Raw genomic sequence first — 57671 nt, forward strand, 5'->3', positions numbered from 1 at the left:
GCCCCCTCTCCCTGAAGGGAGAGGGGGCTATCCGTGCAATCGGCGAGGACTGTGCCAACCGGCTGCTCCTTCACTGCCGGCGAGCGCCAGGGTTGCGCCTGATGCCGAACGGCCCCCTCTCCCTGAAGGGAGAGGGGGCTATCCGTGCGATCGGCGAGGACTGTGCCAACCGGCCGCTCCTTCACTGCCGGCGAGCGCCAGGGTTGCGCTTGATGCCGAACGGTCCCCTCTCCCTTCAGGGAGAGGGTTAGGGAGAGGGGGCGGACTTCACGTCGGCACGTCATCGCCATCTAACTCAGTCGGCCTTCACCGGCCGCTTGACCCACACCGGCGACAGCTTGCCGCCCTCGCCGGTGACGTACAGGCACACCACCTCGCCGCGTTCCAGGGTGACGGGCTTCAGGTCGCTGACCTTCTTGCCGCCCTCGAACAGCGCCAGGTTCACCTTCACCGGGTTGATCTCGCGGTCGCCGTGGCTTTGCGGGGCGACGTTGCCGACCACTTCGGTCTTGCCGTCGGCGGTCTTCAGGGTCAGCGCCTGGCCGCTGAGGTTCTGCACCCGCACCAGGGCCTTCTGCTTGTTCTTGAAGGGCGGCTCGGGCACCAGCCTGGGCTGGCCGCCGGGCTGGCTGACCAGGGTGTAGTAGGCGTCCGGGTCGAGTTTCACCGGCAGGCTCTGGCTGCCGACCTTGGCGGTGTAGTTGCCCGGCGGGAGGAACTTGAAGTCGCTGGAGCCCAGGGGCGATACGTCGTTGAGCTGGGCGTTGCCGACGCTCACCGAGAGTTCGCTGTTGCCGGCGTTGTAGGCCCGCACGAAGGCCGAACCCTTGGGCGCCTGCGGGCCGTAGAGCGCGGCTTCGCCGGCGTGGGCGCCGAAGGCGGCCAGGCCCAGGGCCAGTGCCAGGGCGGGGGATTTCCAGCCGAGGGTCTTGGAACGAGTCATGGGGTGTACCTCCGTCTTCACTTTTTCATGGGGCGCGCTGGCGCCCTTGGCGTGGCGCTCAGTGCGCCGCGGTCAGGCCCGGCGGGTTGGCCGCCAGGCGTTCGTCACGGTTGCCGGCCGCGCGCAGCTGGGCCAGCCAGTCGGCATCGAACTGGCTGAGGTCGCTGTGCATCGGCAGGTAGCGTTCGGGGAATTCCCACACCAGCAGGCGCGGCGGCTTCTGCTGGAAGCCCGGGTCCTTGAGCAGTTCGAGCATGGGTTCGAGGGGGCCCTTGCCTTCCTTGGCGTAGTTGATCAGGTCGGTGGACAGCGCCTGCTTGAGCGCGCCGGCGAAGTTCCAGTGCGGGTTGGCGCTGTAGCTGGTGCCCACCAGGGCCACCTGCGGCTCGGCGCTGTCGCCGAACAGGTCGCCGCCGGCCGCGGCGTTGTCTTCGGCCGGGTGGGTCTGGCGCGCCTGCAGCTGGTCCGGCGCCGGCAGCAGTTCGCTGAACAGCGGGTCCAGGGGCAGGAAGGTCAGCAGGTCGCCCTTGTGTGGCGTGGCCTTGCTGGCGTCGGTGATGAAGGTCTGCTGCGGCAGGTCGAGGTTCTGCCCCTCGCGGATGCTCTGGGCCAGGCGCTGGGCCACGGCCTCGGCGCCCAGCGGCGTCCAGTGGGTGTCGGTGCGCAGGAACACCTGGCCGTTGTTCTTGGCCTGCTCCAGGGTGTCCAGCAGCTTGGGCGCGGCCATGCCGGCCTGGCGCGCGCGCTGCAGGAACTCGTCGTAGAGGCCGACGTGCAACTGGGCCGGCTGTTCCTTGCCGATGTACTCGGGGTAGATGCGCGCCTTGGCCGGGATGATCGCCAGCACCAGCTTCACGCCGCGGCGCTCCAGCTCCTGCTGCACGCCGCGCACCAGGGCCCAGTTGTCGTCCAGCTGGGTCTGGCTGGGCGCCGGCTTGAATTCTTCGTCGGTGTACAGCCAGCCGTCCTTGCCGATCACCACGCCCGGGCGGCCTTCGTCGAACAGGGCGTAGTCCAGCGCGGCCCAGAGGTTGGTGCCCAGGCGCTTGATGGGGAACTGGTCGTCGTAGTGGCCTTCGAAGGCGTGGGCCAGCTTGCCGTTGAGCACCGTGGTGCCCTCGGCGGCGGCGAAGCTGGGGAAGGCCTTCAGCGACCAGCCGGCCAGGCCCAGCAGTATCCCGCCGAAGGCGGCGACGTAGGCGTATTGCAGGGGTTTGCTGATCTTGGAAACGTAAGGAGTCGGTTGCATGGTCCGGCCTCGCTCAGAACTGGAAGTAGAGGAAGGGCGAGTAGCTCTGCGCCGAGAGCTTCAGCACCGAGGCGGCGAACAGCGCCAGCAGGGCCACGCGGGTGGCCAGCACGGGCAGCTGGGTGAGCCAGTGCGGGCGGTACACCGCCGCGCCGCTGCGCGAGTAGGCGATGGCCGCCGGGTCGTTCTCGGCGTCCTGCGGGCTGCGCGGCTGGGCGCTGGCCGGGCCGTCGGCGGTGACGTCGTCGGTCTTGGCCGCGGCCTTGGGCGCCTTGCTCTGCAGCGGCTGGTTGTAGAACTGGCGCAGGCCGAAGACGGCCAGCACCACGTAGGCCACCACCAGGGTGCCGACCTGCAGGCCGGTGAGGCTGGCGCGGCTCTGCTCGGACAGGCTCCAGTCGCCGAAGCTGAACATGGCTGCGTACATGCGCCAGGCCACGTGCAGGTTCTCGGCGCGGAAGATCACCCAGCCGACGATCACCAGCAGGAAAGTGAAGGCCCATTTCAGCGGGTTGAGCACCCGCGGCGCGGCGTTCACGCCCAGGGCGCGCTCGATGGCCAGCCATACGCCGTGCCAGGCGCCCCAGATGATGTAGGTGACGTTGGCGCCGTGCCACAGGCCGCCCAGGAGCATGGTCAGGATCAGGTTGCGATAGGTCTGGAAGGTGCTGCCGCGGTTGCCGCCCAGGCTGATGTACAGGTAGTCGCGCAGCCAGGTGGACAGGCTGATGTGCCAGCGCCGCCAGAACTCGGTGATCGACTGGCTGATGTAGGGCTGGTTGAAGTTCTCCATGAAGCGGAAGCCCATCATCAGGCCCAGGCCAATGGCCATGTCGCTGTAGCCGGAGAAGTCGAAGTACAGCTGCGCGGTGTAGGCCAGGGCGCCCAGCCAGGCGTCGCCGGTGGTCGGGTCCTGCAGGGCGAAGCAGTGGTCGGCCAGGGCCGCCAGGGTGTCGGCGATGAACACCTTCTTGACGAAGCCCTGCATGAAGCGGGTGCAGCCTTCGGCGAACTTGTCGAGGGTGTGGGTGCGGTGGTTGAACTGGTCCACCAGGTCCTTGAAGCGCAGCACGGGGCCGGCGATCAGGTGCGGGAAGATCGCCACGAAGGCCGCGAAGTCGATGAGGTTGCGCGTGGCCGGGGTGTCGCCGCGGTACACGTCGATGATGTAGCTGATCGACTCGAAGGTGTAGAAGCTGATGCCGATGGGCAGCAGGATGTGCGTCAGCACGAAGGGCTGCATGCCGAACGAGGTGATGATCTGGTTGAGGCTGTCGACGCCGAAGTTGGCGTACTTGAAGTAGCCCAGCACGGCCAGGTCGACCACCACGCCGAGGATCAGCCAGCGTTTGGCCGCCAGGGTGCGCACGCCGGCGGCACCGATGCGCAGGCCGATCCAGTAGTTGAACAGGGTCACGCCGGCGAACAGGGCGAGGAAGTCCACCCGCCACCAGGCGTAGAAGACGTAGCTGGCCACCAGCAACAGCAGGTTGCGGTAGCGGTTCCCGCTCAGGTAGTACAGGCCGAGGAAGATCGGCAGGAACAGGAACAGGAACACGTTGGAAGAAAAGACCATTGCCCGTCTCGCTCTGGAGCTTCGTACCCAGGGTGGCTCCAGCCCTTCCGGCGCCTGTCGGCGCGCAAGGAAAAGGCCGGTGTCACCCGCCAGTTCCTCCCCGTTGTGTCGCTAAGGTGGTGCGCCCGCCCGGCGTCTTTTTGCGCTTGGGTCGGGGGTGGCTGGGCCCGTCTTCGTTGCGGGGTTCAGCCGGGTGTTTCGGTGTTGCGGGGAGGTTCTTTCCCTCTCCCTGAAGGGAGAGGGGACTGTTCGGTGCAGGTGGAAACCGTTGTGTCAGCCGGCACGTGCCGGCCTGCACCCCACTCCCATTGAGCGCATCAGCTCCCGCCGTTGCCGCGGTTGAACACCTTCGTCACATCCCCGCCGAGGCGGAAGCTGTTGAACGGCTCCATCTTCCTGCGCCAGTCCTGGGTCTTCGGCGCGCAGCTGTAGAGCGCGCAGTAGGGCTCCAGCCAGGCGAACTTGCTGTTTTCCTTCAGGTCGCTCATGTCCTGGTCGTTGCCGGTCCGGCGGTCGAAGTCCTGCTGGTCGTCCACCCCCTGCATCACCCTTTCGGCCAGGCGCTGCAGGGCGCCGTTGTTTTCCTGGCGCAGGTCCACGCCGTTGACCTGGGCGAAGGCGGCGATCATCGCCAGCGGCGGCAGGCTGTAGTTGTGGTAGGACAGGGCGCGCTGGCGGCGCTTGAGTTCGTTGGGCAGGTAGCCCTGGGCGTCGACCTGGCTGGCCGCCACCTTGAATTCGCGCACCGACCAGTCGAACAGGTCGCGGCGGTTGGTCACCACGGCGGTGGACATCACCGACCAGGCCGCCCAGTAGCTGTGGTTGTTGATCTTCTTCAGCGGCAGGTTGCTCCAGTCGCTGACCACCTGGGTGCCGAGCTTGCCGAACCACTGCTCGATCTGCGCCGCCTGCTGCGGGTAGGCCGCCAGCGGGCGGCTGCTGGAGAACTTCAGGCGCAGGTAGGACGAGGACAGGCTGCCCAGGGCCCATTTGCGCATGGACTTGCCGGTGTGGTTGAAGTCGCCGCTTTCCAGCGCATCGGCCCGGGCCCAGGTGGTCAGCCAGTTCAGCGCGCAGTCCAGGTCGCCCTTGTGGCCGCTGCGCATGTACTGGGTGATCAGCTTGGTGGTGCCGCGCTCCATGTCGGTGATGTCCTTGATCTGCTCGCGGAACTTGCCTTCGGCGGCCAGGTTGAGGGTGGCACGCGCCGAGTCGGAGCCCTCGTACTTGCTGGTGAACTGCAGCGAGCCGGTGTAGGGCGTGGGCACTGCCGGGCAGCTGTCGGCGTCGCCCTTGCGCTCGCCGACCGCGGCGAAGTAGCCCGGCGGCGGCACCAGGTCGGCGGCCTGGCTGCTCTGCCCGTAGAGGGCGGCGAGGCTGCTCAGGGCCATGGCCGGCCACAGCAGGCGCAGGCCCTTGTTGCGGGAAAGTCGCTGGATGGACATGGATTACCTCCCGGCCACGGTACTGGCGGTGGCCTTGATCTGCGGGGTCTGGCACAGCTTCGCCTCGACCTCGAGGCCGGCCGGCATGTCGTCCGGCGCCTCGATCTCCAGGGAGAGGAACTGCTGGTCCGGCCAGTCCTCGTCGTTGCGCAGTTCGAAGACGTAGCGCCCGCCGGTGTCGACGGCCTTGGACTGCTCGATCTTCAGCTGCTCGCGGCGGCCGTTCATGTACCAGACGGTGTTCTTCAACTCGTGGATGCCCGGGTCGCTGTAGGTGACGTCGGCGGTGTAGCTGCCGCTGCGGATCGGCAGCGCCGCGCTGTTGAGCAGCACCTCGTTGCGCCCGGCGTGCAGCTTGACCTTGCGGCTGAGCACGGCCTTCTGCTCGGCGCAGCCGTTGGCCACCAGGGGCATGGCCTGGCGGTAGAAGCTCTTCTGCGCCATGTCGTAGTGGGTGGCGAATTCCCAGACCAGGATCTTCGGCGGCTTGTCGTGGAATTCCTTGCTGGTCAGGTAGGCCAGCAGCGAGCTGTCGAAGCCGCCGCCGGAGACGGCGTTGTTGAGGATGTCGACTTTGCCGTACTGCTCCAGGAAGCCGACGAAGTTGTACGCCGGGCCGCTGTTGGAGGTGCCGACCACCGCCACCTGCGGGTCGCCGCCGTCGCCGAACAGGTCGCCGCCGCCGCTGTCGCCCACCGGCTCGGTCTCGAAGCGGTCGACGTACTGCGGCGCGTAGCTGCTGCCGCACAGTTGCGCGGCGGCCTTGTGGAAGGTGCCGAGCTTGGACAGCAGGCCCACGCGCTTGCTTTCGAATTCCTTCTTCGGGATGTCGGCATAGGCGGGCATCTGCTTCAGCGTCTCGGCGGCGATCTTGGCGCTGCGCATGGCGCCGTAGGGCGTCCAGTGGTGGTCGCCCTTGAAGTAGTAGGGGTGGGCTTCCTTCTCGTCGAACAGCGGCGAGAAGTCGGGGGTGTAGATGCCGGCCTCGCGGAACTTGGCGATGGTCGCCAGGTAGTTCTTCTTCGCCAGTTCGTAGTCGAACGAGGCCTTCTCCTCGGGGCTGAGCTTCTCGCGGTTGATCAGCCCGCGGGTGGGCTGGTAGACCACCATCAGCTCGACGCCGCGGCGCTCCAGCGCCTCACGCAGCGCCTTGAGTTCGCGCCAGCCCTCGGGCGTGGTGCCGAAGTCGGTGCGCAGGTCGTAGGTGGTGCGGAACAGCCAGTCTTCCTGGGCCGGCACCAGGTGGGTGAAGAAGCCCAGGTACTTGGTGTTGTAGGCCTTGTCGTCGGCCGCGGCCGGGCACAGGCCGGCGGCGGGCAGGGCGCTGTAGGTCGGCGCGCCGGCGTCGGCGGCACCGGCGGCGCCCGCAGCAAGAATACCGTGGGCCAGCAGCAGGCCGGCGGCCAGAGTCGACAGGCGCAGCAGACGATGGGGGCGGATGGTCATGGTACGGGTCCTCAATTCTGCAGTTCGGCCTGGCTTTCCACGGGGTCGATCAGCACGGCGCGCTGCTGGCGCACGAGCAGGTCGAGGATCTGGTCCTGCTTCTCGCCGAGCACGCCGTTGAAGCTGATGCCGGAGGATTTGGTCGGGCCGAGCATGGCCACCTTGTAGAGTTCCAGCGACAGCGGCGAATCCACCGACAAGGGACCTGAGCCGTTGCCCACCAGCTTGCCGCCGACCACGATGAGCGACACCTTGGTGTCGAAGGGGTCGAGGTCGATGTTGCGGTCGGTGTTGGACAGGTCCTTGATGTGCCCGTATACGCCGATCAGCTTGTTGCCGGCGGCGAGGTTCTCGTACAGGCGGATGTTCACGCTGTTGCGGATGCGGATGCCGTGGCGCCGGTTGCCCAGCACCTGGTTGCCGTAGATCAGGTTGTCGCCGCTCTCGTACAGGGTGATGCCGTCGGAGTGGTTGCGGTACACCTCGTTGTAGGCCACCAGGTTGCGTTCGGAGTTACGGTCCAGGACGATTCCGGAGAGGTGGTTGTCGTAGGTCTTGTTGCGGAAGATCCAGCTGTCGTTGACCTCGCGCGAGACGATGATGCCGTGCTTCTTCTTCGTCCCGTACACGGTGTTCTCGGCGATGATCAGGCGGTGCGAGCGGTCGTGCGGGTCGATGCCGTAGATGACGTTGTCGCGGTAGGTGTTGCCGCGCACCACCAGGTCGTCGGCCTCGTAGCAGTAGAAGCCGTACCAGTTGTCGACGAAGGTGGAGCCGATCACCCAGCCCTTGGGCCGCGGGCGCTTCATGGTCTTGTCCATGCCCGGGCTGTACTGCGAGATGGAGATGCCGTAGGCCTTGGAGGCGTTGTAGCCGAAACTGGTGAAGGTGCTGTTCACCAGGTAGGCCTCGGCGCCGCCCCAGGACACCAGGAACGGGCGGAACTCGTTGGGGCTCTTGAACCAGGCCGGCTCGCCGCGGGCTTCGTTCCAGGCGGTGACCTTGGTATCGCGCACGAACAGCTTGCCGTCGTTGACCAGGAAGGCGCCGCGGTCCTGGGACAGGCGCAGTTCCCTGACCTTGCCGTCGATCTCCAGGGTCGCGCCCTGGCTGACCACGATGGGCAGACGGGCGACGAACACGCCGGGTTCTACCTGCTCCAGCGCCTTGCCGAGCTTGCCGGCCAGCTGCGCGAGGTTGACGTAGCCGCCCTCGATGAAGATGGCCTGGGGCATTTGCCGCTGGCGCTTGACCCACTCGGCCAGGCGGTTCTGCCCGCCGGTGAATTCCTTCAGCGGCTGCTGCTGCACCATGCGCTGCACCACGGCCTTGCCGCCGGGCTTGCGCACGATCTTCTTCGCCACCGCCTCGGCGGTGTAGCCGGAGAGGTCGGGCAGCTTCGGCGGGGCCAGGTGCAGCGGGCCCTCGGGCAGCGCGGTGACCGTGTAGTTGCCGGTTTCCTTGAGGCCCTGGACGTGGCCGGGCTGGTTGGCCGGCGAGGGCTGCTCGCTGGCCTCGGCGTCCTTGGCGTTGGCCGCCGGGGTCGAGGCCCAGGCGGGGCCCGTGGCGGCCAGCAGGCCGCCGAGCAGCAGGGCGGCCAGGGGTAGCGGATGGCGGTTCATGGTGGGTTCTCCCTGTGGGCGTGGAGCCGGAAGGCGCTGGGCCCCCGCGTGCGCGGGAGTGACGGTCGCCGGGCGGGGGATGCGAACCCCCGCGCTCCCCGTGCCCGTTCGCACGCGGGAGGGGTTTTCCGTCATCCCCGCGAACGCGGGGAACCAGTGACTGCCAGCTCGCATCGCCCTGATCCTCAGAAGCGCCAGATGAAATCGACGAAGGCGTGGTGCATCGTCGAGTCGACGTGGCTGCCGTAGGCGTCGCCGGGCTTGAAGACGCCGCCGCGGAAGCGCACCAGGGCCGAGGGCTCGTCGATGTACTGGCTCATCGAGGCGGGCAGCAGGCCCTGCTTGAAGTACTTGGTGACCACCAGGTCGACTTCCTGGCCGATGTCCTTGGAGTTGTTCTCCAGGGGCGCGGTGATGCCGCTGTTGCCGATGTCCGAGTCGCCGTCCACGCGCCAGAACTTGTGGTACACGACGCTGGCGTCGTAGTCGTCGCGCAGCTGCCAGGCGCCGAACAGGGTGGCGTCCTGCAGGTTGGAGAGTTCGCCGCGGAAGGCCTCGCCGAAGCGGTGCACGCGGGCGCGGGTGCCGGTGAAGTTGGAGCGGTTGCTCTGCAGGCCGGTCTGTTCGTACTGGTCCTCGCCGTCGTGGCCGCCGCCGCTGCCGCGTGCGTAGCCGACGCCGGCGCGCCACTGCTCGTCGATGTTCCAGCGCAGGCCCAGGTCGACGCCGTAGGCGTTGACGTCGCCGCTCTGCTTGCCGGTGGCCACGCGCTCGCCGTCCACCGCGGCGCTGGTCAGGCGGTCGCGGTTGCCGCTCAGCCAGGTGGCGCTGGCCCAGTAGTTCAGCGGCATCTGCGAGCGGTAGTTGTAGCCATCGCCGTTGGCTTCGATGCCCACCCAGGTGAGGTCGCCGGTGGAGCGCTTGTCCAGCGAGTCGATGGTTTCGCCCGCATCCGGCAGGCTGCCGCTGTCATCGCTGTGGTGCAGGCGCAGGCCCACCCAGTGGTGCGGCGCCCATTGCGTGGAGATGTCGCCGAAGACGTGGGTGCGGTCCTCGTCTTCCGGCGCCAGGTCGGTGATGTCGGTGCGGTACTCGGAGAAGCGCTGGGCGGCGCCCAGGTGGGCGCGCAGCAGGGTGGTGTCGAAGGTCCAGTTCAGCGCCTCGATATTGGTGTCCTGCCACATGCCGCTGTCGTCGCGCAGGCGCTGGCGGCCGAAGCGCAGGTGCTCGCCGGGGTACTGGGTGAGGCCGGCGTAGTCCACCCAGAATTCGCGCAGGGCGAGGTAGGCGTCGTCCGGCTCGCGCTTGTTGTCGCCGCTGTCGCGACCGCTGGCGTCGACTTCGTCGGACTGCAGGGTGTCGGTCTGGATGGTGTCGGTGGCGGCCACCGCCTGGCCCATCACGTAGGCGCTCCACTGGCCCCACTGGCCGAAGGCCCAGGGCCGCAGGTCGATGCCGATGCCGTTGAGGTCGCCGCCGTGGGCGGTGCCCAGGTCGCGGTCGTCCTCGGATTCGGCGGTGATCTTGATGTCGATGCCGTAGTTCTTCGGCGGCGTGTCGTCGGCCCAGGCGCCGGCGGCGAACAGGGTGCCGGCCAGGCTCATGCCGGCGCCGAGCATCGCCGGGAACAGCCGGGCGCGGCGGATGGCGCGGGCCAGGCGGATCGGTTGGAACAGCGGGGCGGAGGTCGGGTCGGGGCGCTTCATAGGCTTTCTTGTTCCTGTTCGTTCTGCATGAGGCTGACGGTGGCCTGCCAGTTGGCGCCGCGGGCCTGTTCCTCGCGCTTGAGCAACTGCTGCGCCTGGCTCAGTTCGGCCGGCTGCAGCTGCGGTTGCAGTTCGCTCATCAGGTCGCCGGCCTGGGGTATCTGCTGGCGCTGCGCCAGGGTGCCGAAGACATAGGCGTTGACGCGGTTGGGCTGTACGCCGCGGCCTTGCGACCAGAGCTGGGCCAGGGCCATGTCGGCGCTGGCCTGGCCCGCGCGGGCGGCGATCAGCAGGTGGTCGGCGGCCTTCTGCGGGTAGACCTTGCCGAGGAAGCCGCGGCGGTAGATCTGCCCCAGGTAGTAGTGCGCCTGGGGTTCGCTGGCGGCGGCCTTGAGCAGGTGCTGCTCGGCCTTCTGCGGGTCCTGGGGCATCCACTTGCCGTCGTAGTACAGGCGCCCGAGCAGCAGCTCGGCGCGCGGCTGGGCGGCGTCCTGGGCCTTCTTCAGGTAGTCGAGCATCTGCTCGACGTCGCCCAGCTCGGGGTAGTCGTACTGCAGCTTGGCCAGGTCGACCCAGGCCGCGGGGTAGGTCGGCGCCAGTTCGTTGAGCAGGGCCTGGGCGGTCTGCGGGTCGGGCTTGCCGAGGTCGGCGTCGGCCAGCACCTGGGCCACCGATTCCACCCGCTCCGGCGGCACCCGGCCGGCCTTGTGCGCGGCGCGCAGGCGGTCGAGGTGGGCCTTCTGCTTGTCGGCGTTGCCCTGCACCTGGTAGACGGTGGCCAGCTCCATCCAGCACACGTCCATGCGCGTCAGCCAGCGCTGGCAGACCTGCTCGATCTCGCCCAGGTGCTGGTTGTAGGTGCCCTGGGTGCGGTACAGGATGATCTGCGCCAGGTCGGCCTGGGGCAGGCCCTGGGCGCGCCACTGGTCGATGCGCTGTTGCGGGTTCACGCCCGGCCAGGCCTGCGGGTACTGCAGGTAGAGCACGATCAGCGGCACCAGGGCGCTGTCCTCGCCCTCGTTGAAGGCGCGGTTGAGCAACTGCTCGGCCTCGCGGTGCTCGGCGTCGGTGGCGCCGGGCTTGGCCGCCAGCCACTTGCCCAGGCGCGCTCGGGCCCGCGGCGAGGTCTCGGCGGCGTCGCGGTAGAGCTTCTCTGCCTTGGCCTGGGCCGCGCTGTCGCCGCTGGCGGCCTGCATGTCGGCCAGGCCGATCTGCGCGTCGGTGTAGCCGAGGGTGGCCAGGGCCTGGTAGTTGGCCTGGGCGGTGGCGATGTCGCCGCGGGCCATGGCTTCGTCGGCCAGGCGCTGGTCCGGCAGGCCGGCGCAGCCGGCGGCCAGGCCGATGGCCAGGGCCAGGGCGGCGCCGCGCAGCGGATGGTGGGCGATGGCGTTCATGCTTGGGTCCTCAGCGCGCGGTGGCCATGGCCATGGCCTTGTTCAGCAGGGTGCGGCCGGGCAGGCCGCCGATGCTGACTTCCGCCGGGCGCCCGGCGAGCTGGCTGTCCAGCGGCTGCTCGGGCTGGATCTGCGCGCGGATCTCCGACGACAGGTCGCCGTCCACCGGCGCGGTGCGCAGGATGCGGCCGCTGCGCACTTCGCTGTCGCCGGCGACCTGGAAGTGCACCAGGGTGCCCGGCGAGAGTTCGGCGGCGTTGCGGTAGGCGAAGCGCGCCTCGACGGTGGCGCTGGCGTCGCGCGGGGCCAGGGTGAAGATCACGTCGCCCTTGTTGGCGTACTGGCCGTTGGCGACGCGTTGTTCGATCACCCGGCAGTCGCAGGGGCTGGTGAGGGTGCCCTTGAGCTGGTGGCCGAAGAGCTTCTCGATGTTGCCGGGGTTGAGCTGCTCGTCGGACAGGTTGCCCTTGAGCAGGTCCAGCAGGCTGGTGGAGAAGGTGGCGATGGGCGCGCCCTTGGCCACTTCGGCGTCCATCTGCACCAGGCTGTCGACGGTGCCCTCGCGGGGCATGGTGATCTGCTGGGCGGGGATGTTGACCACGCCGGAGTCGGCATGGGTGACGAAGTACAGGTTGTACAGCTGGTTGAGGATGAAGGCGAAGGCGCCGACGCCGACCACGAAGATGGCGGTGCTCAGGGTCACCGCGCGGATGCGCCCGAAGAAGCCCATGCCGCCGCCGGCGCCGCCGTGCTTGCGGGCCTTGGTGAAGTTCTCGCGCTGCAGGGTGTTGAGCATGTCGCCGACGCTGACCACCTCGCCGGCCAGGTACGCGGTGATCAGGTAGCGCAGGGCGGCGACCTCGCGCGGCTTCAGGTGCTGGAACTCGCAGCCGGTGCGGCGGCTGTCCGGGTCGAAGGAGCGCACCTGGAACTCCACTTCCAGGGCGAAGCTGATGCTGTCGATCTGGAACAGCAGCTTGCCCTTGTGGATGTCGCCGACCTGGATCGGCGCGCCGCTGGCAGTGAAGGCGAAGCCGCCGGCGGAAAGGTCCAAGAGCCTTGCGTCGACGCCCTCGCGGTTGGCGCCGATGTAGCGGATGCGCGCGGGCAGCTTGACCCGCGCGTGCTGGCGCTGGGCTTCGGATTCGTGCACGACGTTGACGTTGACGGCGGTATTCATGAAGTCGGTCCTATGTTCGAAACGGGTCGGATCGGCCGCGGGCCGGTTGCTCAAGGGGTCATACGATCGTCAGGAGTACGGCGACGAACACACTGGCGGCAGAGAAGGTCATGGCGCGCGAGGACCAGGTGTTGAACCAGCGCTGGTAGCTGTTCAGGCCCCGGTCGAGCTTGGTGCTCTGGCGCGTCCAGGACTGCTGGTCGAGGCGGAAGAACACGTAGATCTTCACCAGGGCGCCGACGATCTGGTTGTAATAGAGGATCAGCGGGTAGGCCGGGCCGATCGGGTGGCCGGACAGCGACAGCAGCAGGGTGAGGATCAGGCGGGTGATGCCGATCCACAGCAGGTACACCAGCAGGAAGGTGATGCTGTACTTGATGCTGGCGATGATCGCCGCCACCAGGCCCAGCAGGCAGGTCCACATGGACAGGCGCTGGTCGAACAGCACCACCGTGGTGAACCAGCCCAGGCGCTGCGGGCCCAAGGCCAGGGCGCGGGAGTTCTGCCGCAGGTTGTTGCCGTACCAGCGGAACATCAGCTTGCGGCTGGCCTTGACGAAGCTCTTCTCCGGCGGGTGCTCGACGGTGTTGATGGCAGCGTCCGGCACGTAGAAGGTGTCGTAGCCCAGGCGCATCAGGCTGTACCAGCTGGACTTGTCGTCGCCGGTGAGGAACTGGAAGCGCCCCAGGCGCCAGTGGTCCAGGTGGTCGGCCTCGACGTCGGCGATGAAGTCGGGGTCGGTGACCACCGCGGCGCGGAACACCGACATGCGCCCGGTCATGGTCAGCACGCGCTTGGACAGAGCCATGGAGCACATGTTGATGTGGCGCTGGGCGAAGCGCAGCTTGTGCCACTGGCTCATCACGTAGCCGCCCTGCACCTCGCAGAATTCGTTGGTGGTCAGGCCGCCGACCTGGGGGAACAGCTTGAACCAGCGCACCGTGGCCTGAACCACGCCGGGTTCGAGCACGGTGTCGCCGTCGATCACCGCCACCACCGAGCCTTCGTCGGGCATGTGCCGGGAGATGGCGCGGAAGCCGTGGGCCAGGCCGTCGCGCTTGCCGGTGCCGGGGATGCGCACGAAGTCCAGCTTCACGTGGGCGGGCGGGTTGAGCTTCTGCCACTGCTGCTTGATCAGCACCTCGTCGGACATCTCGACGATGGAGCAGACCACGGTGGTCGGGTAGCCGCAGGCGATGGCCTCCTGGATCACCGAGCGGTAGACCATGGAGGTGGTCATGGCGTCGATGCGGAAGCTGGTGACCATCAGGTACACGTGGGACGGGTCCGCCGCCTTGCCGAGCTTGCGCAGGCGCCGCTTGTAGTGCGGGTAGACGACGTGGAGGAAGAGCATGCCGCGCAGGAAGTGCAGACCGCCCATGGAATAACGCCAGATGCCCACCGCGCCGATGATCAGCAGGAAGTCGCGGGCATTGGGGTCGAACACCGTGGGGGGCACGATCAGCGCCAGGCCCATCAGCAGGCAGAGGAAGGCCAGCCAGCCGGTGGCTTCGCCGAGGGCTCGTTTGTATGCGTCCATGGTCAGGTCCGTCAGTCGCGTCTTGGCTTCGTGGGAACAGGTGGGCTCCCGTAGGAGCGAGCTTGCTCGCGAACCGCCCCGGCACCGGTAGCGCCGGGAAGAGCGTTCGCGAGCAGGCTCGCTCCTGCGAAGAGCCGGCGGCGCTTACCAGCAGATGCCTTCGGCGCGCTCGTCGGAGCCGTGGGACATGAAGCCGATCAGGTCGACCACCTTCTTGCCCTGCGGCGCCTGGTTCACCACGTCGACGAACAGCTCGTCGCCGTTGCCCAGCACCAGCACGTCGGAGGTCTTCACCACCTGGTCGAGGTCGGAGACCAGCAGCGAGGAGACGTGGGGGATCTTCGACTCGATGTACTCCTTGTTCGCGCCGTGGACGCGGGCGTACTCGACGTTGCGGTCGAAGATCTGCAGCTCGTAGCCCTTGCCGATGAGCATCTCGGCCAGCTCCACCAGCGGGCTCTCGCGCAGGTCGTCGGTGCCGGACTTGAACGACAGGCCGAGCAGGCCGACCTTGCGGCTGCCGTGGGCGGTGATGATCTCGAAGGCCTTCTGCACCTGGTAGGCGTTGCTGCGCATGATCGAGCCGATCATCGGGTGCTCGACGTCCAGTTGGCCGGCGCGGTAGGTGAGGGCGCGCACGTCCTTGGGCAGGCAGGAGCCGCCGAAGGCGAAGCCGGGCTTCATGTAGTAGCGCGACAGGTTCAGCTTGCGGTCCTGGCAGACCACGTCCATCACCTCGCGGCCATCGACGCCGACGGCCTTGGCGATGTTGCCGATCTCGTTGGCGAAGGTGACCTTGGCGGCGTGCCAGACGTTGCAGGTGTACTTGATCATCTCCGCGACTTCGATGGACTTGCGGATGATCGGCGCGTCCAGCTCGCGGTAGATTTCCTCCAGCAGGTCGCCGGTCTGGGCGTCCAGCTCGCCGATGACGGTCATCGGCGGGAAGTCGTAGTCCTTGATCGCGGTGCTCTCGCGCAGGAACTCGGGGTTGGTGCCCACGCCGAAGTCGGCCCCGGCCTTCTTGCCCGAGCAGTCCTCGATGATCGGGATCACCACGTTCTTCACGGTGCCCGGCAGCACGGTGCTGCGCACCACCACGGTGTGGCGGCCGGCCTTCTCGCGGATGGCGTAGCCGATCTCGCGGCAGACGCTCTCGATGTAGCCCAGGTCCAGGTCGCCGTTCTTCTTGCTCGGGGTGCCGACGCAGATGAAGGAGACGTCGCTGTCCAGCACCGCCTGCTTGAAGTCGGTGGTGCCCGACAGCCGCGAGGTGCTGATGCCCTGTTCCAGCAGGGGCTCCAGCCCCGGTTCGACGATGGGCGACTTGCCGCGGTTGATCAGGTCGATCTTGGTGGTGGAAACGTCCACGCCGATCACTTCGTGACCACGGGCGGACAGGCAACCGGCGCATACTGCACCGACGTAGCCAAGACCAAAGATGCTGATACGCATCGTATTCACCTCTGCTTTGTCGAGCTGTTAAAAGTTGGCCTTCTGGCCAATTCCCTTTTGCTGCGGCGCCCCTGTCAGGCGCGCCGCTTCAGGCAGTCCGTGAGTGACTCGAATTTTCTGCACTCAATTCGGGCAGAGTTCCGCGGCATGCACTTTAATGTTTCAGGGTGATTGCAAAGTTAGAACTAATTGCACTCTTCTGATGCACTAAAGTTTGCTTTGGAGTTCTGCATTAATTTCATAACTCATTGAAATTATTCAGGTTGAACGAGTCCCTCGAGCAGCGCTCGATGCGTTTTCGAAAAACCTGGTTATGGGCAACAAACCCATGATGGGCGTTGCGGAAGTAGGATGTTCGAGGCCGCTCGATAGTTCCTGCCACCCATCCTGAGGAGTGGTCGGAATTAAATATCCAATCGCCATCAAATAAGGCGCTTTTGATATCAAGCTGAAACACGACTGTCGTTTTTGGCGGACTTGCAAAATGCAATGATTGGAAAAAGTTCCGCGGTGATTCAGCCGTTTTACACTTCGTTCAGCTGCCGTTCAGGATGTCGGGGAGGGTGTTTCAAGGTGTTTCGTGCAACTTGCAATCGTGAATTGCATGTAATGGCGGGGTGCTTTTAATGGCCAATGGATTACATGCGCGATGGCAAAAAAGGCGCTTTTCTGCCGTGGTGATGGCGCGCGGGAGCGAGAAAAATTTTTTCAATGTCTTGGCTGTTGCCGACGAACGGTAGCCTTGACCATCTTCGCCGTGTGGGTAATTCGGCGGCACATGGGGGCTGGAGGGGGATCGACGGTAGCGGGGGAGGGGGCGTGACGGCCGTTTGGCCGCCACTTTCGGGGGCAGGTCAGGCGTCGGGGTGGTCGCGCAGGAACACCAGGCGGTCGGCGGAGGACTCCTCGGCGGCGAAGCGGTAGCCGGCGTAGTCGAAGTCCTTCAGGCCCTCGGGGTCGGTCAGGCGCTCCTTGATCACGTAGCGCGCCATCAGGCCGCGGGCCTTCTTGGCGTAGAAGCTGATGATCTTGTACTGGCCGTTCTTCAGGTCCTTGAACTCGGTGTCGATGATGCGGGCGTCCAGCGCCTTGCGCTTCACCGCGGCGAAGTATTCGTTGGAGGCCAGGTTGAGCAGCACGGCGTCGCCCTGCTCGGCGAGGTCTTGATTCAGCCAGGCGCTGATGCGCTCGCCCCAGAACTCATAGAGGTTGGCGCCGCGGGCGTTGGCCAGTTTGGTGCCCATCTCCAGGCGGTAGGGCTGCATCAGGTCCAGCGGCCGCAGCACGCCATAAAGGCCGGAGAGCATGCGCAGGTGGCGCTGGGCGAAGTCGAAGTCGGCGGCGTCGAAGTCCTCGGCGGCAAGGCCGGTATAGACGTCGCCCTTGAAGGCCAGCAGCGCCTGCTTGGCGTTGGCCGGGCTGAAGTCGGGGTGCCAGCTGGCGTAGCGCGCGGCGTTCAGGCCGGCGAGCTTGTCCGACAGGCTCATCAGGCTGCCGATCTGCGCCGGGGTCATCTCGCGCAGCACGCCGATCAGCTCCTGGGCATCGTCCAGGTGCAGCGGCAGGGTGTGGCGGTCGGTGACCGGCGGGGTCTCGTAGTCCAGGGTCTTGGCGGGGGAAATCACCATCAGCATCGTGCGGTCTCCTCGAAGCGTCGGGCGATTGTAGGGAGTTGCCGGGGCCGGCTCCACCCATGGGGACGATAGGCGGGGCCAATGAAGAGGGGCGCGGAGAGACCGTCGGGCGCGGATAAGCCGATGATCGGATTAATAAAATTAGCGCCGTAACGCAGCCGCGCCAAGGTATTTCGTCAGCCGGCGAAAAAAATTCGCCTGATAAGGAAAAAGACTTTCTACCGTCACAATTTTTCCTGTATTTCTGGAGCCGTAGACCGCCGAACCCTGCAGACAGGTGGCGGCCCCGGCCCGTCCCTTGCTTGCACCTCTCTCGAGCCCCGGCATCGAGAGCCGGCGTCTCACCGCACGGCGGAGCGCTGTCACGGCATTCCGTCGTAACGCCCCCAGAATGAGGTGACACGCGTATGGATGACCACGGACGTTCCAGCACCACCCAGCCGATCTTCTACGTCCTCGACACCAACGTTCTGATCCACGATCCCAACGCCCTGCTCAACTTCCAGGAACACCACGTCGCCATCCCGATGACGGTGCTGGAGGAACTCGACAAGCTCAAGACCGGTAAACACTCCGTCGCCGCCGAATGCCGCCAGGCCATCCGCCTGATCGACCAGGTGCTGGGCGAGGCGAGCCCGGAGCAGGTGGAGGACGGGGTTCCCATCCAGCGCGGCAAGAGCGGCCCCTGCGGTAGCCTGTCGATCCTCATGAGCAAGCGCGCCGAGCCGATCACCTGGCTGCCGGAGCACCTCAACGACAACAAGATCATCAACCAGCTGGTCGAGCTGCAGAGCCGCAACAGCAGCCGCCGGGTGGTGCTGGTCACCAAGGACATCAACATGCGCCTGAAGGCGCGCGCCTGCGGGGTGGCGGCGGAGGACTACCACACCGACCAGCTGATCGACGACGTGGCCCTGCTGCCGCGCGGCTACCACTCGCTGAACGGCTCGTTCTGGGACCGCGTCAGCAAGGTCGAGACGCGCCAGGACCATGGCCGCACCTGGCACCGCGTGCAGCTCACCGACAACCTGCCGGCGGTGCACATCAACGAGTTCATCGTCGACGAGCAGGGCTTCGTCGGCTGGATCAAGGGCATCCAGCAGGACGAACTGCTGATCCTCGACCTGCACCAGGAGCCGCTGCTGCACCAGGAGGCCTGGGGCCTGCGCCCGCGCGACCTGTACCAGTCGCTGGCGCTGTACGCGCTGCTCGACCCGGACATCCACCTGGTCAACCTGTCCGGCGCCGCCGGCTCGGGCAAGACCATCCTGGCCCTGGCCGCGGCCATCGAGCAGACCATGGTCACCAAGCGCTACCGGCGTATCATCGCCACCCGCAGCGTGCAGGGCCTGGACGAGGACATCGGCTTCCTGCCCGGCACCGAGGCCGAGAAGATGGAACCCTGGCTGGGCGCCATCACCGACAACCTCGAAGCGCTGCATTCGGACGACGAATGCACCCACGGTAGCGTCGACTACATCCTCAGCAAGGTGCCGCTGCAGTTCAAATCGCTGAACTACATCCGCGGCCGCAGCTTCCAGCAGAGCCTGATCCTCATCGACGAATGCCAGAACCTCACCCCGCACCAGATGAAGACCATCATCACCCGCGCGGGCAATGGCTCGAAGGTGATCTGCCTGGGCAACCTGGCGCAGATCGACACCCCCTACCTGTCGGCCACCAGCTCCGGCCTGACCTACCTGACCGAACGCTTCAAGGACTTCCCCCACGGCGTGCACGTGACCCTGCAAGGGGTACCGCGCTCGGTGCTGGCGGAGTTCGCCGAGGCGCATCTGTAAACGCGGAACCGGCCAGGCTCCTGCTGGGCTGGCCGGAGTACTCGATACCTTCCCCGATGCACGGAAAGCCCCCCTCTCCCTTCAGGGAGAGGGCTGGGGAGAGGGTTACGGACTTCGCTTTCACTCCAGCGCTTGGCCTGAACTCCGCACCCCCACCCTAACCCTCCCCCGCAAGCGGGAGAGGGGACCGTTGGGCAGAACGAGGGGCCAGGCAGTCAGCCGGCCCCACCGTAATTTCCGGCTAAAGCCGCTCTCCCAGCCGGCACGGACGGCCCCCTCTCCCTTCAGGGAGGGGGCTGGGGAGAGGGTTACGGACTTCGCCGCCACTCCAGCGTTTGGCCTGGACTCCGCACCCCCTCCCTAACCCTCCCCCGCAAGCGGGAGAGGGGACCGTTGGGCAGAACGGGGGGCCATGCAGTCAGCCGGCCCCACCGTAATTTCCGGCTAAAGCCGCTCTCCCAGCCGGCACGGACGGCTCCCTCTCCCTTCAGGGAGAGGGCTGGGGAGAGGGTTACGGACTTCGCCGCTGCTCCAGCGTTTGGCCTGGACTCCGCACCCCCTCCCTAACCCTCCCCCGCAAGCGGGAGAGGGGACCGTTGGGCAGAACGGGGGGCCACGCAGTCAGCCGGCAGTACAGGTGCAGGGAGCCACGGGCTTTCCGTGCGCTCCGGACAGCCCCCTCTCCCTCTGGGAGAGGGTTGGGGTGAGGGTGACGGACTCCGCCACCATTCCAGCGTCCGACCCGCCCTACCTCTTTTTGTATACAATCCCCCCTCCTTTTTCACCTCTCGCCAGGCCCCCCACGGCCCATCCAGGGCGTACACTGGTTGCCATCGCTCGTTCCATCCGGAGACTTTCCTTGCTCACCCATCTCGATTCCCAGGGCCGCGCCAACATGGTCGACGTCACCGACAAGGCGGTGACCTCCCGTGAAGCCGTGGCCGAAGCGCGGGTGCGCATGCGCCCGGAAACCCTGCGCCTGATCCAGGACGGCGGCCACCCCAAGGGCGACGTCTTCGCCGTGGCGCGCATCGCCGGCATCCAGGCGGCCAAGCGCACCCATGAACTCATCCCGCTGTGCCATCCGCTGCTGCTCACCAGCGTCAAGGTCGAGCTGCAGGCCGACGGCGAGGACGCCGTGCGCATCGAGGCGCGCTGCAAGCTGGCCGGGCAGACCGGCGTGGAGATGGAGGCGCTGACCGCCGCCAGCGTCGCCGCGCTGACCATCTACGACATGTGCAAGGCCGTGGACAAGGGCATGACCATCGAGGGCGTGCGCCTGCTGGAGAAGCTCGGCGGCAAGAGCGGCCACTACCGTGCGGAGGAGGGCCGATGATCCGCGTGCAATACTTCGCCCGTTACCGCGAGGCCCTCGGCCTGGACGGCGAGCAGCTGGGCTGGAGCGAGGCCTTCGCCAGCGTCGACGGCCTGCGCGAACACCTGCTGCAACGCGGCGGCGCCTGGCAGGTGCTGGCCGAGCAGAACCTGATGTGCGCGCGCAACCAGGAGTTGTGCGCCCTCGACGAGCCCCTCGCCGATGGCGACGAGGTGGCCTTCTTCCCCACCGTCACCGGAGGCTGAGGCCATGGCCGTGCGCGTCCAGGAAAGCCCCTTCGACCCCGGCGCCGAGGTCAACGCGCTGCATGCCGCCAACGTCGGCATCGGCGCGGTGGTCGGCTTCGTCGGCTACGTGCGTGACTTCAACGACGGCCGCGAGGTCGGCGGCATGTTCCTCGAACACTACCCGGGCATGACCGAGAGGGCCCTGGAGAAGATCGCCGGGCAGGCCCGGGAGCGCTGGCCGCTGCTGCGCCTGGAAATTCTCCACCGCATCGGCCGCCTGGAGCCGGGCGAGCCCATCGTCTTCGTCGGCACCGCCAGCGCCCACCGCCAGGCGGCGTTCGACGCCTGCAACTTCGTCATGGACTACCTCAAGACCCGCGCGCCCTTCTGGAAGAAGGAAGACACCGCCGAAGGCCCGCGCTGGGTGGAAGGCCGCTGCAGCGACCAGGCCGCGGCGCAGCGCTGGGACAAATAGTCGCGCTACCTCTTCCGAGGAATGGGCAGGCCAGCCGCCGAGGCGCAGGCTGGCCGCAGTCTCATCCTTCCCCGGAGGCAGCCATGAGCCACCTGGCCACGCAGGACTTCCAGAGCCTGCAGATCGCCGTGCTGACCGTCAGCGACACCCGCACCCTGCAAACCGACGATTCCGGCCAGACCCTGGCCGACGCCCTGCGCGAGGCCGGCCACGTGCTGGCCGAGCGGCGCCTGGTGGTGGACGACATCCACCAGATCCGCGCGGTGGTCTGCGCCTGGATCGCCGACCCGCGCATCCAGGTCGGGCTGATCACCGGCGGCACCGGCTTCACCGCCCGCGACAACACCCCGCAGGCCGTCGAGCCGCTGCTGGAGCGGCGCGTCGAGGGCTTCGGCGAACTCTTCCGCCAGGTCTCCCTGGGCGAGATCGGCACCTCCAGCATCCAGTCGCGGGCCCTGGCCGGCGTCACCAACGGCACCCTGGTCTGCTGCCTGCCCGGCTCGCCCGGCGCCTGCCGCACCGCCTGGCGGGAAATTCTCGCCGCGCAGCTGGACAGCCGCACCCGGCCGTGCAACTTCGTGCCGCACCTGAAGACCCCGCCCAGGCCCGAGGGCGGTTGCGGCGGCGGCGCCTGTGCCTGCGGCAGCCGGTCATGAGCGGCTGCGGCTGTGACGGCCACGGCCTGAAACCGGTGGACGAGGCCCTGGCCGAGCTGCTGGCGCGCGCCCCGGCGCCGCCGGCGGTGGAGTCCGTGGCCCTGGCCGACGCCCTTGGCCGGGTGCTGGCCAGCGACCTGGAAGCCCCCTGCGACCTGCCGCACTGGGACAACAGCGCGATGGACGGCTACGCCCTGCGCGCGGCCGACGTGCCGGCGGGCGGCGGCAGCCTGGCGCTGGCCGGCTGCATCGCCGCCGGCGAGGCGGGCGACCAGGCGTTGCCGGCGGGCTGCGCCGTGCGCATTTTCACCGGCGCGCCCTTGCCGCCGGGGGCCGACAGCGTGGTGGCCCAGGAGGATTGCCGGGCCGAGGGCGACCGCGTGTGGTTGCCGTCGGTCGCGCTGGGCAGCCATGTGCGCCGCCGTGGCGAGGAACTGCGCCAGGGCGCGCCGCTGTTGCGTGCCGGACTCCGCCTGCGGCCCCAGGAGCTGGGCCTGCTGGCCGCCGTGGGCCAGGCACGGGTGCCGGTGTACCGGCGCCTGCGCGTATGCCTGCTGAGCAGCGGCGACGAACTGCGCGAGCCCGGCCAGGCGCTGGCGCCGGGGCAGATCTACAACGCCAACCGCTTCAGCCTCGGCGCCCTGCTGCGCCAATGGGGCCTGGACGTACAGGAATACGAAGTGCTGGTCGACACCCTGGCCGCCAGCCGCGACGCCCTGGAACTGGCCGCCGCCGAATGCGACGTGCTGATCAGCAGCGGCGGCGTCTCGGTGGGCGAGCGCGACCATCTCAAGCAGGCGGTCGGCGCCCTCGGCGAACTGCACCTGTGGCGCCTGGCGATGCAGCCGGGCAAGCCGCTGGCCTTCGGCAGCGTGGCCGGCAAGCCCTGGCTGGGCCTGCCGGGCAACCCGGCGGCGGCGCTGGTCACCGCCCTGGTGGCGGCGCGGCCCTTCCTGCGCCGCGCTCAGGGGCTGGCCGAGACCGCGCTGGCGCCGCTGAACCTGCCGGCGGCCTTCGCCTGGCCGCAGCCGAACAAGCGCCGCCAGTACCTGCGGGCGCGCCTGGCCACCGACGCCAGCGGCGCCAGCCGGGTGGAAATCCACCCGCAGCAGGGCTCGGCGATGCTGCTGGCCGCTAGCTGGGCCGACGGCCTGGCGGTGGTGGAGGCGGGGCGTACCCTCGCCGCCGGCGAGCCCGTGGCCTACCTGCCGTTCAGCGAACTGTACGGCTGACGTCAGCCCTGGCCGCCGGCCTCGCCGAGGCGCGGCGGCCGTTCCATGCACAGGGGGAAGCATGCAACTGGTATGTCCGGCGGGCAGCCTGCCCGCCCTCAAGTCGGCGCTGCGCGAAGGCGCCGACGCCATCTACGTGGGTTTCCGCGACGACACCAACGCCCGCCACTTCGCCGGGCTGAACCTCGACGACCGCCAGCTGCAGGAGGGCCTGGGGCTGATCCGCGCGGCCGGCCGGCAACTCTACCTGGCGGTCAACACCTACCCCGGCGCCGCCGGCTGGCCGCGCTGGCAGCGGGCGGTGGACCACGCCGCCGAACTGGGCGTGGACGCGCTGATCGCCGCCGACTGCGCGGTGCTCGGCTATGCCGCGCGGCGCCATCCGGAGCTGGCGCTGCACCTGTCGGTGCAGGGCTCGGCGACCAACGTCGCGGCGCTGGCCTTCTACCACGAGCGCTACGGTATCCGCCGCGCGGTGCTGCCGCGGGTGCTGTCGCTGGCCCAGGTGCGCCAGGTGGCGGCGAACAGCCCGGTGCCGGTGGAAGTCTTCGCCTTCGGCAGCCTGTGCATCATGGCCGAGGGGCGCTGCCACCTGTCCTCCTACGTCACCGGCGAGTCGCCGAACCTCTGCGGCGTCTGCTCGCCGGCCAAGGCGGTGCGCTGGAGCGAGGAGCCCGAGGGGCTGACCTCGCGCCTGAACGAAGTGCTGATCGACCGCTACGCGCCGGGCGAGCCGGCCGGCTACCCGACCCTCTGCAAGGGCCGCTTCGTGGTCGACGGCCAGCGCTTCCATGCCCTGGAGGAGCCCACCAGCCTCAATACCATCGACCTCATCCCACAGCTGGCGCAGATCGGCGTGGCGGCGGTGAAGATCGAGGGCCGCCAGCGCAGCCCGGCCTATGTCGAGCAGGTCACCCGCGTCTGGCGCCAGGCGCTGGACAGCTGGCGCCGCGCGCCGGAGCGCTACCAGCCGCAGGCGCAGTGGCAGGCCGCGCTGGAGAAACTTTCCGAAGGCCACCAGACCACCCTGGGCGCCTACCATCGTTCCTGGCAGTGAGGGAAAGCCTGATGAAACTCAGCCTGGGGCCGGTGCTGTTCTACTGGGACCGCCGGACACTCCTGGACTTCTACGCGCAGATGGCCGAACAGCCGCTGGACGCCATCTACCTCGGCGAGACCGTGTGCTCCAAGCGCCGCGCCCTGTCGCTGGACGACTGGCAGGGCCTGGGCCGCGAGCTGGCGCAGCAGAGCGGGGCGGAAATCCTCCTCTCGGGGCTGGCGCTGATCGAGGCGGCCTCCGAACTGTCGGCGTTGCGCCGGCTGTGCGGCAACGGCGAGCTGCGGGTGGAGGCCAACGACATGGGCGCGGTGCAGATACTGCACGGCCTGGGCGTCGAATTCGTCGGCGGCCCGGCGCTGAACCTGTACAACGGCCATGCCCTGGCCGAACTGCACGGCTGCGGCCTGCGCCGCTGGGTGCCGCCGGTGGAATGCTCCGGCGAGCAGGTGCTGGCGGTGCTGGAGCAGGCCCGGGAGCTGGGCCTGGAGGACCTGGAAACCGAGGTGTTCGCCTACGGCCACCTGCCCCTGGCGTACTCCGCGCGCTGCTTCACCGCCCGCGCGGAGAACCGGCCCAAGGACGACTGCCAGTTCTGCTGCCAGAACTACCCGGAGGGGATGTCGATGCTCAGCCAGGAAGGCGCGCCGCTGTTCACCCTCAACGGCATCCAGACGATGTCCGGCGAGCCGGGCAACCTGCTGGCCGACTACGCCTCGCTGCGCGACTGCGGCGCCGACATGCTGCGCCTGAGCCCGCGGGCGCAGGGCATGGTGGAAGTGGTCCAGGCCTTCGACCGGGTGCGCCGCGGCGCCGCGCCGCCGCTGGCGGTGGAAGGTTGCAACGGTTACTGGCATGGCCGCCCCGGCATGCTGCGCAGCGATGAGGTGAACCTGTGCTGAATCTCGAAACCGGCGCCCTGCGCGCCGCCGAACGCCTGTTGCCGCTGGCCGCGCGGGTGCCCGCGCCGCTGCAGCGGGCGGTGCTGCAACGCGCCGCCAACCGCCTGTTCGCAGCGCCCCTGGCGGCTGGGGACTTCGACCTGCTGGAGGGCCACTGGCTGCGCCTGGAGGTGAGCGACCTGGGCCTGGGCTGGAACCTCACCCGCGGCCGCAACGGCCTGCAACTGGCCGAGGGCCCGGTGCCCAGCGTGACCATCCGCGGCGGCTGGCGCGACTTCCTGCTGCTGGCCGGGCGCCAGGAGGACCCCGACACCCTGTTCTTCCGCCGCCGCCTGGTGATCGAGGGCGACACCGAACTGGGCCTGGCGCTGAAGAACCTGATCGACAGCCTCGACCCCGACAGCCTGCCGCCGTGGCTGTGGAACGGCCTGCAGCGCGCCGCCCGCGGCGTGCAGGCGCAGCAGGCCTGAGGCGATGCTCAGGCGCTGCTGAGCAGGAGGAACTGCAGTTCCTCGTAGAGCATCTCGAAATCGTCGAGCGAACTGCTTTCGCCGTAGCGCTTGCGCAGCCCGTAGTCGGTGAGGGTGAGCGCGTGCGCCGGGATCACCCCATGGCGCGCCAGGCAGCCGCGCACGCAGTGCAGGTGGCAGCCGTCCAGGGCGAGGATCGGCCGGCCGGAGCAGGCCTTCTTCACCAGCGGCGGCACGTCGCCGCCGACGCCGGCGATGCAGGACATCTCCGCCAGGCCGTCGCGGTCCAGGCGCAGGGCCAGGTCGTTGGCCAACTGGGCCAGGTTGGAACAGCCGGAACAGGAATACACGAGGGGCAACTGGGACTTCGGGTGCATGACGACCTCCGCGCAGTGAGTGCGCAGTGTCCGGCGGCGGCCAGGCGCGGCGACATGACCTGCGTCAATTCGTGCTGACGGCTACTCCTGTGGAGGTATGAGGGTTTTACATGGGGCCCCGGATCGCGCCGGTATGTCCGGTTATCGCGGACAAGGTCCGCTCCTACGGAGGAGGAATACCGTACCTCCCGGTAACCTGTAGGAGCGGGCCCTGCCCGCGATTCGCGCGCAGGGCGCGCTCCTACAAGGGAGTGGCGTGGGTGGGGTGGCGTAGGAGCGGATCTTATCCGCGAATCGCGCCGTTGGTTCCGGCCATCGCGGACAAGGTCCTACGGTGCCAGGAAGCACGGCTTTTCGTAGGATGGCGTTGAGCGAAGCGATACCCATCACCACGGCAGCATGGGTATCGCAAGCTCAACCCATCCTACGAAGAGCACCTCGGCGCAAGACAGTTGCTCCTACGACCGTGCTTCCCGGGAGCGTAGGGCGTATAACCGTTCGCGGTTATACGCCAATTGTAGCGGGCCCTGCCCGCGATTCGCGCGCAGGGCGCGCTCCTACAAGGGAGTGGCGTGGGTGGGGCGGCGTAGGAGCGGATCTCATCCGCGAATCGCGCCGGTGGTTCCGGCCATCGCGGACAAGGTCCTACGGTGCCAGGAAGCACGGCTTTTCGTAGGATGGCGTTGAGCGAAGCGATACCCATCACCACGGCAGCATGGGTATCGCAAGCTCAACCCATCCTACGAAGAGCACCTCGGCGCAAGACAGTTGCTCCTACGACCGTGCTTCCCGGGAGCGTAGGGCGTATAACCGTTCGCGGTTATACGCCAATTGTAGGAGCGGGCCCTGCCCGCGAATCGCGCGCAGGGCGCGCTCCTACAGGGGAATGGCGTAGACGGGGTTGCGTAGGATCTTATCCGCGAATCGCGCCGGTCCTTCAACCCAGGCGGTTCTCCACCGCCCACACCGCCGCTTCCACCCGCGAGCGCATGCCCAGTTTGTGCAGCACGCGCTTGACGTGGACTTTCACCGTGCCTTCGGTAATGTCCAGCTTGCGGGCGATCATCTTGTTGCTGAAGCCCTGGGCGAGCTGGCGGAGGATCTGCCGTTCGCGGTCGGTCAGGTCTTCCAGGCGCTTGGGGTGTTCGTCGCCGCGCAGGGCCTGGGCCAGCACCTGGGTCAGTTGCGGGCTGACGCTGAGCTGGCCGGTGGCGGCCTGGCGGATGTGCTCCAGCAGGCGCTCGGGCTCCATGTCCTTGAGCAGGTAGCCGTCGGCGCCGGCGCGCAGCACGCTGATCACGTCGCCGCGGTCGTCGGACACGGTGAACACCACGATGCGCGCGTCCACCCCGTTCTCGCGCAGCGCGCGCAGGGTTTCCAGGCCGTTCATGCCCTTCATGTTGAGGTCCAGCAGGATCATGTCCGGGTCCAGCTCGGCAGCCAGGCGCAGGGCTTCCTCGCCGCTGCCGGCCTCGCCGACCACGCTGAGGTCGTCCTCGAACTCCAGCAGCTGGATCACCCCGCGGCGCATCATCGGGTGGTCGTCCACCAGCAGGATGCGGGCTCGATCGTCGGTGGGGCTGGCAGTCATGGGGTGGACTCCTCGCGCTGACGTTGGGACAGGGGGTGTGGCTGGAAGCTCAGGCTGACGCGGGTGCCGCGCGGCTCGCGCGGGGCGATGTGGAACTCGGCGCCGAGGGTCTGGCTGCGTTCGCGCATGATACTAAGCCCATAGTGGCCGTTGCGGTTCTGCGTTGGGTCAAGGCCCACGCCATCGTCCTCGATGCTGACCAGCACCTGGCCGTCCTCGTCCTCGGCCAGCACCACCCGCGCGCAGTCGGCGTGGGCATGGCGGACCACGTTGGACAGCGCCTCGCGGACGATCTGCAGCAGGTGGATCTCGTCGTTGGGGTTGAGCGGGATGTGCGCCAGGCGGTTGTCCAGCTCGATGGTCAGCTCGCCGCGCTCGGCGAACTCGCGCACCGTGTCCTCCAGCGCCACCGCCAGGCTGGAGCGCTCCAGGCTCAGGCGGAAGGTGGTGAGCAGCTCGCGCAGCTGGCGGTAGGCGCTGTTGAGGCCCTCGCGCAGCTCGTCCAGCGTCTCGTCGATCTTCTGCGCCGGCGCCTCGCGCTTGAGCAGGGTGCCCAGGCGGCTGACCTGGATCTTCAGGTACGACAGCGACTGCGCCAGCGAGTCGTGCAGCTCGCGGGCGATGGTGCTGCGCTCGGCGAACAGCGCCAGGCGGCTTTCCTGCTCCTGCTGCAGGGTCAGGGCGAAGGTGCGGGCGATGTTGTCGCAGAAGGCCGCGATGCATTGCGCCTGCCAGTCTTCCAGGCGCCCGCTGGCTTCCACGAACAGCTCGCCGAAACGGTGTTCGCCGCTGGCCAGGGGGAACATCAGCAGTGGTTGCAGGCCGCCGCCCTCGCCACAGCTGTCGGCCCGGGTGCGGCAGGTGCCGCAGTCGCCCTGCAGGCAGAAGTCGGCGATGGCGCCGCTGGGGGTCAGCGAGTTGTAGGCGCGCTCGACGCCGTCCTTGTTCAGGCAGAGGGTCACCTTGCCGGCCTGCAGCACCTGCTCCAGCTGGCCCAGCAGCGGGCGCAGGCTGCGCTCGTCGTAGGGGTCCTGGCCGAGGCGGCGGGCGCTGGCGTAGAGCAGTTCCAGGCGCTGGTGGCTGTGGGAGAGGGCGCGGGTCTTGTCCGCCACCCGCGCTTCCAGCTCGCCGTAGATGCCCTGCAGTTCCTCGGCCATCTGGTTGAAGCGCTCGCCCAACTGGCTCAGCTCGTCCTCGCCGCTGTAGCTGACGCGCGCCTCCAGCTGGCCGCGGCCCAGGCGGCGGGCGGTCTGCGTCAGCTCGCGCAGCGGGCCGACCACGTGGTAGCTGAGGTCGTAGAGGCTGACGAACACCACCAGCAGGCTGAGGAACAGGCACAGGCCCTGCACCGTGCTGAGCATCTGCGAGCGCTGCTCGGCGTTGCGCTGCAGGGTGCCGACGAAGGCGTCGATGTGCCCGACCAGGGTGTCGAGGGTGGCCAGGGCCGGGGTCTGGGCGACGTCCAGGCTGGCCAGTTCCAGGCGCAGCAGCTGGTGCTGGTGGCGCAGCGGGTCGTCGGCGTCGGCGCGTTGCAGCAGGCGCGCGATCTCGCTGCTTTCCAGGCGTTCGCCGAGGGTCCGGCGCAGCGCCTGGCGGCCTTCCGCCGAGGGTTCCAGGGCCAGGCGGTAGCTGAGCATGCGCAGCGAGCCGGCCTGGTTGATCACCGCCGCGTCCTGGTGCGAGTAGTCGGCGAACAGCAGGGCGCTGAACATGCCGGCCAGGGCCAGGGACACCAGCAGGGTGAGGTAGCAGCCGAAGCGCAGGACGATGGAGCGGCGCAGGGTCTGGCGGCTGGCGGGGGCCATACCTCCAAAGAACCGCTCGGCCGCATCAGGCTCCGAACGAGTACCTGTATTCATTGAAAAAACCTTTTAAATCAAAGTGTTGTGCATGAATTTCGACGATACCCATTTGTAGGTAGCGGCGCACATCTGCCCATGAAACGGCCCCGGGCTCATTGATCGCGGTCAACGGACGCGAAATGGGCTCTGCCTAACGTGCGGCCAACGGCATCGACGAATGAGTGTTGGCCATGGCATCGCATCGACAGAAACAGTACTCCGTGCTCGGCATGAGCACACTGGCGTTCGCCGTGAATTTCGCGGTCTGGACGATGTTCTCGATCATCGGTATTCGCATCAAGGCGGAACTGGGCCTGTCCGAGGCGCAGTTCGGCCTGCTGGTGGCGCTGCCGATCCTCACCGGTTCGCTGGTGCGCCTGCCCCTGGGGTTGATCACCGACCGCTTCGGCGGGCGCATCGTGTTCTTCATCCACATGCTGCTGGTGGCCATCCCCATCTACGGCCTGGCCTTCGCCACGCAGTACTGGCAGTACCTGGTGCTGGGCCTGTTCGTCGGCCTGGCCGGCGGCTCCTTCGCGGTGGGCATCGCCTACACCTCGGCCTGGTTCGAGAAGGAGCGCCAGGGCACCGCCATGGGCATCTTCGGCGCCGGCAACGCGGGCGCAGCCATCACCAACCTGGTGGCGCCGCTGATCGTGGTCGCCTTCGGCTGGCGCATGGTGCCGCAGGTGTACTCGGTGGCCATGCTGGTGACCGCGGCGCTGTTCTGGTTCTGCACCTGGAACGACCCGGCCCACGCCAAGGGCGGCGAGGCCGACGCCAGCCGCGCCCGGCCGACCCTGGCCAAGCAGCTGGCGCCGCTTGCCGAGCTGCGGGTGTGGCGTTTCGGCCTGTACTACTTCTTCGTCTTCGGCGGCTTCGTCGCCCTGGCCCTATGGCTGCCCAAGTACTACATCGCCGAGTACGGCCTGGACCTGAAGACCGCGTCCTTCATCACCATGCTGTTTACCCTGCCGTCGGGCCTGATCCGCGCCCTGGGCGGCTGGTTCAGCGACAGCTACGGCGCCCGCGCGGTGAACTGGGGCGTGTTCTGGGTGTGCCTGGTGTGCCTGTTCTTCCTGTCCTACCCGCAGACCACCATGACCATCCACGGCATCCAGGGCGACCTCAGCCTGGGCGTGGGCCTGAACGTCTGGCTGTTCACCTTCCTGGTGTTCGTGGTCGGCATCGCCCAGGGCTTCGGCAAGGCCAGCGTGTACCGCATCATCCACGACTACTACCCGCAGAACATGGGCACCGTCGGCGGCATGGTCGGCGTCATCGGCGGCCTCGGCGGCTTCTGCCTGCCCATCCTGTTCGGCTATGCCGCCGACCACATCGGCGTGCGTTCCTCCTGCTTCATGCTGCTGTTCGGCCTGACCATCGTCTGCATGGTCTGGATGCACTACGCGATCAAGCAGCAGCGCCGCCTCGACGGCCGGGCCCAGACGGCCGACGTCGACCTTTCCCCTCTGACTTCCAGCCAATCCTGACGGAGTGCCGACATGGGCATGATCGCCAATTCCCAACTCAAAGCCGCGCGGGGGCCCCTGCTGGTCGACTGGCGCCCCGAGGACTCGCAGTTCTGGGCGCAGTCCGGCAAGCGCATCGCCACGCGCAACCTGTGGATCTCCATCCCCGCGCTGCTGCTGGCCTTCTCCGTGTGGATGATCTGGAGCACCGTCACCGTGCGCCTGAACGCCGTGGGCTTCGCCTTCAGCAACGACCAGCTGTTCATGCTGGCCGCGCTGCCGTCGATCTCCGGCGCCACCCTGCGGGTGTTCTACTCCTTCATGGTGCCGGTGTTCGGCGGCCGCCGCTGGACCGCGCTGTCCACCGCCTCGCTGCTGATCCCGTGCATCTGGCTGGGCTTCGCCGTGCAGGATCCGCAGACGCCCTACTGGGTGTTCGCCACCATCGCCCTGCTGTGCGGCTTCGGCGGCGGCAACTTCGCCTCCAGCATGTCCAACATCAGCTTCTTCTATCCCAAGAGCCAGCAGGGCACGGCCCTGGGCCTGAACGCCGGGCTGGGCAACCTGGGCGTCTCGGTGATGCAGTTCGCCGTGCCCCTGGCGGTGGCCGGCGGCCTGTTCGGCAGCTTCGGCGGCGAGCCGCAGCAGCTCTCCGACAACGGCCGCCTGTGGCTGCAGAACGCCGGCTGGATCTGGGTGCCGTTCATCGCCGTGGTGGCCGTCGCCGCCTGGTTCGGGATGAACGACATCGCCGACGCCAAGGCCTCGTTCAGCGAGCAGTCGGTGATCTTCAAGCGCAAGCACAACTGGCTGATGTGTTGGCTGTACGTGGCCACCTTCGGCAGCTTCATCGGCTTCTCGGCCGGCTTCGCCATGCTCAGCAAGACGCAGTTCCCGGACATCAACCCGCTGCAGTACGCCTTCCTCGGCCCGCTGGTGGGCGCCCTGAGCCGGCCCCTGGGCGGCTGGCTGGCGGACAAGTTCGGCGGCGCGCGCATCACCCTGTGGAACTACGCGGCGATGATCGCCGGGGTGTTCGCGGTGATCGCCTTCCTCCCCGGCGACGGTGGCGCGGGCAGCTTCTTCGGCTTCCTCGGCGCCTTCATCGGCCTGTTCTTCTTCGCCGGCATCGGCAACGGCTCCACCTTCCGCATGATCCCGGTGATCTTCCGCAACGAGTGGGCCGCGCGCTTCAAGCGCGGCGGCTACAGCGAGGCCGAGGCAGCCCGGAACGCCAGCATGGAGTCGGCCGCGGTGATCGGCTTCTCCGCCGCCATCGGCGCCTTCGGCGGCTTCTTCATCCCCAAGGCCTTCGGCACTTCGCTGCACATGACCGGCAGCGCCGAGGGCGCCCTCTACGTGTTCGTCGCCTACTACCTCAGCTGCATAGTCGCGACCTGGTGGTGGTATGCGCGCAAGGGTGCGGAAAGCCCCTGCTGAGCCCCGTTTCGCGAGCCTGATTAGCGTTTGAACGCCCGGCGTAGACCGGGTGAGGAGATACAGATGAGTTACCTGCTCGACCGCCTGCAGTTCTTCAAGAAGAAACAGGGCGAATTCGCCGACGGCCATGGCGAGGTCTCCAACGAGAGCCGCGCCTGGGAGAACGGCTACCGCCAGCGCTGGCAGCACGACAAGATCGTGCGCTCCACCCACGGGGTGAACTGCACCGGTTCCTGCTCCTGGAAGATCTACGTGAAGAACGGCCTGATCACCTGGGAAACCCAGCAGACCGACTACCCGCGCACCCGCCCGGACCTGCCCAACCACGAGCCGCGCGGTTGCCCGCGCGGGGCCAGCTACTCCTGGTACATCTACAGCGCCAACCGCCTGAAGTACCCCAAGGTGCGCAAGCCGCTGCTCAAGCTGTGGCGCGAGGCGCGCGCCGCGCACAAGGACGCGGTGGACGCCTGGGCGAGCATCGTCGAGGACGCCGCCAAGGCGAAAAGCTACAAGAGCGAGCGCGGCCTGGGCGGCTTCGTGCGCTCCAGCTGGGACGAGGTCACCGAGATCATCGCCGCGGCCAACGTCTACACCGTGAAGACCTACGGCCCCGACCGCGTCATCGGCTTCTCGCCGATCCCGGCCATGTCCATGGTCAGCTACGCCGCCGGCGCCCGCTACCTGTCGCTGATCGGCGGGGTGTGCCTGTCCTTCTACGACTGGTACTGCGACCTGCCGCCGGCCAGCCCGCAGATCTGGGGCGAGCAGACCGACGTGCCGGAGTCGGCCGACTGGTACAACTCCAGCTACATCATCGCCTGGGGCTCCAACGTGCCGCAGACGCGGACCCCCGACGCGCACTTCTTCACCGAGGTGCGCTACAAGGGCACCAAGACCGTGTCCGTGACCCCGGACTACTCCGAGGTGGCCAAGCTCACCGACCTCTGGCTCAACCCCAAGCAGGGCACCGACGCCGCGCTGGGCATGGCCTTCGGTCATGTCATCCTCAAGGAATTCCACCTCGACAAGCCGCGCGCCTACTTCGTCGACTACTGCCGGCAGTACACCGACATGCCCATGCTGGTGCTGCTGGAGCCGCATGGCGAGGGCGCCTTCAAGCCGACCCGCTACCTGCGCGCCGCCGACCTCGACGGCCAGCTGGGCCAGGACAACAACCCCGAGTGGAAGACCATCGCCTTCGATGAAACCAGCGGCGAGCTGGTCTCGCCCACCGGCGCCATCGGCTACCGCTGGGGCGAGTCGGGCAAGTGGAACATCGAGGAGAAGGAAGGCGGCCAGGGCCGCGAGACGCGCCTGAGCCTGAGCCTGATCGACGGCCCGGAACACGCCTGCGAGGTGGGCTTCCCGTACTTCGCCGGCCAGCTGCACCCGCACTTCAAGGGCGTGGACAACGACGAGGTGCTGCTGCGCCGCGTGCCCTTCCGCGACATCCAGGGCGCCGACGGCAAGACCCTGCGCGTGGCCACCGTCTACGACCTGCAGATGGCCAACTACAGCGTCGACCGCGGCCTGGGCGGCGCCAACGTGGCCCGCGGTTTCGACGACGCCGACACCCCCTACACCCCGGCCTGGCAGGAGCGCATCACCGGTGTGCCGGCCGCCCGCGCCATCCAGGTGGCCCGCGAGTTCGCCGACAGCGCCGACAAGACCCACGGCAAGGCCATGGTCATCATCGGCGCGGCGATGAACCACTGGTACCACATGGACATGAACTACCGCGCGGTCATCAACATGCTGATGATGTGCGGCTGCATCGGCCAGAGCGGCGGCGGCTGGGCCCACTACGTCGGCCAGGAGAAGCTGCGCCCGCAGACCGGCTGGGTACCGCTGGCCTTCGGCACCGACTGGAGCCGCCCGCCGCGGCAGATGAACGGCACCAGCTTCTTCTACCTGCACAGCTCGCAGTGGCGCCATGAAAAGCTGTCGATGCACGAAGTGCTCTCGCCCCTGGCCGACAGCAAGCAGTTCCCCGAGCACGCGGTGGACTACAACATCCGCGCCGAGCGCATGGGCTGGCTGCCCTCCGCGCCGCAGCTGGACCGCAACCCGCTGCGCATCGCCGCCGACGCCGAGCGCGCCGGGCTGCCGGTGCAGGACTACGTGGTGCGCGAGCTCAAGGCCGGCAACCTGCGCTTCGCCAGCGAGAAGCCGGACGACGCGCAGAACTTCCCGCGCAACATGTTCATCTGGCGCTCCAATCTGCTGGGCAGCTCGGGCAAGGGCCACGAGTACATGCTCAAGTACCTGCTGGGCGCCAAGAACGGCGTGATGAACGAAGACCTCGGCAAGGCCGGCGGCCCGCGTCCCACCGAGGTGGACTGGGTCGAACAGGGCGCCGAAGGCAAGGTCGACCTGGTCACCACCCTGGACTTCCGCATGTCCTCCACCTGCATGTACTCGGACATCGTCCTGCCGACGGCCACCTGGTACGAAAAGGACGACCTCAACACCTCCGACATGCACCCCTTCATCCACCCGCTGTCGGCCGCCATCGACCCGGCCTGGGAGGCCAAGAGCGACTGGGAGATCTACAAGGCCATCGCGAAGAAGTTCTCCGAGGTCGCCGTCGGCCACCTGGGCGTGGAGCAGGACCTGGTCACCGTGCCGCTGCTGCACGACACCGCCAACGAACTGGCCCAGCCCTTCGGCGGCAGTGACTGGAAGAAAGGCGAGTGCGAAGCGCTGCCGGGCAAAACCATGCCCACCCTGCATGTGGTCGAGCGCGACTACCCGAACACCTACAAGAAGTTCACCTCCCTCGGCCCGCTGCTGGACAAGCTGGGCAACGGCGGCAAGGGCATCGGCTGGAACACCGAGAAGGAAGTGAAACTGGTGGGCGATCTCAACCACCGCGTGCTGGAGCCGGGCGTCAGCCAGGGCCGGCCGCGCATCGAGAGCGCCATCGACGCCGCCGAGGTGATCCTCGCCCTGGCCCCGGAAACCAACGGCCAGGTGGCGGTCAAGGCGTGGAACGCGCTGGCCAAGATCACCGGGCGCGAGCACGAGCACCTGGCGCTGCCCAAGGAAGAGGAGAAGATCCGCTTCCGCGACATCCAGGCGCAGCCGCGCAAGATCATCTCCAGCCCCACCTGGTCGGGCCTGGAAGACGAGCACGTGAGCTACAACGCCTGCTACACCAACGTCCACGAACTGATCCCGTGGCGCACCATCACCGGCCGCCAGCAGTTCTACCAGGACCACCCGTGGATGCAGGCCTTCGGCGAGGGCTTCGTCAGCTACCGGCCGCCGGTCAACACCCGCAGCACCGACAAGCTGTTCAACAAGAAGCCCAACGGCAACCCGGAGATCACCCTGAACTGGATCACCCCGCACCAGAAATGGGGCATCCACTCCACCTACAGCGACAACCTGCTGATGCTCACCCTGTCGCGCGGCGGGCCGATCATCTGGCTCAGCGAGCATGACGCCAAGCGCGCCGGCATTGAGGACAACGACTGGGTCGAAGTCTTCAACGCCAACGGCGCCGCCACCTGCCGCGCGGTGGTCAGCCAGCGGGTGAAGGACGGCATGGTGCTGATGTACCACGCCCAGGAACGCATCGTGAACGTGCCCGGCAGCGAGACCACCAAGACCCGCGGCGGCCACCACAACTCGGTGACCCGCGTGGTGCTCAAGCCCACCCACATGATCGGCGGCTACGCCCAGCAGGCCTGGGGCTTCAACTACTACGGCACCGTGGGCTGCAACCGCGACGAGTTCGTGGTGGTGCGCAAGATGAACAAGGTCGACTGGCTCGACGAGCCGGAACATGGCGGCCTGGGCGGTGACGCCCTGCCGCAGCCGCTGCCCCGGGACATTTGAGGAGAGACGCCATGAAAATTCGTTCGCAAGTCGGCATGGTGCTGAACCTCGACAAATGCATCGGCTGCCACACCTGCTCCATCACCTGCAAGAACGTCTGGACCAGCCGCGAAGGCATGGAATACGCCTGGTTCAACAACGTCGAGACCAAGCCCGGCATCGGCTACCCGAAGGAGTGGGAGAACCAGCAGAAGTGGAAGGGCGGCTGGGTGCGCAACGCCGACGGCTCCATCGTCCCGCGCATCGGCGGCAAGTTCCGGGTGCTGGCGAACATCTTCGCCAACCCCGACCTGCCGGAGATCGACGACTACTACGAACCCTTCGACTTCGACTACCAGCACCTGCACACCGCGCCCAAGGCGCAGCACCAGCCGGTGGCGCGGCCGCGCTCACTGATCAGCGGGCAGCGCATGCAGAAGATCGAATGGGGCCCGAACTGGGAGGAAATCCTCGGCACCGAGTTCGCCAAGCGGCGCAAGGACAAGAACTTCGACCAGGTCCAGGCCGACATCTACGGTGAGTACGAGAACACCTTCATGATGTACCTGCCGCGCCTGTGCGAGCACTGCCTGAACCCGGCGTGCGTGGCGTCCTGCCCGAGCGGGGCGATCTACAAGCGCGAGGAGGACGGCATCGTCCTCATCGACCAGGACAAGTGCCGCGGCTGGCGCATGTGCATCAGCGGCTGCCCGTACAAGAAGATCTACTTCAACTGGAAGAGCGGCAAGTCCGAGAAGTGCATCTTCTGCTACCCGCGCATCGAGGCCGGCCAGCCCACCGTGTGCTCGGAAACCTGCGTGGGGCGCATCCGCTACCTTGGCGTGCTGCTCTACGACGCCGACCGCATCCATGAAGTGGCCAGCTGCGCCGACGAGCGCGAGCTGTACCAGAAGCAGCTGGAAATCTTCCTCGACCCGTTCGACCCGAAAGTGATCGAGCAGGCGCACAAGGACGGCGTGCCGGACAGCGTCATCGAGTCGGCGCAGAAGTCGCCGGTGTACAAGCTGGCCATGGACTGGCAGCTGGCCCTGCCGCTGCACCCGGAATACCGCACGCTGCCGATGGTCTGGTACGTGCCGCCGCTGTCGCCGATCCAGAACGCCGCCGCCGAGGGCCACATCGGCAGCGACGGGGTGATCCCGGACGTCGAATCGCTGCGCATCCCCGTGCAGTACCTGGCCAACCTGCTCACCGCCGGCGACACCGCGCCGGTGCTGCGCGCCCTCAAGCGCCTGCTGGCGATGCGCGCCTACAAGCGCGCCGAACAGGTGGAAGGCAAGCAGGACCTGGACGTGCTGGCCAAGGTCGGGCTGAGCGTCAGCCAGGTCGAGGAGATGTACCGCTACCTGGCCATCGCCAACTACGAGGACCGCTTCGTCATCCCCACCGCGCACCGCGAGGAGGCGCTTTCCGACGCCTTCGCCGAGCGCTCGGGCTGCGGCTTCAGCTTCGGCAGCGGCTGCTCGGGCAACTCCGGCGTGAACCTGTTCGGCGGCAAGCCGGTGGATCGCCGCAACGTCATCCAGACCGTGCAGATCCAGGAGTGACGACCATGAACAGCCACAGCCATAGCCAACTGCTCAAGCTCTGCGCGCTGCTGCTGGACTACCCGCGCGCGGAAGTGCGCGAGGAAAGCCTGGCGCTGCACGCGCTGATCCGCACCAGCGATCTGCCCGAAGTGCAGCGCGACGGCCTCGCCGCGCTGCTCAACGAACTCTGCCAGGGCGACCTGCTGGACGTGCAGGCGCGCTACGACGGCCTGTTCGAACGTGGCCGCTCGGTCTCGCTGCTGCTCTTCGAGCACGTCCACGGCGAGAGCCGCGACCGCGGCCAGGCCATGGTCGACCTGCTGCACCGCTACAACGCCGCGGGCCTGGCCATCCACGTCAACGAGCTGCCGGACTACCTGCCGCTGTACCTGGAGTTCCTCGCCCTGCAGGACGCCGAGGGCGCGCGCGTCGGCCTGGCCGAGGTGGCGCACATCCTCGCCCTGCTGGCGACGCGCCTGGACGAGCGCGGCAGCGCCTACGCGGCGGTGTTCCACGGCCTGCTGGAACTCTCCGGCGAGCGCCCGGACCTGGCCGGGCTGCACCGCGACTGCGAGCAGGAGGCTCGCGACGACAGCCTGGAGGCGCTGGACAAGGCCTGGGAGGAAACCCAGGTGAGCTTCGGCGAACCCGCCGCCGGCTGCCCGTCGAACCCGCGGCAGCCCTCCAGCGCCCTCGAACAACCCCTGCAATGGGTCGCCCAGCCGGTGCCGCCGCGCCGGGTGGCCAGCCAAGGAGCCTGATCATGTCGTTCAATACCCTGCTGTTCGGGGTCTACCCCTACGTCGCCCTGTTCATCTGCCTGGTGGGCAGCTGGGCGCGCTTCGACCTGTCGCAATACACCTGGAAGGCCGGCTCCAGCCAGATGCTGAGCAAGAAAGGCATGCGCGTGTACAGCAACCTGTTCCACGTGGGCGTGCTGTTCATCCTCGCCGGCCACTTCGTCGGCCTGCTGACGCCGCACGCGGTCTACGAGCACCTGATCAGCACCGAGCACAAGCAACTGCTGGCCATGGTCTCCGGCGGCTTCTTCGGCGTGCTCTGCTTCATCGGCCTGACCGGGCTGATCCTGCGCCGCCTGACCGACGCCCGGGTGCGCGCCACCGGCAACGCCTCGGACCTGATGATCCTGCTGGTGCTCTACGCCCAGCTGATCCTCGGCCTGTCCACCATCGTCGCCTCCACCCACCACCTGGATGGCTCGGTGATGGTCATGCTGGCCGACTGGGCGCAGTCGGTGGTCACCCTGCAGCCGCTGGCCGCGGCCGAGGCCATCGCCCCGGTGTCGCTGGTCTACAAGCTGCACGTGATGCTCGGCCTGACGCTGTTCGTGCTCTTCCCCTTCACCCGCCTGGTGCACATCGTCAGCGCCCCGGTGTGGTACCTGGGCCGCCGCTACCAGGTGGTCCGCCAGAAGAGCCGCGCGGCCTGAACAGTCGCGCCAACCCACTGGGCGGATAACCGTTCGCGGTTATCCGCCGCCCGAAGGTGAACCCCATGAGCTGCTCCCACTACGAAAACCGCGTCGAACACGTCGAGCTGCCGAAGCTGGCGGTCAACGGCATCGCCATCGACGCCGACGAACTGGCCCGCGAACTCCAGTACCACCCGGCCACCAGCCACGCCGAGGCGCTGCACGCCGCCTGCCGCGCGCTGGTGGTGCGCCAGCTGCTGTTGCAGCGCGCCGACGCGCTGGGCATCAGCGCCGAGGCGGAGGAGGGCGAGGCGCCCGAGGAAGCCCGCATCCGTGCCCTGGTCGAGCGTGACGTAGGGACACCCGAGGCTGACGAAGCCAGCTGCCGGCAATGGTACGAGGCCAACCCCGGCCGCCTGACCAGCCCCTGGCGCATGAGCCTGCGGCACATCCTGCTGGCCTGCGCCCCGGACGACCTGGAAGGCCGCGCCAAGGCCCGCGAACAGGCCCTGGCCCTGCTGGAAGAGCTGCGCCAACAGCCCGAGCGCTTCACCGAAAAGGCCATGCGCTTCTCCGCCTGCCCGTCGAAGGACGAAGGCGGCGACCTGGGCTGGATCGAGCCGGGCCAGACCGTGCCCGAATTCGAGAAACGCCTGCTGCGGGAAACCCCCGGCCTGCTGGCCCAGCCCCTGGAAAGCCGCTACGGCCTGCACGTGGTCGAACTGCTGGCGCGCGAAGGCGGCGAACCGTTGCCCTTCGCCGAAGCCCGCCCGCGCATCGCCGCCTACCTGCGCGCCCAGGTGCTGCAGCGCGCGGTCAGCCAGTACATCGCCGTGCTGGCCGGCGAGGCGCACATCGAGGGCTTCGCCTTCGACGCCGCGGACTCGCCGCTGGTGCAGTGAGGCGGCGGAGTTTATCGCCGCACTGGACAGCCCCCTCTCCCTTCAGGGAGAGGGTTGGGGAGAGGGCCGGATCGTCCGCCTTCGCCAACGCATCAACCGGAGCACCCACATGTCCGACTGGATCGACGGCCAGGGCCGCAAGATCGACTACCTGCGCCTGTCGGTGACCGACCGCTGCGACTTCCGCTGCGTCTACTGCATGGCCGAGAACATGCGCTTCCTGCCACGCCAGCAGGTGCTGACCCTGGAAGAGATCGAGCGCGTCGCCCGGCTGTTCGTCGAACGCGGCGTGCGCAAGCTGCGCCTCACCGGCGGCGAGCCGCTGGTGCGCCCCGGCATCGTCGGCCTGTGCGAACGCCTGGCGGCGCTGCCAGGCCTGCGCGAACTGTGCATGACCAGCAACGGCTCGCAACTCGTCCGCCTGGCCGGCGACCTGCGCGCCGCGGGCCTGACGCGCCTGAACATCAGCCTCGACACCCTGGACCCGCAGCGCTTCCAGGCCATCACCCGCACCGGCCGCCTCGACCAGGTGCTGCGCGGCATAGACGCGGCGCGGGAGGTGGGCTTTTCCGGGATCAAGCTCAACTGCGTGGTGATGAAGGGGCGCAACGCCGACGAGGTGCCGGCGCTGGTGGACTACGCCATCGCCAACGAACTGGACATCAGCTTCATCGAGGAAATGCCCCTGGGCCAGGTCGGCCGCGACCGCGAGGAGAGCTTCTGCTCCAGCGACGAAGTGCGCGCACTGATCGCCGAGCGCTTCGAACTGCTGGACAGCGCCGAACACAGCGGCGGCCCGGCGCGCTACGTGCGCCTGGCGCAGCACCCGCGCACGCGCATCGGCTTCATCTCGCCGCACTCGCACAACTTCTGCGCCACCTGCAACCGCCTGCGCCTGACTGCCGAAGGCCGCCTGCTGCTGTGCCTGGGCCACGAGCACTCCGTGGACCTGCGCGGCCTGCTGCGCCGCTACCCGCTGGACGACGGCCCGATCCTCGACGCCCTGCACGCTGCCCTGCAACGCAAGCCCGCCCGCCACGAATTCAGCACCGGCGGCGATGTGCAGGTGCTGCGCTTCATGAACCTCAGCGGCGGCTGAGCCAAAGTAAAGAACGCCCCTCGTAGGATGGGTTGAGCGAAGCGATACCCATCACCCCGGCCCGATGGGTATCGCAAGCTCAACCCATCCTACGGTCGTGCTTTTCCGTCCCGCAAAGAAAAGGCCCCGGCGAAATGAGCGGTTCGCTGGGGCCTGGGCGCATGTCTGCGCTGGATAACCGTGGTTGGAAAGGCAGATCATCTCGTCTGGCGGTCCCTCCATATGGCTGTCGTTGCAAGTCAGACTAGGCCAGCGCCGGGGCACTGACATCCCTCGTAGGGGGTAGTCCGCCCGGGGCGAAAGAGAGTGCGGCGACGTTATCCGCCGCCTGGCGTTCAGCGCGGGTTGCTGGAGGAGCCGCCGCCGAACAGGCCGCCGAAGATGCTGTTGACCAGGCCGAACAGGCCACCGACGATCGGCAGGTTCTGCAGCACGTTGAACACGCCGCCCAGCAGGCCGCCGGACTGCGAGCCGGAAGTGCCGAACAGGTCGCCCAGCATGCCGAAGAGGAAGCCGCCGGCTACCTGGTCGATTTCGTTTTCGTTGAGTACTTTCAGATCGTTCATGGCTGTCTCTCGCAAGCAGGAAAGGGATCGGCCCGGGATGGGCCAACCCGCATTCTCCCGGCCACCGCGCAGGCGGGCCATTCGGGATGGGCGCGCCGGACGGTGGGAAACGTCCGGTGTGCGCGGACATGGCCACGCGGAAGGGGCTGTCTTCGCGTGCTCGCGTACGGTGCTTGCCGGCGGCTGTGTGTGCCAGGCTGGCTCCGCTCCCTCACCCCAGCCCTCTCCCAAAGGGAGAGGGGGCCGCTCGGCGTCGGCGAGAAGTTCGGCGTCACCCTGTAGGAGCGGGCCCTGCCCGCGAAATCGCGCGCAGGGCGCGCTCCTACAATGGGGAGGGGGGTACGGAGGGGGCGGGCTCCGTTGCCCTCACCCCAGCCCTCTCCCAAAGGGAGAGGGGGCCGTTCGGCGTCGGTGGGAAGTTTGGCGTCAACCTGTAGGAGCGAGCTTGCTCGCGAACGGTGCTTGCCGGTGGCTGTGTGTGCCAGGTTGGCTCCGTCCCCTCACCCCAACCCTCTCCCAGAGGGAGAGGGGGCTGCCCGGCGTCGGCGGGAAGTCCGGCGTCAACCTGTAGGAGCGGGCCCTGCCCGCGAATCGCGTGCAGGGGAATGCCACGGCTGGTGCGGCGTAGGGCGGATAACCGTTCGCGGTTATCCGCCGCTTGACCTTGGCTTTAGCCGCGCCGGAGCCAGCCCGTCCGCACTCAGCCCATGGCGCACCAGCACCTCGGGCAACTCGTCGGCACGGATCAGCGCGGCGCTGGCCTGACCCATGGCCGCCGAGGTCTGGATGCCGTAGCCGCCCTGGCCGGCCACCCAGTAGAAACCGGGCGCCTGCGGGTCGTAGCCGGACACCAGCTCGCCATCGGCGAAGAACGAGCGTAGCCCGGCCCAGGTGTGGCTGGGGCGGCGGATGCTGAGCGTGGTGTGTTCCTCGATGCGATGGATGCCCAGGGCGATGTCCAGCTCTTCGGGCTGCACGTCGTGGGGCTCCACCGCGTCGGCGTTGGCCGGCGAGCCGAGCAGCAGGCCGGCGTCGGGTTTGAAGTAGAAGGACTCGTCCAGGCTTACCAGCACCGGCCAGGCATGACTGTCCACGCCTTCGGGAGGGGCGAAGAGAAAAGCCGCGCGGCGCTTGGGCTGCAGGCCCAGCGGGGCGACGCCGGCGAGTTCGGCCAGCTTGTCGCACCACGCGCCAGCGGCGTTGACCAGCACGGGGGCGCGGTAGCTCTGCTGGGCTGTGCGCACTTCCCATTGGCCGTCGATATAGGCCGCGGCGAGCACCTCGCTGTCGAACTGCACGCTGCCGCCGTTGCGGCGGATGCCGCGCAGGTAGCCCTGCAGCAGGGCGTCGGTGTCGATGTCGGCGGCGCTGGGGTCGTACAGCGCGCCGTGGACCTTCTCGCGGCGCAGCACCGGGACCATGGCGTAGGCCTCGTCGGCGTCCAGCAGGCGCATCTCCGGCACGTTGGCGCGGGCGCTTTCGAACTGGCGGCGCAGTTCCTCGGCGTCGCCCGCGAAGTCCACGATCAACTCGCCGCGCGGGCTGAGGATCGGGTGCTCGGCGAAGCCCTCCGGCGGGGCGTCGAAGAAGGCCCGGCTGGCGGCGGTCAGGGCGCGTACCTGGGGCGTGCCGTAGGCCACGGTATACAGCGCCGCCGAGCGGCCGGTGGAGTGGTAGCCGGCGTGGGATTCGCGTTCGAGCACGGCGACCTTGCCGTGGGGCGCGAGGAAGTAGCCGGTGGAAGCGCCGGCGATACCGGCGCCGATGATCAGGAAGTCGACCTCGGTCATGGGCGTCTCTGCGTCAGGCGGGTGGCCGCGGGCGGGGGAAGGGTGATGGGCATGCCGGGGCTCCGGGATGGATGATTTTTCCATTCTGGAATTTTGGGGGTGGGGCGGCAAGGATGGAGGGCTCTGGCGGGGTTCGGCGTCAGCCTGTAGGAGTGGGCTTGCTCGCGAATGGTGCTTGCCGGTGGCGGCTGTGTTTCGGGTTGACTCCGTTCCCTCTCCCCAGCCCTCTCCCTGAAGGGAGAGGGGGCAGTCCGTGCCGAGAGACGGCTAGGTTTCATCCGGCAGCTTTCGGCGTTGCCGGCTAACTCCAGAGCACCAGCGTCTGCCCAACGGTCCCCTCTCCCTTCAGGGAGAGGGAAAGGCGTTGAACCAAGCCGCCGACGTTTCCGGTGAGTGCTAGAGCTGAAACTGCGCCACCAACGCCTCCTGGCTCCCAGCCACCTTGCGCAGGTGCTCGCCACAGTCTCGGGTGTGCGCGGCGGTCTTGCGGTTTTCCGCGGTCATGTCGCTCAGGCGGTGCATGTGCTGGTTCACTTCCTGGGTGGTGGCCGCCTGCTGTTCGGCCGCCGCGGCGATCTGGAAGGCCATGGCGTGCACGCCCTGCAGGGATTCGTCGAGGGCGCCGAGGGAGTCCAGCACCGCCTGGGTGTTGTGCTCCAGGGTGCGCGCCTGTTCGCTGGCGCCGCCCATGCTGGCCTGGGCCTGGGTGGAGGAGTCGCCGAGGGCGCCGACTATGGTGACGATCTCGTCGGTGGCGCTGCGGGTGCGCTGGGCCAGGCTGCGCACTTCGTCCGCGACCACGGCGAAGCCGCGGCCGGCGTCGCCGGCGCGGGCGGCTTCGATGGCGGCGTTCAGGGCCAGCAGGTTGGTCTGCTCGGCGATCGAGCGGATCACCTCCAGCACCGAGTTGATCTGCTGGCTGTCGCCGGCCAGGGCCTGCACCACCCGGTCGGCGTCGCGCAGGCCGGCGAGCAGCTGGTCCTGGCGGCCGATCATGCGCTGCAGGGTGCCCTGCATGGTGACGAAGGCCTCGCGCGCGGCCGCGCTGCCGTCGGCGCTGCGGCTGGCGCTGCCGGCGATTTCCTGCACGGTGGCGGCCATCTGGTCGACGGCGCTGACCACCATTTCCAGGGCTTCCTGCTGCTGGTCCAGGTGGCTGCTGGTGCGTCCGGCGGCGTCGAGGATGTCGCCGCTGGCGTCGCCCACCGCCTCGCTGGCCTGGCGCAGGCGCTCGACCACCTGGCGCCAGGCCGCGGCCATCTCGTGCAGGGCCTGCATCAGGCCGCTGGCGGCATCGGCGCCGCCGGCCAGCTTCAGCTCGCCGTTGGCCAGGCGCTGGGCCAGGGCCGCCATGCTCGCCGGTTCGCCGCCCAGCGGGCGCATCACGCTGCGGCTGACCAGCCAGGTGCCGGCGGCCACGCCGGCGAGGGTCAGCAGGCCCAGCACCAGCATCTGCCACATCAGCTTGCGCACCGGGGCGAAGGCCTGGTCCTGGTCCATTTCCGCCACCAGCGCCCAGTGCAGGCCGTCGAGGTTCAGCGGCACGAAGGACTTCAGCGCCGTCGCGCCGCTCAGGCCGGGCTCGGTCAGGCGTCCCTGCTCGCCGGCCAGGGCCTTTTCGCTGGCCTGGCCGGGGAGGGCGGCGGGCGCGTCGCCGGCGCGGCGCACGCGATGGTCGGCGAAACGCGCCGAGTCCGAACGCAGGCGCCCGTCGCCGCCCACCAGGTAGGTCTCGCCGGCCTCGCCCAGGCCCTGGCGGCTCTGCATCACGTCGTTGATCGCCTTCAGCGGCAGTTCCAGCACCAGCAGCAGCTGCAGCTTGTCGTGGTCCTTGATCGGCGCGGCCAGCCATTGCACCGGTTGCTTGTCGTCCAGGGCCGGCTCCAGGTCGCTGATGCTCGCCTTGCCGCTGCCCAGGGCGCCGCGGACGAAGCGCCCGAAGGGCGTGTCGCGCCATTGCTCGGCGTTCATGTTCTGCTGGTAGTCGGCGCCGCGGCCCAGGCTGAAGACCACGCTGCCGTCGCTGGCCACCAGGCGCAGCTCGCGGTAGCCGAAGGTCTTGGTGAAGTTCTCGAACACCGGGCGGTCATAGTTGGCGGTGGTGACCAGCGCCTCGCTCTCCAGCCCCGCGTAGTTGGCGCCGAGGTTGCCGGCCAGGCTGCTGAGCTGGTCGTGGCGCGCCTGCCAGGCGTCCATCAGCTGCCGCTGCTTGATGCTGGCCACCGCCTCCAGGGCGTTCAGGCTCTGTTCTTCGAGGGCGCGGCTGGCCTGGTGGTAGACCACCATGGCCATGACCAGCACCGGGATGAGGCCGATGAGCAGGAAACTGAGGGCGAGCTTGGCGCGCAAGGGCATGGGCGGGATTCCGAAGGCTTTTCTGAAGAGCGTCGTAAAAAATTCTGCAATAAGCGTGCAAATTTATTTACGAACGTAAACAAAATCGATCAGGCCGTTCGTTTATCTGCTCGGCTATCAGCCCCGGGCCCAGGCAGGACGATGGCCGGGTGCCATTGTTTGGTGGGGAGAGGGGAGGCGTCGTCCCGGCGGACCCGGCGGGACGAATGGGGCGTTGCGCACCGCGCCGGTGCGTCACCGCGCTCGCCTGGCGTCACCGGGCGTAACGCCGGCGGAAACGAAAAAGGCGAAGCCCGTGGCTTCGCCTTTTTCCGTTTCGCGCGGGGATCAGTGCTTGCGCGGCACCGGCTTGAGCAGCTCGGCGGGCGGCATCTCGCAGGTGATCTTGCGGCCCAGCAGCTCTTCGATCGGCGGCAGGGCGAAGGCGTCGTCCTCGCCGGCGAAGCTGATCGAGGTGCCGGTGCTGCCGGCGCGGCCGGTACGGCCGATGCGGTGCACGTAGTCGTCCGGGTCTTCCGGCAGGGTGAAGTTGATCACGTGGCTGATGGCTTCGACGTGGATGCCGCGGCCGGCCACGTCGGTGGCCACCAGTACGCGGATCTTGCCTTCGCGGAAGCCTTCCAGGACCTTGATGCGCTTGTGCTGCGGCACGTCGCCGGACATCTGCGCGGCGCTGATGCCGTCCTTGGTCAGGCGTTCCTCGATGCGGCGGACCTCGTCCTTGCGGTTGGCGAAGACCATCACGCGGGTCCAGTCGTTCTGCGCGATCAGGTTGTACAGCAGCTTGTACTTGTCGCTGCCGGCCACGGCGTAGACGTGCTGCTCGACGGTGTCGCTGGCGACGTTCTCCGGCTCGATCTCGACGATGGCCGGGTCCACGGTCCACTGCTTGGCCAGGTTCATCACGTCGTCGGTGAAGGTGGCGGAGAACAGCAGGGTCTGGCGCTCGCCCTTGTACGGGGTCTGGCGGATGATCTGGCGGACCTGGGGGATGAAGCCCATGTCGAGCATGCGGTCGGCCTCGTCCAGCACCATCACCTCGACCATGTCCAGGTGCACCTCGCCGCGCTGGTTGAAGTCCAGCAGGCGGCCGGGGGTGGCTACGAGAATGTCGCAGTAGCGCGATTCGAGGGTCTTGAGCTGCTTGTCGAAGTCCATGCCGCCGACGAAGCTCATGACGTTCAGCCCGGTGTACTTGGCCAGGCCCACGGCGTCCTTGGCGATCTGCACCACCAGCTCGCGGGTCGGCGCGATGATCAGCGCGCGCGGCTCGCCCATGTAGCGTTCCTTGGGCGGCGGCGTCTGCAGCAGCTGGGTGATGATCGAGATGAGGAAGGCGGCGGTCTTGCCGGTGCCGGTCTGGGCGCGGCCGATGGCGTCCTGGCCCCTGAGGGTGAAGCCCAGCACCTGCGCCTGGATCGGCGTGCAATAGGGGAAGCCGAGGTCGTGGATGGCGTGCATCAGCCGCGGGTCGAGGTTGAAGTCGTGGAAGCGCGTCTTGCCTTCGGCCGGCTCGACCACGAAGTCTTCCAGCTTCCAGTTGTCCACAACCTGCGCCTTGGGCTTGCGCTCGCGGCGCGGGCGCTCGGTCTTCTCGGTTTTTTCGCGCGGCGGCTTGTCGGTGCGCTCGGCCTTCTCCGGGCGGTCGCCGCCGCGGTCCTGGCGTTCGCCGCGCGGCTTGTCGCCCTTGGGCGGGCGCGGCGGCTTGTCGTTGCGTTCGCCTTCGGGGCGGGGAGCGCGCGGCTTGCGCGGGCGCTGTTCGCCGTCCTGGCTGGCGGCTGCGGGGGAGGAGGGGGCTGGGGTGGGCGTTGCGGCGGGCTGCTCGCCCTCGCCCTTGCCGAAGATTTTCTTGAGTGCCTTGAGCACGGTGATCTCGTAGTGGTTAAGGATTGAACGGCCGCCAGTGTAAAGCAAGTTGCCAGCCAGGCGAAATCCGTGCGTTGGGGGCGTCGGCCAAAGCCTGCCGTGGATCAGCCGCAGAGGCGGTTGCGGCCGTGCTGCTTGGCCCGGTACAGGGCCTCGTCGGCGCGCCGCAGCAGGCCCTGCAGGCTTTCCTGCAGGTGCATCTCGGCCACGCCGAGGGACACGGTGACGCCGGGCAGGGCGCCCAGCGGGGAATAGAAGGAGTCGATCTGCTCCAGGCTCATGCGCAGGCGCTCGCCGATGGCGCGGGCCTCGTCCAGGCTCACTTCCGGCAGCAGGATGACGAATTCCTCGCCGCCGAAGCGCGCCATGCTGTCCTTGGGCCGCAGCTGGCTGCGCAGGGTGTGGGCCACCAGGCAGAGGGCGTAGTCGCCGGCCAGGTGGCCGTGGCGGTCGTTGTAGTCCTTGAAGTGGTCGACATCCAGCATGAGCATCGCCAGCGGCTGCTCGTTGAACGCGCAGCGGGTGCTCTCGCGCTCGTAGACGTGCTCCAGCCAGCGCCGGTTGAACAGCCCGGTGAGGGTGTCGATGTTGGCGTTCTGCTCGGTGTTGAGGATGATCCGGTTGCCCTGGCGCACCCGCGCGCAAAGCATCTCCAGCAGGTTCTGCATCAATTGCGGGGAGTGCTCGAACAGGCTCAGCAGCGCCTCGCGGTGCAGGCGCAGCACGCGGGTGGCCTCGGTGGCCACCACGTAGGCCGACGGGTGGTCATGGTCGATGAAGCTGATTTCCCCGGCGCAGTCGCCGCTGCCCAGGGTGGACACCGGGGAGTTGTCCAGGGAGCCGAGGTAGACCTTGAGCTGCCCTTCGAGCACCAGGTAGAGGAAGTGGTTGCGGTTGAAGGGCGAAAGCAGGACCTCGCCGGCCTCCAGCTCCAGCGCGCGGAATTCGTTGAGCAGCCGCTGCAAGGCGGTCCCGGCGACGTTCTGGAACAGCCGGAGGTGGCGCAACTGCTGGATATCCTGCTGCCACTGTGTCGGCTTCATGGCTGAGGGGGCTTTCGACAGGTTCCGCTGAGGGGCACGACGACTCTCCGTAGTCTGGTTCGTCCTTCGGGAACTTCAGTATTAATGACTTTTGCGTACTGGCAATTCGCTGGCGTGGTGGACCGACCAGCGGTCGGCCCAGCCTGACGACTATCCCGCGAGAGGCCCGCAATGCGCCGTCACAGGCGCTCGCGCAGCCAGGCAGCGATGTCGGCGATCTCCTGGTTGCTGACTTCGTGGGCCATGGGGTAGTCGCGCCACTGCACGGCCACGCCCTGCCGCAGGAGGAAGTCGTAGGCAGCGCGGCCCATGGCGGGCGCCACCACGTCGTCGTAGGTGCCGTGCAGGCACAGCGCCGGCTGCTGCTTCTTGGCCTCGGGCAGTTGCAGGTCGTCGTCGAAGGTCGGGCCATAGGTGGACAGCGCCATGACCCCGCCCAGCTCGCCCGGCCAGCGCAGGTAGCCGGTGTGCAGCACCACCGCGCCGCCCTGGGAGAAGCCGGCCAGGACGATGCGCCGCTGCGCGATGCCCTCGGCCAGCTGGCCCTCGATCAGCGCGATCACCGCGTCGGCCGAGGCGTCCAGCTGCGCCTCGTCGATGGCCCGGGCCGGCGCCATGGCCTTGATGTCGTACCAGCTGGGCGCCGGCATGCCGTTGAACACCGTCACCGGGCGGGTGGGCGCCTGGGGCAGGATGAAGCGGGTGCGCGGCAGGACCTTCTGCAGCATGCGCGCCACCGGCTCGAAGTCGTAACGGTCGGCGCCCAGGCCGTGCAACCAAATGACGCACGAGTCGGCCGGCTGGGTGGGTTCGAGTAGCAGGGGTTGGCTCATCGGGGGCTCCAGGATGGGGCATGTGCGCCGCAAAGGCGCGCACACCGGAAAAAGGATCGGCGAATCTGCGAAAAGGATGTCGCTTTGCCATAACTTATCGACTTGACCTTCGCCGAAACGGGGGGCGGGAGGCATTCTGGTACGGCCCTTGCTAACTCAGGCACCAGGCTGCGATCCGTCCCGCCGGCGTAACACTCTATCCGACCCCCATCCGGAAACCAGTGCCGTCGGCGGGGCGGGCAGCCCATTGAACAGGCCGCCAAGGTGAGGGCGGCCCCCGCAATACGTCCGGCTCGCGTCATCCGCGAGCGGGGCAGCCTGGGCGGCGAAGCGGACGTATCCGCAGAGCCGGCTAGACTGACCTAAGGTTTCCACTTCGATGCAAGGTCCGGAGCAGACCGTGCGGCGCCTCACAAGGGCGAGTGGGCCGGGACTCCAACACGAATAAAAGCAAACTGGAGGTGATCGATGAAGATGGTGAAATCCACACTGGCGGTGCTGACCGCTCTGAGCGTCCTCGGGCTCAGCGGCATGGCCCAGGCCGGCGCCACCCTGGACGCGGTGAAGAAGAAGGGCTTCGTGCAGTGCGGCATCAGCGACGGCCTGCCGGGCTTCTCCTATGCCGATTCCAAGGGGGTCTACAAGGGCATCGACGTCGATGTCTGCCATGGCATCGCCGCCGCGGTCTTCGGTGACGCCAGCAAGGTCAAGTTCACTCCGCTGACCGCCAAGGAGCGCTTTACCGCGCTGCAGTCCGGCGAGATCGACGTGCTCTCGCGCAACACCACCTGGACCAGTTCCCGCGACAGCGCCATGGGCCTGAACTTCGCCGGCGTGACCTACTACGACGGCCAGGGCTTCCTGGTGAACAAGAAGCTCGGCGTGAGCAGCGCCAAGGAGCTGGACGGCGCCACCGTGTGCATCCAGGCCGGCACCACCACCGAGCTGAACCTGTCCGACTACTTCCGCTCGAACAACCTCAAGTACACCCCGATCACCTACGACACCTCCGACGAAAGCGCCAAGTCGCTGGAGTCCGGGCGTTGCGACGTGCTCACCTCCGACCAGTCGCAGCTCTACGCGCAGCGCATCAAGCTGGCCAAGCCGGACGACTACGTGGTGCTGCCGGAAGTGATCTCCAAGGAGCCCCTCGGCCCGGCCGTGCGCCAGGGTGACGAGGAATGGTTCGACATCGTCCGCTGGACGCTGTTCGCCATGCTCAACGCCGAGGAGCTGGGGATCGACTCGAAGAACGTCGAGCAGATGGCCAAGTCCTCGAAGAACCCCGACATCAACCGCCTGCTGGGCGCCGAGGGCGACTACGGCAAGGACCTGAAGCTGCCGAAGGACTGGGCGGTGCAGATCGTCAAGCAGGTCGGCAACTACGGCGAGATCTTCGAGCGCAACGTCGGCGAAGGCAGCGAGCTGAAGATCAAGCGCGGCCTCAATGCCCTGTGGAACAAGGGTGGTCTGCAGTACGCACCGCCGGTGCGCTGACCTCCCACAGCCCGCGCCCGGATCCTGGGCGCGGGCCCTGTTTCGAACGACGTGAGGTCCCCCGCGCGGTCACGGGCGTAGCCCCGTGCCCGCCGGGGCGGCCTGCGAGAGGGCTTACATGCAGAATTCCGTCAAAGCCCGGCGCCCGCGCGGCCTGTCGCTCAGCGACCCGGCCGTGCGCGCCTGGGCCTTCCAGATCATCGCCGTCGTCGCCGTGGTGGCGTTCGGCTGGTTCCTCTTCGACAACACCCAGACCAACCTTGCCCACCGCGGCATCCAGTCCGGCTTCGGCTTCCTGGGCAACAGCGCCGGCTTCGGCATCTCCCAGCACCTGATCGACTACAGCGAGTCCGACACCTACGGGCGGGTGTTCTTCGTCGGCCTGCTCAACACCCTGCTGGTGACCGTGATCGGCATCGTCCTGGCGACCATCATCGGCTTCATCCTCGGCGTGGCCAGGCTGTCGCCGAACTGGCTGGTGCGCAAGATCGCCACGGTGTACATCGAGACCTTCCGCAACATCCCGCCGCTGCTGCAGATCTTCTTCTGGTACTTCGCCGTGCTCGCGCAACTGCCCGGGCCGCGGCAGAGCCTGAGCGTCGGCGGCCTGCTGTTCTTCAACAACCGCGGCATGCAGATGCCGGCGCCGGTGGCCACCGAGGCGCTGCCGGCGTTCCTCATCGCCGTCCTCCTGGCCATCGTCGCCTGGGCCGTGCTCTGGCGCTGGGCCAAGGTGCGCCGCCACGCCACCGGCAAGACCTTCCCGGTGTTCCTCACGGGCCTGGCCACGCTGATCGTGCTGCCGGCGCTGACCATCCTGGTGGCCGGCGTGCCGGTGCACTGGGACGTGCCGGTGCTGCAGGGCTTCAACTTCCGCGGCGGCTGGGTGGTGATCCCGGAGCTGGTGTCCATCGTCCTGGCGCTGTCGATCTACACCGCCGCCTTCATCGGCGAGACGGTGCGCGCCGGCATCCAGGCGGTCAGCCACGGCCAGACCGAGGCCGCCGGCTCCCTGGGCCTGCGCCCGGGGCAGACGCTGCGGCTGATCATCATCCCGCAGGCGCTGCGGGTGATAGTGCCGCCGCTGACCAGCCAGTACCTGAACCTGGCGAAGAACTCCTCGCTGGCCGCCGGCATCGGCTACCCGGACATGGTCTCGCTGTTCGCCGGCACCGTGCTCAACCAGACCGGCCAGGCCATCGAGACCATGGCCATCACCATGAGCGTGTACCTGGCCATCAGCCTGAGCATCTCGCTGCTGATGAACTGGTACAACAAGCGCATCGCGCTGATCGAACGCTAGGGGGACGCCATGGCAAACCATACCTTCAAGCCCGATCTGCCGCCGCCGGCGCTCAGCGTCGGGGTCATCGGCTGGCTGCGCGCCAACCTGTTCTCCAGCTGGATCAACACCCTGCTGACCCTGGTCGGGCTCTACGTCATCTGGCTGATCGTCCCGCCGCTGCTGGAATGGGCCGTGTTCAAGGCCGACTGGGTTGGCGAGAGCCGCGCCGACTGCAGCCGCGAGGGCGCCTGCTGGGTGTTCATCAGCACCCGCATCGGCCAGTACATGTACGGCTTCTACCCCGAGGCGCTGCGCTGGCGGGTGGACCTCAACGTGCTGCTGGTGGTGGTCGGCGCCGCGCCGCTGTTCCTGCGCCAGTTCCGGTACAAGCTCAAGTACGGCCTGGCCTACCTGCTGGCGCTGCCGCTGGTGTCCTACTGGCTGCTGCACGGCGGCTTCCTCGGCCTGGACAACGTGCCCACCAGCCAATGGGGCGGCCTGATGCTGACCGTGGTGATCGCCGCCGTGGGCATCGCCGGGGCGCTGCCGCTGGGCATCCTGCTGGCCCTGGGGCGGCGCTCGAAGATGCCGGCGATCAAGGTCCTGTGCGTCACCACCATCGAGTTCTGGCGCGGCGTGCCGCTGATCACCGTGCTGTTCATGTCCTCGGTGATGCTGCCGCTGTTCCTGCCCGAGGGCATGAACCTCGACAAGCTGCTGCGTGCCATGGTGATGGTGGTGCTGTTCGAGGCCGCCTACATCGCCGAGGTGGTCCGCGGCGGCATGCAGGCCATCCCCAAGGGCCAGTACGAGGCGGCCGCGGCCATGGGCCTGGGCTACTGGCGGATGATGGGCCTGGTGATCCTGCCCCAGGCCCTGAAGCTGGTGATCCCCGGCATCGTCAACACCTTCATCGCGCTGTTCAAGGACACCAGCCTGGTGATCATCATCGGTCTGTTCGACTTCCTGAATAGCATCAAGCGCGCTACCGCGGACCCGGCCTGGCTGGGCATGTCCACCGAGGGCTACGTGTTCGCCGCGCTGGTCTACTGGGTCTTCTGTTTCGGCATGTCCCGCTACTCCATGCACCTGGAGCGCAAGCTGGACACCGGCCACAAGCGTTAGGAGTTCGTCATCATGTCTGAAGCCAGCAACAAGACCGTCCCGGCCATCGGCGATCACGTGATGATCGAGATGAAGGGCGTGAACAAGTGGTACGGCCAGTTCCACGTGCTCAAGGACATCAACCTCACCGTGCGCCAGGGCGAACGCATCGTCCTCTGCGGCCCGTCCGGTTCGGGCAAGTCCACCACCATCCGCTGCATCAACCGCCTGGAGGAGCACCAGCAGGGCAGCATCATCGTCGACGGCACCGAGCTGACCAACGACCTCAAGCAGATCGAGGCGATCCGCAGCGAGGTCGGCATGGTGTTCCAGCACTTCAACCTGTTCCCGCACCTGACCGTGCTGCAGAACTGCATCCTGGCGCCGATGTGGGTGCGCAAGATGCCCAAGCGCGAGGCCGAGGAAGTGGCCATGCACTACCTGGAGCGGGTGCGCATCCCCGAGCAGGCGAGCAAGTTCCCCGGGCAGCTCTCCGGCGGCCAGCAGCAGCGCGTGGCCATCGCCCGGGCGCTGTGCATGAAGCCGAAGATCATGCTGTTCGACGAACCCACCTCGGCGCTCGACCCGGAAATGGTCAAGGAGGTACTGGACACCATGATCGGCCTGGCCCAGAGCGGCATGACCATGCTCTGCGTGACCCACGAGATGGGCTTCGCCCGCACCGTGGCGAACCGGGTGATCTTCATGGACAAGGGCGAGATCGTCGAACAGGCGCCGCCGGACCAGTTCTTCGACAACCCGCAATCCGACCGCACCAAGCTGTTCCTCAGCCAGATCATCCACTGAGCCTGCGCGGCGCGGCCCCCGCGGGCCGCGCCGCATCCCTGGCGTCCGAAAGCCGTCGCAAAGCCATCCTACGCTCGTCAGCGCCCTTGGCGCTGCGGGGGCGCTTCGGCGTATCCTGAGCCTTCCCCATGCCCCATCCGGGCCGACCGGGCTGAACTCGGTCGCAGGATCGGTGTTCCGATACCCAGGAGGCACCTGTGGAAAGCCCTGGATGGGCTATACGTTGAAATAGCCCGCACTGCCGCCTGACTGAAGAGAAGCGCCCGTGAACCTGACCCTCACTCCATTGAACCTGAGCAAAGCCAAGGCCTGGAGCGCCCACGCGGTGACGGCCAGCGGCGTCATCCTGGCCCTGCTGGCGCTGCTCGCGCTGGTCGACAACCGCCCGCAGGCCTGCCTGCTGTGGCTGGGCGCGGCCCTGCTGGTGGACGGCCTGGACGGCACCCTGGCGCGCAAGTTCGACGTCAAGGCGGTATTGCCGCACTTCGACGGCTCCACCCTGGACCTGGTGATCGACTACCTCACCTACGTGTTCATCCCGGCGATCTTCATCTACCGCTACGTGCCGCTGCCGGTGCACAGCGAGCTGGCAATCGTCGGCGTCATCCTGGTGTCTTCGCTGTTCTGCTTCTGCAACGTGAACATGAAGAGCAAGGACAACTACTTCGTCGGCTTCCCGGCGGCCTGGAACGTGGTGGCGGTGTATTTCTTCGTCCTCGGGCCCGGCCCGTGGGTGAGCCTGGTCACGGTGCTGGTGCTGGCGGGCCTGACGCTGACGCGGATGAAGTTCCTGCACCCCTTCCGGGTGCGCCAGTTCATGCCGCTGAACATTGCGGTGACCTTCGTCTGGATGTTCAGTAGCGCGTTGCTGATCCTGCAGCAGCCGGTGGACCAGACCTGGTTGCTGTGGTTGTGGTTCGTGGCTTCGGCGTATTTCGTCGGCGTGTGTGTCTGGCGCACGGCCATGGAGTGGTTCAACTGAGATAGGGCGGGGCGTTCCGGTTTCATCGCAGGGCGGAGTCCGCTCCTATGGCATGAGCGAGCATGGCTCTTCGTAGGATGGGTTGAGCGAAGCGATACCCATCAGCGTCACCGCATGGGTTTCGCAAGCTCAACCCATCCTACGGGGTGTCATATTTGCTGGAAGGTGTAGGAGCGGGCCCTGCCCGCGATTTCGCGCGCAGGGCGCGCTCCTACATTGGAATGGCGTGGGTTGGGCGGCGTAGGAGCGGACTCTGTCCGCGATTGGATTCCCCGGCCACGCCGGACGCCCCGGCGGCACGACCAAGGGCGGATAACCGCGAACGCTCATACGCCCTACGTTCGCGGGAATGATGGGTTTCAGAACCGTTACGGAGGCGGCACCCGAGCCACCCGGCGAACACGGTCATGTCTGATAGCACTCCGACAGGGCTCGCCGCGGCGCCTGGCATGCGCTTAAATACCAGGCGAGCCCGCGCAGGAAGCCTCGCCATGATCACCCTGTTCCAGTTCCCCCCGGCCTTCAATGTGCCCAACGTCAGCCCCTTCTGCCTGAAGCTGGAGACTTTCCTGCGCCTGTCCGGGCTGGAATACCAGGTGCAGCACGTGACGGACCCGCGCAAGGGGCCCAAGGGCAAGCTGCCCTTCGTCAAGGTCGAGGGGCAGACCGTCGCCGACACCGAGATCATCATCCACGACCTCCAGCAGCGCTTCGCCTTGGACCTGGACGCCGGCCTCGACGCCCGCGGGCGTGGCTGGGCGGTGTCGATCACGCGGCTGTGCGACGAGCACCTGGCGCCGCTGCTGGTGTACTTCCGCTGGCTGGAGGAGGACGGCTGGCGCCAGGTCGCCCCGGTGCTGCTGCGCGGCATCCCGGCGCCGCTGCGGCCGGTGGTCGGCGCGCTGGTGCGCCGCAAGATCCGCGGCGAGATGCGTGGCCGCGGGTTGACCGCCCACAGCCGCGAGGAACTGCTGAGCTTCGCCCGCCAGGACCTCGACGCCCTCGACGGCATGCTCGGCGACCTGCCGTACTTCGGCGGCGCCCAGCCCTGCAGCGCCGATGCCGCGGCCTACGGGATACTCGCCAACCTGGTGCTGTGCACCCTGGAAACCCCCCTGAACCACATGGCGCGCGAATACGAGCGCCTGGTCGGCTACTGCGAGCGCATGCAGCAGCGGGTCTGGACATGACCCAGGCCGAGCCCAAGCCCTGGTTCGTCTACCTGGTGCGTGCCGCCAACGGCGCGCTCTACTGCGGCATCAGCGACGACCCGCAGCGGCGCTTCGAGGCGCATTGCAGCGGGCGTGGCGCGCGCTTCTTCCATTCCAGCCCGGCGCAGGCGCTGGTGTACGTCGAGGCCTGCGCCGGCAAGGGCGAGGCGCTGCGCCGCGAGCGGGCGATCAAGGCCCTGGGCAAGCCGGCCAAGGAACGCCTGGCGCTGGCCGGCGCGGCCCTGGCCATCAGCGCGGCGGATGGCCATCCATAGCTTCGACCGGGTAGGACCGCGCGCCGCGGCGGGGTAAGCTGGAAGGCCCTCAACGCCGGCCAACGGAGCCCCGCATGTCCGAGCTGATCCTGCACCACTACCCGACTTCCCCCTTCGCCGAGAAGGCCCGCCTGCTGCTGGGCTTCAAGCAGCTGTCGTGGCGCTCGGTGCTGATCCCGCCGATCATGCCCAAGCCCGACCTGCTGGCGATCACCGGCGGCTACCGCAAGACGCCGGTGCTGCAGGTGGGCGCCGACGTCTACTGCGACACCGCGCTGATCGCCCGCCGCCTGGAGCAGGAGAAGGCCACCCCGGCGCTGTTCCCCGAGGGCCAGGAGTTCACCGTTGCCGCCTTCACCGCCTGGGCCGATTCGGTGCTGTTCCAGCATGGCGTGAGCCTGGTGTTCCAGCCCGAGTCCATCGCCGTGCGCTTCGGCAAGCTGCCGCCGGAGTTCCTCAAGGCCTTCGTCGCCGACCGCAGCCAGTTGTTCAGCGGCGGCAGCGCCGCGCGCCTGCCGGCCGAGCAGGCGCGGCAGCAGTGGCCGGTGTTCATGGCGCGGCTGGAGCAGCAACTGGCGCGGGAGGAGGGCGACTTCCTGTTCGGCGAGCCGTCCGTGGCGGATTTCGCCGTCGCCCACGTGCTCTGGTTCGTCAAGGCCACCCCGGTGACCTCGCCGCTGGTGGACGCCTACCCGTCGGTGGTGGCCTGGCTGGGCCGGGTACTCGGCTTCGGCCATGGCGCGCACAGCGAGATGAGCAGCGAGGAAGCCATCGCCGTGGCTCGCGACAGCCAGCCGGCGGCGCTGCCGGACGAGCCGTTCAGCGACGCCAACGGCCTGCGGGCCGGCCAGCGGGTGGCCATCGCGGCGACCGACTACGGCGTCGATCCGGTGGAGGGGGAGCTGCTGCACGTGGGCAGCGAGGAGCTGATCCTGCGCCGCGAAGACCCGCGCGCCGGGGTGGTGCATGTGCACTTCCCGCGGCTGGGGTTCGGCATCGAGGCGCGCTGAAACGCAGGAGCCACGGCCCTTGGCCTTTGGCCCGAAAAGCGCCAGCCACGCCATTCCCTTCACGCCATTCCCTTGTAGGAGCGCGCCCTGCGCGCGAATCGCGGGCAGGGCCCGCTACAGCCGGGACAACGGCGGATAACGCCGTAGGCGTTATGCGCCCTACGGGGAATGGCGTGG

45 protein-coding genes and 1 pseudogene are annotated in these 57671 nt (G+C 67.9%); 25 read left to right on the plus strand and 21 right to left on the minus strand.

The features are described 5' to 3' along the window. Positions 1-295: 295 nt before the first annotated feature. The 12 genes from algF to yaaA all read right to left on the minus strand — a co-directional run bounded on the left by algF (position 296) and on the right by yaaA (position 17190). A complete protein-coding gene (algF, locus tag PM1_RS05335; protein ID WP_009616079.1) occupies positions 296-943 on the minus strand; it encodes an alginate O-acetyltransferase AlgF in 648 nt (215 codons plus the stop codon). A gap of 58 nt (positions 944-1001) precedes the next feature. Beyond that, a complete protein-coding gene (locus PM1_RS05340) occupies positions 1002-2192 on the minus strand; it encodes an alginate O-acetyltransferase (RefSeq protein ID WP_009616080.1) in 1191 nt (396 codons plus the stop codon). A gap of 13 nt (positions 2193-2205) precedes the next feature. Then, positions 2206-3768, minus strand: coding sequence for an MBOAT family O-acyltransferase (locus tag PM1_RS05345; protein ID WP_009616081.1), 1563 nt, complete (start codon positions 3766-3768; stop codon positions 2206-2208). Between the two features lie 317 nt (positions 3769-4085). After that, positions 4086-5159, minus strand: coding sequence for a mannuronate-specific alginate lyase (locus PM1_RS05350; RefSeq protein WP_152604511.1), 1074 nt, complete (start codon positions 5157-5159; stop codon positions 4086-4088). A 57-nt stretch (positions 5160-5216) separates the two neighbouring features. Continuing rightward, positions 5217-6659, minus strand: a complete 1443-nt coding sequence (locus PM1_RS05355) for an alginate O-acetyltransferase (protein ID WP_009616083.1) — start codon at positions 6657-6659, stop codon at positions 5217-5219. An 11-nt stretch (positions 6660-6670) separates the two neighbouring features. After that, entirely contained in the window at positions 6671-8281 is a 1611-nt protein-coding gene (gene algG, locus PM1_RS05360) for a mannuronan 5-epimerase AlgG (RefSeq protein ID WP_009616084.1), read from the minus strand. 185 nt (positions 8282-8466) lie between these two features. Beyond that, positions 8467-9900, minus strand: a complete 1434-nt coding sequence (locus PM1_RS05365; RefSeq protein ID WP_043300301.1) for an alginate export family protein — start codon at positions 9898-9900, stop codon at positions 8467-8469. 83 nt (positions 9901-9983) lie between these two features. After that, positions 9984-11381 carry an alginate biosynthesis TPR repeat lipoprotein AlgK gene (gene algK, locus PM1_RS05370; protein ID WP_009616086.1) on the minus strand — a complete coding sequence of 466 codons (1398 nt, stop codon included), beginning with the start codon at positions 11379-11381 and terminating at the stop codon, positions 9984-9986. 10 nt (positions 11382-11391) lie between these two features. After that, positions 11392-12561: an alginate biosynthesis protein Alg44 gene (locus tag PM1_RS05375; protein ID WP_009616087.1), complete on the minus strand. Its 1170-nt coding sequence runs from the start codon at positions 12559-12561 to the stop codon at positions 11392-11394. Between the two features lie 58 nt (positions 12562-12619). Then, complete coding sequence (alg8, locus tag PM1_RS05380; RefSeq protein ID WP_009616088.1) at positions 12620-14101, minus strand: mannuronan synthase; 1482 nt, start codon at positions 14099-14101, stop codon at positions 12620-12622. A 144-nt stretch (positions 14102-14245) separates the two neighbouring features. Next, entirely contained in the window at positions 14246-15556 is a 1311-nt protein-coding gene (gene algD, locus PM1_RS05385; protein ID WP_009616089.1) for a GDP-mannose 6-dehydrogenase, read from the minus strand. Between the two features lie 854 nt (positions 15557-16410). Then, positions 16411-17190: a peroxide stress protein YaaA gene (gene yaaA / locus PM1_RS05390; protein ID WP_009616090.1), complete on the minus strand. Its 780-nt coding sequence runs from the start codon at positions 17188-17190 to the stop codon at positions 16411-16413. Positions 17191-17597: 407 nt separating this feature from the next. Between yaaA and PM1_RS05395 the strand changes: the two genes are divergently transcribed. The 9 genes from PM1_RS05395 (at position 17598) to ubiT (ending at position 25344) form a co-directional block, all read left to right on the plus strand. Then, on the plus strand, positions 17598-18989 hold the full coding sequence (locus tag PM1_RS05395; RefSeq protein WP_009616091.1) for a PhoH family protein: 1392 nt from the start codon (positions 17598-17600) through the stop codon (positions 18987-18989). Between the two features lie 859 nt (positions 18990-19848). Continuing rightward, positions 19849-20325 (plus strand): cyclic pyranopterin monophosphate synthase MoaC, encoded by a 477-nt coding sequence (moaC, locus tag PM1_RS05400; protein WP_009616092.1) that lies wholly within the window; start codon positions 19849-19851, stop codon positions 20323-20325. Next, complete coding sequence (locus tag PM1_RS05405; RefSeq protein ID WP_009616093.1) at positions 20322-20570, plus strand: MoaD/ThiS family protein; 249 nt, start codon at positions 20322-20324, stop codon at positions 20568-20570. Before moaC ends, PM1_RS05405 begins: the two co-directional genes overlap by 4 nt. Positions 20571-20574: 4 nt before the next feature. Continuing rightward, complete coding sequence (gene moaE / locus PM1_RS05410) at positions 20575-21027, plus strand: molybdopterin synthase catalytic subunit MoaE (protein WP_009616094.1); 453 nt, start codon at positions 20575-20577, stop codon at positions 21025-21027. Between the two features lie 83 nt (positions 21028-21110). Then, complete coding sequence (moaB, locus tag PM1_RS05415) at positions 21111-21683, plus strand: molybdenum cofactor biosynthesis protein B (RefSeq protein ID WP_009616095.1); 573 nt, start codon at positions 21111-21113, stop codon at positions 21681-21683. Continuing rightward, positions 21680-22915, plus strand: a complete 1236-nt coding sequence (locus PM1_RS05420; RefSeq protein ID WP_009616096.1) for a molybdopterin molybdotransferase MoeA — start codon at positions 21680-21682, stop codon at positions 22913-22915. The genes moaB and PM1_RS05420 overlap by 4 nt, the downstream gene beginning before the upstream one ends. Before the next feature lie 61 nt (positions 22916-22976). Beyond that, positions 22977-23972 carry a ubiquinone anaerobic biosynthesis protein UbiU gene (gene ubiU, locus PM1_RS05425; RefSeq protein ID WP_009616097.1) on the plus strand — a complete coding sequence of 332 codons (996 nt, stop codon included), beginning with the start codon at positions 22977-22979 and terminating at the stop codon, positions 23970-23972. Between the two features lie 11 nt (positions 23973-23983). Continuing rightward, a complete protein-coding gene (locus PM1_RS05430) occupies positions 23984-24874 on the plus strand; it encodes a U32 family peptidase (protein ID WP_009616098.1) in 891 nt (296 codons plus the stop codon). Beyond that, entirely contained in the window at positions 24868-25344 is a 477-nt protein-coding gene (gene ubiT / locus PM1_RS05435) for a ubiquinone anaerobic biosynthesis accessory factor UbiT (protein ID WP_009616099.1), read from the plus strand. Before PM1_RS05430 ends, ubiT begins: the two co-directional genes overlap by 7 nt. Positions 25345-25352: 8 nt before the next feature. Here ubiT and PM1_RS05440 read toward each other — a convergent pair whose 3' ends face one another. The 3 genes from PM1_RS05440 to PM1_RS05450 all read right to left on the minus strand — a co-directional run bounded on the left by PM1_RS05440 (position 25353) and on the right by PM1_RS05450 (position 29171). Then, a complete protein-coding gene (locus tag PM1_RS05440; protein WP_009616100.1) occupies positions 25353-25721 on the minus strand; it encodes a putative zinc-binding protein in 369 nt (122 codons plus the stop codon). Positions 25722-26658: 937 nt separating this feature from the next. Continuing rightward, positions 26659-27312, minus strand: coding sequence for a two-component system response regulator NarL (gene narL, locus PM1_RS05445; protein WP_009616101.1), 654 nt, complete (start codon positions 27310-27312; stop codon positions 26659-26661). Continuing rightward, the gene (locus PM1_RS05450) at positions 27309-29171 is read right to left on the minus strand and encodes a histidine kinase (RefSeq protein WP_009616102.1); all 1863 of its coding nucleotides are present in this window, start codon (positions 29169-29171) and stop codon (positions 27309-27311) included. Before PM1_RS05450 ends, narL begins: the two co-directional genes overlap by 4 nt. 173 nt (positions 29172-29344) lie before the next feature. Between PM1_RS05450 and PM1_RS05455 the strand changes: the two genes are divergently transcribed. From PM1_RS05455 to moaA, 8 genes are all read left to right on the plus strand, one after another. Further along, positions 29345-30646, plus strand: a complete 1302-nt coding sequence (locus tag PM1_RS05455) for a nitrate/nitrite transporter (RefSeq protein WP_009616103.1) — start codon at positions 29345-29347, stop codon at positions 30644-30646. Between the two features lie 12 nt (positions 30647-30658). After that, positions 30659-32065: a NarK family nitrate/nitrite MFS transporter gene (locus tag PM1_RS05460; RefSeq protein ID WP_009616104.1), complete on the plus strand. Its 1407-nt coding sequence runs from the start codon at positions 30659-30661 to the stop codon at positions 32063-32065. 63 nt (positions 32066-32128) lie between these two features. Next, the gene (locus tag PM1_RS05465) at positions 32129-35908 is read left to right on the plus strand and encodes a nitrate reductase subunit alpha (RefSeq protein ID WP_009616105.1); all 3780 of its coding nucleotides are present in this window, start codon (positions 32129-32131) and stop codon (positions 35906-35908) included. A gap of 11 nt (positions 35909-35919) precedes the next feature. After that, positions 35920-37455 (plus strand): nitrate reductase subunit beta, encoded by a 1536-nt coding sequence (gene narH, locus PM1_RS05470; RefSeq protein WP_009616106.1) that lies wholly within the window; start codon positions 35920-35922, stop codon positions 37453-37455. A 5-nt stretch (positions 37456-37460) separates the two neighbouring features. Beyond that, entirely contained in the window at positions 37461-38198 is a 738-nt protein-coding gene (gene narJ / locus PM1_RS05475) for a nitrate reductase molybdenum cofactor assembly chaperone (RefSeq protein WP_009616107.1), read from the plus strand. A 2-nt stretch (positions 38199-38200) separates the two neighbouring features. Then, the gene (narI, locus tag PM1_RS05480) at positions 38201-38887 is read left to right on the plus strand and encodes a respiratory nitrate reductase subunit gamma (RefSeq protein WP_009616108.1); all 687 of its coding nucleotides are present in this window, start codon (positions 38201-38203) and stop codon (positions 38885-38887) included. A gap of 65 nt (positions 38888-38952) precedes the next feature. Beyond that, complete coding sequence (locus PM1_RS05485; protein WP_009616109.1) at positions 38953-39771, plus strand: peptidylprolyl isomerase; 819 nt, start codon at positions 38953-38955, stop codon at positions 39769-39771. Between the two features lie 109 nt (positions 39772-39880). Next, positions 39881-40870: a GTP 3',8-cyclase MoaA gene (moaA, locus tag PM1_RS05490; protein ID WP_009616110.1), complete on the plus strand. Its 990-nt coding sequence runs from the start codon at positions 39881-39883 to the stop codon at positions 40868-40870. Positions 40871-41205: 335 nt separating this feature from the next. Here the strand turns inward: moaA and PM1_RS05495 are convergent, their stop codons facing one another. The 6 genes and pseudogenes from PM1_RS05495 to PM1_RS05520 form a co-directional block, all read right to left on the minus strand. Then, positions 41206-41436, minus strand: a complete 231-nt coding sequence (locus PM1_RS05495; RefSeq protein ID WP_009616111.1) for a hypothetical protein — start codon at positions 41434-41436, stop codon at positions 41206-41208. Between the two features lie 647 nt (positions 41437-42083). Beyond that, positions 42084-43226, minus strand: coding sequence for an NAD(P)/FAD-dependent oxidoreductase (locus PM1_RS05500; protein WP_009616112.1), 1143 nt, complete (start codon positions 43224-43226; stop codon positions 42084-42086). Positions 43227-43622: 396 nt separating this feature from the next. Further along, positions 43623-44132, minus strand: a pseudogene (locus tag PM1_RS31290) (methyl-accepting chemotaxis protein); the annotation flags it as partial. Between the two features lie 1776 nt (positions 44133-45908). Further along, complete coding sequence (gene rhlB / locus PM1_RS05510) at positions 45909-47447, minus strand: ATP-dependent RNA helicase RhlB (RefSeq protein WP_009616114.1); 1539 nt, start codon at positions 47445-47447, stop codon at positions 45909-45911. A gap of 104 nt (positions 47448-47551) precedes the next feature. Continuing rightward, the gene (locus PM1_RS05515) at positions 47552-48490 is read right to left on the minus strand and encodes a GGDEF domain-containing protein (RefSeq protein ID WP_009616115.1); all 939 of its coding nucleotides are present in this window, start codon (positions 48488-48490) and stop codon (positions 47552-47554) included. A gap of 179 nt (positions 48491-48669) precedes the next feature. Beyond that, positions 48670-49323 carry an alpha/beta hydrolase gene (locus PM1_RS05520; RefSeq protein ID WP_009616116.1) on the minus strand — a complete coding sequence of 218 codons (654 nt, stop codon included), beginning with the start codon at positions 49321-49323 and terminating at the stop codon, positions 48670-48672. A gap of 468 nt (positions 49324-49791) precedes the next feature. Here PM1_RS05520 and PM1_RS05525 point away from each other — a divergent pair, with 468 nt between their 5' ends. From PM1_RS05525 to PM1_RS05560, 8 genes are all read left to right on the plus strand, one after another. After that, positions 49792-50820: an amino acid ABC transporter substrate-binding protein gene (locus PM1_RS05525; protein ID WP_009616117.1), complete on the plus strand. Its 1029-nt coding sequence runs from the start codon at positions 49792-49794 to the stop codon at positions 50818-50820. A gap of 118 nt (positions 50821-50938) precedes the next feature. Further along, positions 50939-52123 (plus strand): amino acid ABC transporter permease, encoded by a 1185-nt coding sequence (locus PM1_RS05530; protein WP_009616118.1) that lies wholly within the window; start codon positions 50939-50941, stop codon positions 52121-52123. Positions 52124-52132: 9 nt separating this feature from the next. Next, a complete protein-coding gene (locus PM1_RS05535) occupies positions 52133-53230 on the plus strand; it encodes an amino acid ABC transporter permease (RefSeq protein WP_009616119.1) in 1098 nt (365 codons plus the stop codon). A 12-nt stretch (positions 53231-53242) separates the two neighbouring features. Then, positions 53243-54016, plus strand: a complete 774-nt coding sequence (locus PM1_RS05540; protein WP_009616120.1) for an amino acid ABC transporter ATP-binding protein — start codon at positions 53243-53245, stop codon at positions 54014-54016. Positions 54017-54281: 265 nt separating this feature from the next. Then, on the plus strand, positions 54282-54998 hold the full coding sequence (gene pcsA, locus PM1_RS05545; protein WP_009616121.1) for a phosphatidylcholine synthase: 717 nt from the start codon (positions 54282-54284) through the stop codon (positions 54996-54998). Positions 54999-55489: 491 nt separating this feature from the next. Next, on the plus strand, positions 55490-56188 hold the full coding sequence (locus PM1_RS05550; RefSeq protein WP_009616122.1) for a glutathione S-transferase C-terminal domain-containing protein: 699 nt from the start codon (positions 55490-55492) through the stop codon (positions 56186-56188). Then, positions 56185-56484 carry a GIY-YIG nuclease family protein gene (locus tag PM1_RS05555; RefSeq protein WP_009616123.1) on the plus strand — a complete coding sequence of 100 codons (300 nt, stop codon included), beginning with the start codon at positions 56185-56187 and terminating at the stop codon, positions 56482-56484. The genes PM1_RS05550 and PM1_RS05555 overlap by 4 nt, the downstream gene beginning before the upstream one ends. 74 nt (positions 56485-56558) lie before the next feature. Continuing rightward, on the plus strand, positions 56559-57494 hold the full coding sequence (locus PM1_RS05560) for a glutathione S-transferase family protein (protein WP_009616124.1): 936 nt from the start codon (positions 56559-56561) through the stop codon (positions 57492-57494). The last annotated feature ends 177 nt before the right edge of the window (positions 57495-57671 follow it).

Source organism: Pseudomonas sp. M1, assembly GCF_022760135.1.
Classification (GTDB): Bacteria; Pseudomonadota; Gammaproteobacteria; order Pseudomonadales; family Pseudomonadaceae; genus Pseudomonas; species Pseudomonas citronellolis.

Bases quoted from the DNA above. Each gene is read 5' to 3' on its own strand.
- algF (WP_009616079.1), bottom strand. From the start codon at position 943: ATGACTCGTTCCAAGACCCTCGGCTGGAAATCCCCCGCCCTGGCACTG.
- PM1_RS05340 (WP_009616080.1), bottom strand. From the start codon at position 2,192: ATGCAACCGACTCCTTACGTTTCCAAGATCAGCAAACCCCTGCAATAC.
- PM1_RS05345 (WP_009616081.1), bottom strand. From the start codon at position 3,768: ATGGTCTTTTCTTCCAACGTGTTCCTGTTCCTGTTCCTGCCGATCTTC.
- PM1_RS05350 (WP_152604511.1), bottom strand. From the start codon at position 5,159: ATGGCCCTGAGCAGCCTCGCCGCCCTCTACGGGCAGAGCAGCCAGGCC.
- PM1_RS05355 (WP_009616083.1), bottom strand. From the start codon at position 6,659: ATGACCATCCGCCCCCATCGTCTGCTGCGCCTGTCGACTCTGGCCGCC.
- algG (WP_009616084.1), bottom strand. From the start codon at position 8,281: ATGAACCGCCATCCGCTACCCCTGGCCGCCCTGCTGCTCGGCGGCCTG.
- PM1_RS05365 (WP_043300301.1), bottom strand. From the start codon at position 9,900: ATGCTCGGCGCCGGCATGAGCCTGGCCGGCACCCTGTTCGCCGCCGGC.
- algK (WP_009616086.1), bottom strand. From the start codon at position 11,381: ATGAACGCCATCGCCCACCATCCGCTGCGCGGCGCCGCCCTGGCCCTG.
- PM1_RS05375 (WP_009616087.1), bottom strand. From the start codon at position 12,561: ATGAATACCGCCGTCAACGTCAACGTCGTGCACGAATCCGAAGCCCAG.
- alg8 (WP_009616088.1), bottom strand. From the start codon at position 14,101: ATGGACGCATACAAACGAGCCCTCGGCGAAGCCACCGGCTGGCTGGCC.
- algD (WP_009616089.1), bottom strand. From the start codon at position 15,556: ATGCGTATCAGCATCTTTGGTCTTGGCTACGTCGGTGCAGTATGCGCC.
- yaaA (WP_009616090.1), bottom strand. From the start codon at position 17,190: ATGCTGATGGTGATTTCCCCCGCCAAGACCCTGGACTACGAGACCCCG.
- PM1_RS05395 (WP_009616091.1), top strand. From the start codon at position 17,598: ATGGATGACCACGGACGTTCCAGCACCACCCAGCCGATCTTCTACGTC.
- PM1_RS05405 (WP_009616093.1), top strand. From the start codon at position 20,322: ATGATCCGCGTGCAATACTTCGCCCGTTACCGCGAGGCCCTCGGCCTG.
- moaE (WP_009616094.1), top strand. From the start codon at position 20,575: ATGGCCGTGCGCGTCCAGGAAAGCCCCTTCGACCCCGGCGCCGAGGTC.
- moaB (WP_009616095.1), top strand. From the start codon at position 21,111: ATGAGCCACCTGGCCACGCAGGACTTCCAGAGCCTGCAGATCGCCGTG.
- PM1_RS05420 (WP_009616096.1), top strand. From the start codon at position 21,680: ATGAGCGGCTGCGGCTGTGACGGCCACGGCCTGAAACCGGTGGACGAG.
- ubiU (WP_009616097.1), top strand. From the start codon at position 22,977: ATGCAACTGGTATGTCCGGCGGGCAGCCTGCCCGCCCTCAAGTCGGCG.
- PM1_RS05430 (WP_009616098.1), top strand. From the start codon at position 23,984: ATGAAACTCAGCCTGGGGCCGGTGCTGTTCTACTGGGACCGCCGGACA.
- PM1_RS05440 (WP_009616100.1), bottom strand. From the start codon at position 25,721: ATGCACCCGAAGTCCCAGTTGCCCCTCGTGTATTCCTGTTCCGGCTGT.
- narL (WP_009616101.1), bottom strand. From the start codon at position 27,312: ATGACTGCCAGCCCCACCGACGATCGAGCCCGCATCCTGCTGGTGGAC.
- PM1_RS05450 (WP_009616102.1), bottom strand. From the start codon at position 29,171: ATGAATACAGGTACTCGTTCGGAGCCTGATGCGGCCGAGCGGTTCTTT.
- PM1_RS05455 (WP_009616103.1), top strand. From the start codon at position 29,345: ATGGCATCGCATCGACAGAAACAGTACTCCGTGCTCGGCATGAGCACA.
- PM1_RS05460 (WP_009616104.1), top strand. From the start codon at position 30,659: ATGGGCATGATCGCCAATTCCCAACTCAAAGCCGCGCGGGGGCCCCTG.
- PM1_RS05465 (WP_009616105.1), top strand. From the start codon at position 32,129: ATGAGTTACCTGCTCGACCGCCTGCAGTTCTTCAAGAAGAAACAGGGC.
- narH (WP_009616106.1), top strand. From the start codon at position 35,920: ATGAAAATTCGTTCGCAAGTCGGCATGGTGCTGAACCTCGACAAATGC.
- narJ (WP_009616107.1), top strand. From the start codon at position 37,461: ATGAACAGCCACAGCCATAGCCAACTGCTCAAGCTCTGCGCGCTGCTG.
- narI (WP_009616108.1), top strand. From the start codon at position 38,201: ATGTCGTTCAATACCCTGCTGTTCGGGGTCTACCCCTACGTCGCCCTG.
- PM1_RS05485 (WP_009616109.1), top strand. From the start codon at position 38,953: ATGAGCTGCTCCCACTACGAAAACCGCGTCGAACACGTCGAGCTGCCG.
- moaA (WP_009616110.1), top strand. From the start codon at position 39,881: ATGTCCGACTGGATCGACGGCCAGGGCCGCAAGATCGACTACCTGCGC.
- PM1_RS05495 (WP_009616111.1), bottom strand. From the start codon at position 41,436: ATGAACGATCTGAAAGTACTCAACGAAAACGAAATCGACCAGGTAGCC.
- PM1_RS05500 (WP_009616112.1), bottom strand. From the start codon at position 43,226: ATGACCGAGGTCGACTTCCTGATCATCGGCGCCGGTATCGCCGGCGCT.
- PM1_RS05515 (WP_009616115.1), bottom strand. From the start codon at position 48,490: ATGAAGCCGACACAGTGGCAGCAGGATATCCAGCAGTTGCGCCACCTC.
- PM1_RS05520 (WP_009616116.1), bottom strand. From the start codon at position 49,323: ATGAGCCAACCCCTGCTACTCGAACCCACCCAGCCGGCCGACTCGTGC.
- PM1_RS05525 (WP_009616117.1), top strand. From the start codon at position 49,792: ATGAAGATGGTGAAATCCACACTGGCGGTGCTGACCGCTCTGAGCGTC.
- PM1_RS05530 (WP_009616118.1), top strand. From the start codon at position 50,939: ATGCAGAATTCCGTCAAAGCCCGGCGCCCGCGCGGCCTGTCGCTCAGC.
- PM1_RS05535 (WP_009616119.1), top strand. From the start codon at position 52,133: ATGGCAAACCATACCTTCAAGCCCGATCTGCCGCCGCCGGCGCTCAGC.
- PM1_RS05540 (WP_009616120.1), top strand. From the start codon at position 53,243: ATGTCTGAAGCCAGCAACAAGACCGTCCCGGCCATCGGCGATCACGTG.
- PM1_RS05550 (WP_009616122.1), top strand. From the start codon at position 55,490: ATGATCACCCTGTTCCAGTTCCCCCCGGCCTTCAATGTGCCCAACGTC.
- PM1_RS05555 (WP_009616123.1), top strand. From the start codon at position 56,185: ATGACCCAGGCCGAGCCCAAGCCCTGGTTCGTCTACCTGGTGCGTGCC.
- PM1_RS05560 (WP_009616124.1), top strand. From the start codon at position 56,559: ATGTCCGAGCTGATCCTGCACCACTACCCGACTTCCCCCTTCGCCGAG.